Source organism: Arthrobacter sp. AK01 (assembly GCF_021109375.1).
Taxonomy (GTDB): Bacteria; Actinomycetota; Actinomycetes; order Actinomycetales; family Micrococcaceae; genus Arthrobacter.
The window spans coordinates 1-57,213 of sequence record NZ_JAJOHP010000023.1; the positions used below are offsets into that span (position 1 = coordinate 1).

The 57,213-nt window shown below is 62.9% G+C and carries 52 protein-coding genes (1 of these 52 only partly in view); 24 read left to right on the forward strand and 28 right to left on the reverse strand.

The features are described 5' to 3' along the window. The 5 genes from LN996_RS09945 to LN996_RS09965 form a co-directional block, all read left to right on the forward strand. Nucleotides 1-1,143, forward strand: a 1,143-nt coding sequence (locus LN996_RS09945; RefSeq protein ID WP_374202216.1) for a mannitol-1-phosphate 5-dehydrogenase, incomplete at its 5' end; no start/stop codon positions are given. A 322-nt stretch (nt 1,144-1,465) separates the two neighbouring features. Next, nucleotides 1,466-2,416 (forward strand): siderophore ABC transporter substrate-binding protein, encoded by a 951-nt coding sequence (locus LN996_RS09950; RefSeq protein WP_231340230.1) that lies wholly within the window; start codon nt 1,466-1,468, stop codon nt 2,414-2,416. 26 nt (nt 2,417-2,442) lie between these two features. Further along, on the forward strand, nt 2,443-3,450 hold the full coding sequence (locus LN996_RS09955; RefSeq protein ID WP_231340231.1) for an ABC transporter permease: 1,008 nt from the start codon (nt 2,443-2,445) through the stop codon (nt 3,448-3,450). After that, entirely contained in the window at nt 3,443-4,459 is a 1,017-nt protein-coding gene (locus tag LN996_RS09960; RefSeq protein ID WP_231340232.1) for an iron chelate uptake ABC transporter family permease subunit, read from the forward strand. The genes LN996_RS09955 and LN996_RS09960 overlap by 8 nt, the downstream gene beginning before the upstream one ends. 13 nt (nt 4,460-4,472) lie before the next feature. Continuing rightward, the gene (locus LN996_RS09965; protein ID WP_231340233.1) at nt 4,473-5,231 is read left to right on the forward strand and encodes an ABC transporter ATP-binding protein; all 759 of its coding nucleotides are present in this window, start codon (nt 4,473-4,475) and stop codon (nt 5,229-5,231) included. A 78-nt stretch (nt 5,232-5,309) separates the two neighbouring features. On the opposite strand, the gene cycA is transcribed toward LN996_RS09965, so the two are convergent. The 5 genes from cycA to LN996_RS09990 all read right to left on the reverse strand — a co-directional run bounded on the left by cycA (nt 5,310) and on the right by LN996_RS09990 (nt 9,193). Beyond that, nucleotides 5,310-6,770 (reverse strand): D-serine/D-alanine/glycine transporter, encoded by a 1,461-nt coding sequence (gene cycA / locus LN996_RS09970; RefSeq protein WP_231340234.1) that lies wholly within the window; start codon nt 6,768-6,770, stop codon nt 5,310-5,312. A 174-nt stretch (nt 6,771-6,944) separates the two neighbouring features. Beyond that, on the reverse strand, nt 6,945-7,706 hold the full coding sequence (locus tag LN996_RS09975) for an ABC transporter permease (RefSeq protein WP_159706508.1): 762 nt from the start codon (nt 7,704-7,706) through the stop codon (nt 6,945-6,947). Further along, nucleotides 7,703-8,500, reverse strand: a complete 798-nt coding sequence (locus tag LN996_RS09980) for an ABC transporter ATP-binding protein (RefSeq protein WP_231340235.1) — start codon at nt 8,498-8,500, stop codon at nt 7,703-7,705. Before LN996_RS09980 ends, LN996_RS09975 begins: the two co-directional genes overlap by 4 nt. Then, entirely contained in the window at nt 8,497-8,862 is a 366-nt protein-coding gene (locus tag LN996_RS09985; RefSeq protein ID WP_231340236.1) for a DUF1048 domain-containing protein, read from the reverse strand. The genes LN996_RS09980 and LN996_RS09985 overlap by 4 nt, the downstream gene beginning before the upstream one ends. 1 nt (nt 8,863) lies before the next feature. Next, the gene (locus LN996_RS09990; RefSeq protein ID WP_141283837.1) at nt 8,864-9,193 is read right to left on the reverse strand and encodes a PadR family transcriptional regulator; all 330 of its coding nucleotides are present in this window, start codon (nt 9,191-9,193) and stop codon (nt 8,864-8,866) included. A 103-nt stretch (nt 9,194-9,296) separates the two neighbouring features. Here LN996_RS09990 and LN996_RS09995 point away from each other — a divergent pair, with 103 nt between their 5' ends. The 4 genes from LN996_RS09995 (at nt 9,297) to LN996_RS10010 (ending at nt 13,056) form a co-directional block, all read left to right on the forward strand. Further along, nucleotides 9,297-9,803, forward strand: coding sequence for a GNAT family N-acetyltransferase (locus LN996_RS09995; protein ID WP_231340237.1), 507 nt, complete (start codon nt 9,297-9,299; stop codon nt 9,801-9,803). Nucleotides 9,804-9,988: 185 nt separating this feature from the next. Further along, a complete protein-coding gene (locus LN996_RS10000) occupies nt 9,989-11,302 on the forward strand; it encodes an HNH endonuclease signature motif containing protein (protein ID WP_231340287.1) in 1,314 nt (437 codons plus the stop codon). A gap of 27 nt (nt 11,303-11,329) precedes the next feature. Continuing rightward, a complete protein-coding gene (locus LN996_RS10005) occupies nt 11,330-11,770 on the forward strand; it encodes a MarR family winged helix-turn-helix transcriptional regulator (protein WP_231340238.1) in 441 nt (146 codons plus the stop codon). A 47-nt stretch (nt 11,771-11,817) separates the two neighbouring features. Next, nucleotides 11,818-13,056 carry an MFS transporter gene (locus LN996_RS10010; protein ID WP_231340239.1) on the forward strand — a complete coding sequence of 413 codons (1,239 nt, stop codon included), beginning with the start codon at nt 11,818-11,820 and terminating at the stop codon, nt 13,054-13,056. A 72-nt stretch (nt 13,057-13,128) separates the two neighbouring features. On the opposite strand, the gene LN996_RS10015 is transcribed toward LN996_RS10010, so the two are convergent. The 3 genes from LN996_RS10015 to rraA form a co-directional block, all read right to left on the reverse strand. Next, entirely contained in the window at nt 13,129-14,598 is a 1,470-nt protein-coding gene (locus LN996_RS10015; RefSeq protein ID WP_231340240.1) for a sugar porter family MFS transporter, read from the reverse strand. 353 nt (nt 14,599-14,951) lie between these two features. After that, nucleotides 14,952-16,604 carry an MDR family MFS transporter gene (locus LN996_RS10020; RefSeq protein ID WP_231340241.1) on the reverse strand — a complete coding sequence of 551 codons (1,653 nt, stop codon included), beginning with the start codon at nt 16,602-16,604 and terminating at the stop codon, nt 14,952-14,954. Nucleotides 16,605-16,736: 132 nt separating this feature from the next. After that, complete coding sequence (rraA, locus tag LN996_RS10025) at nt 16,737-17,210, reverse strand: ribonuclease E activity regulator RraA (RefSeq protein WP_231340242.1); 474 nt, start codon at nt 17,208-17,210, stop codon at nt 16,737-16,739. A gap of 158 nt (nt 17,211-17,368) precedes the next feature. Here rraA and LN996_RS10030 point away from each other — a divergent pair, with 158 nt between their 5' ends. Further along, nucleotides 17,369-18,670: an MFS transporter gene (locus tag LN996_RS10030; RefSeq protein WP_231340243.1), complete on the forward strand. Its 1,302-nt coding sequence runs from the start codon at nt 17,369-17,371 to the stop codon at nt 18,668-18,670. A 2-nt stretch (nt 18,671-18,672) separates the two neighbouring features. On the opposite strand, the gene LN996_RS10035 is transcribed toward LN996_RS10030, so the two are convergent. From LN996_RS10035 to LN996_RS10055, 5 genes are all read right to left on the reverse strand, one after another. Continuing rightward, nucleotides 18,673-19,893 (reverse strand): FG-GAP-like repeat-containing protein, encoded by a 1,221-nt coding sequence (locus LN996_RS10035; protein ID WP_231340244.1) that lies wholly within the window; start codon nt 19,891-19,893, stop codon nt 18,673-18,675. Between the two features lie 124 nt (nt 19,894-20,017). Beyond that, nucleotides 20,018-21,292 carry a VCBS repeat-containing protein gene (locus LN996_RS10040; protein WP_231340245.1) on the reverse strand — a complete coding sequence of 425 codons (1,275 nt, stop codon included), beginning with the start codon at nt 21,290-21,292 and terminating at the stop codon, nt 20,018-20,020. 143 nt (nt 21,293-21,435) lie between these two features. After that, the gene (locus LN996_RS10045) at nt 21,436-23,280 is read right to left on the reverse strand and encodes an FG-GAP-like repeat-containing protein (protein WP_231340246.1); all 1,845 of its coding nucleotides are present in this window, start codon (nt 23,278-23,280) and stop codon (nt 21,436-21,438) included. Between the two features lie 8 nt (nt 23,281-23,288). Next, nucleotides 23,289-24,437 carry a VCBS repeat-containing protein gene (locus tag LN996_RS10050; protein ID WP_231340247.1) on the reverse strand — a complete coding sequence of 383 codons (1,149 nt, stop codon included), beginning with the start codon at nt 24,435-24,437 and terminating at the stop codon, nt 23,289-23,291. Between the two features lie 51 nt (nt 24,438-24,488). Next, nucleotides 24,489-25,616: a VCBS repeat-containing protein gene (locus tag LN996_RS10055; RefSeq protein WP_231340248.1), complete on the reverse strand. Its 1,128-nt coding sequence runs from the start codon at nt 25,614-25,616 to the stop codon at nt 24,489-24,491. A gap of 207 nt (nt 25,617-25,823) precedes the next feature. Here LN996_RS10055 and LN996_RS10060 point away from each other — a divergent pair, with 207 nt between their 5' ends. Beyond that, on the forward strand, nt 25,824-26,432 hold the full coding sequence (locus LN996_RS10060; protein WP_231340249.1) for a TetR/AcrR family transcriptional regulator: 609 nt from the start codon (nt 25,824-25,826) through the stop codon (nt 26,430-26,432). A 281-nt stretch (nt 26,433-26,713) separates the two neighbouring features. Then, nucleotides 26,714-27,904 (forward strand): NADP-dependent malic enzyme, encoded by a 1,191-nt coding sequence (locus LN996_RS10065; RefSeq protein ID WP_231340250.1) that lies wholly within the window; start codon nt 26,714-26,716, stop codon nt 27,902-27,904. An 88-nt stretch (nt 27,905-27,992) separates the two neighbouring features. On the opposite strand, the gene LN996_RS10070 is transcribed toward LN996_RS10065, so the two are convergent. Next, on the reverse strand, nt 27,993-29,561 hold the full coding sequence (locus LN996_RS10070; protein ID WP_231340251.1) for an alkaline phosphatase family protein: 1,569 nt from the start codon (nt 29,559-29,561) through the stop codon (nt 27,993-27,995). A 255-nt stretch (nt 29,562-29,816) separates the two neighbouring features. On the opposite strand from LN996_RS10070, the gene LN996_RS10075 reads away from it, so the two are divergent. Further along, the gene (locus LN996_RS10075) at nt 29,817-30,320 is read left to right on the forward strand and encodes a DUF456 domain-containing protein (protein ID WP_231340252.1); all 504 of its coding nucleotides are present in this window, start codon (nt 29,817-29,819) and stop codon (nt 30,318-30,320) included. Nucleotides 30,321-30,404: 84 nt separating this feature from the next. Here the strand turns inward: LN996_RS10075 and LN996_RS10080 are convergent, their stop codons facing one another. Together LN996_RS10080 and LN996_RS10085 are read right to left on the reverse strand one after the other, a co-directional pair. After that, nucleotides 30,405-31,358 (reverse strand): polysaccharide deacetylase, encoded by a 954-nt coding sequence (locus LN996_RS10080; RefSeq protein WP_231340253.1) that lies wholly within the window; start codon nt 31,356-31,358, stop codon nt 30,405-30,407. Next, nucleotides 31,355-32,890: a cytosine permease gene (locus LN996_RS10085; RefSeq protein ID WP_231340254.1), complete on the reverse strand. Its 1,536-nt coding sequence runs from the start codon at nt 32,888-32,890 to the stop codon at nt 31,355-31,357. Before LN996_RS10085 ends, LN996_RS10080 begins: the two co-directional genes overlap by 4 nt. A gap of 108 nt (nt 32,891-32,998) precedes the next feature. On the opposite strand from LN996_RS10085, the gene LN996_RS10090 reads away from it, so the two are divergent. After that, on the forward strand, nt 32,999-34,468 hold the full coding sequence (locus LN996_RS10090; protein WP_231340288.1) for a PucR family transcriptional regulator: 1,470 nt from the start codon (nt 32,999-33,001) through the stop codon (nt 34,466-34,468). A 92-nt stretch (nt 34,469-34,560) separates the two neighbouring features. Here the strand turns inward: LN996_RS10090 and purU are convergent, their stop codons facing one another. From purU to glyA, 7 genes are read right to left on the reverse strand one after another with little or no spacing between them, the layout of a single operon-like run. Further along, nucleotides 34,561-35,460, reverse strand: a complete 900-nt coding sequence (purU, locus tag LN996_RS10095) for a formyltetrahydrofolate deformylase (protein WP_231340255.1) — start codon at nt 35,458-35,460, stop codon at nt 34,561-34,563. 2 nt (nt 35,461-35,462) lie between these two features. Further along, nucleotides 35,463-36,854, reverse strand: a complete 1,392-nt coding sequence (locus tag LN996_RS10100) for an L-serine ammonia-lyase (protein WP_231340256.1) — start codon at nt 36,852-36,854, stop codon at nt 35,463-35,465. Beyond that, nucleotides 36,854-37,498 (reverse strand): sarcosine oxidase subunit gamma, encoded by a 645-nt coding sequence (locus LN996_RS10105; protein WP_231340257.1) that lies wholly within the window; start codon nt 37,496-37,498, stop codon nt 36,854-36,856. The genes LN996_RS10100 and LN996_RS10105 overlap by 1 nt, the downstream gene beginning before the upstream one ends. Then, complete coding sequence (locus tag LN996_RS10110) at nt 37,491-40,436, reverse strand: sarcosine oxidase subunit alpha family protein (protein WP_231340258.1); 2,946 nt, start codon at nt 40,434-40,436, stop codon at nt 37,491-37,493. The genes LN996_RS10105 and LN996_RS10110 overlap by 8 nt, the downstream gene beginning before the upstream one ends. A 2-nt stretch (nt 40,437-40,438) precedes the next feature. Then, nucleotides 40,439-40,870 carry a sarcosine oxidase subunit delta gene (locus LN996_RS10115; protein WP_231340259.1) on the reverse strand — a complete coding sequence of 144 codons (432 nt, stop codon included), beginning with the start codon at nt 40,868-40,870 and terminating at the stop codon, nt 40,439-40,441. Between the two features lie 16 nt (nt 40,871-40,886). Then, entirely contained in the window at nt 40,887-42,107 is a 1,221-nt protein-coding gene (locus tag LN996_RS10120; RefSeq protein WP_026542964.1) for a sarcosine oxidase subunit beta family protein, read from the reverse strand. Further along, nucleotides 42,104-43,498 carry a serine hydroxymethyltransferase gene (gene glyA / locus LN996_RS10125; RefSeq protein ID WP_231340260.1) on the reverse strand — a complete coding sequence of 465 codons (1,395 nt, stop codon included), beginning with the start codon at nt 43,496-43,498 and terminating at the stop codon, nt 42,104-42,106. Before glyA ends, LN996_RS10120 begins: the two co-directional genes overlap by 4 nt. Nucleotides 43,499-43,650: 152 nt before the next feature. On the opposite strand from glyA, the gene LN996_RS10130 reads away from it, so the two are divergent. The 4 genes from LN996_RS10130 (at nt 43,651) to LN996_RS10145 (ending at nt 48,373) form a co-directional block, all read left to right on the forward strand. Then, nucleotides 43,651-44,322, forward strand: coding sequence for a GntR family transcriptional regulator (locus tag LN996_RS10130; RefSeq protein ID WP_231340261.1), 672 nt, complete (start codon nt 43,651-43,653; stop codon nt 44,320-44,322). 511 nt (nt 44,323-44,833) lie between these two features. Continuing rightward, a complete protein-coding gene (locus LN996_RS10135) occupies nt 44,834-46,198 on the forward strand; it encodes an MFS transporter (protein WP_231340262.1) in 1,365 nt (454 codons plus the stop codon). Nucleotides 46,199-46,226: 28 nt separating this feature from the next. Next, nucleotides 46,227-47,483 (forward strand): aminopeptidase P family protein, encoded by a 1,257-nt coding sequence (locus tag LN996_RS10140; RefSeq protein ID WP_231340263.1) that lies wholly within the window; start codon nt 46,227-46,229, stop codon nt 47,481-47,483. A gap of 86 nt (nt 47,484-47,569) precedes the next feature. Beyond that, a complete protein-coding gene (locus tag LN996_RS10145; protein ID WP_231340264.1) occupies nt 47,570-48,373 on the forward strand; it encodes an IclR family transcriptional regulator in 804 nt (267 codons plus the stop codon). Nucleotides 48,374-48,462: 89 nt separating this feature from the next. Here LN996_RS10145 and LN996_RS10150 read toward each other — a convergent pair whose 3' ends face one another. Beyond that, entirely contained in the window at nt 48,463-48,942 is a 480-nt protein-coding gene (locus LN996_RS10150; protein WP_159708264.1) for a DUF4383 domain-containing protein, read from the reverse strand. 156 nt (nt 48,943-49,098) lie between these two features. Here LN996_RS10150 and LN996_RS10155 point away from each other — a divergent pair, with 156 nt between their 5' ends. The 3 genes from LN996_RS10155 (at nt 49,099) to LN996_RS10165 (ending at nt 51,028) form a co-directional block, all read left to right on the forward strand. After that, nucleotides 49,099-50,070 (forward strand): hypothetical protein, encoded by a 972-nt coding sequence (locus tag LN996_RS10155; RefSeq protein WP_231340265.1) that lies wholly within the window; start codon nt 49,099-49,101, stop codon nt 50,068-50,070. A gap of 107 nt (nt 50,071-50,177) precedes the next feature. Further along, nucleotides 50,178-50,528, forward strand: coding sequence for a helix-turn-helix transcriptional regulator (locus tag LN996_RS10160; protein ID WP_231340266.1), 351 nt, complete (start codon nt 50,178-50,180; stop codon nt 50,526-50,528). A 32-nt stretch (nt 50,529-50,560) separates the two neighbouring features. Further along, nucleotides 50,561-51,028, forward strand: coding sequence for an SRPBCC family protein (locus LN996_RS10165; protein WP_231340267.1), 468 nt, complete (start codon nt 50,561-50,563; stop codon nt 51,026-51,028). On the opposite strand, the gene LN996_RS10170 is transcribed toward LN996_RS10165, so the two are convergent. Further along, nucleotides 51,025-51,681 carry a LysE family translocator gene (locus tag LN996_RS10170; protein WP_231340268.1) on the reverse strand — a complete coding sequence of 219 codons (657 nt, stop codon included), beginning with the start codon at nt 51,679-51,681 and terminating at the stop codon, nt 51,025-51,027. The two genes, LN996_RS10165 and LN996_RS10170, sit on opposite strands and share 4 nt — an antisense overlap. A 101-nt stretch (nt 51,682-51,782) precedes the next feature. Here LN996_RS10170 and LN996_RS10175 point away from each other — a divergent pair, with 101 nt between their 5' ends. Continuing rightward, nucleotides 51,783-52,238, forward strand: a complete 456-nt coding sequence (locus tag LN996_RS10175; protein ID WP_231340269.1) for an Lrp/AsnC family transcriptional regulator — start codon at nt 51,783-51,785, stop codon at nt 52,236-52,238. Between the two features lie 22 nt (nt 52,239-52,260). On the opposite strand, the gene LN996_RS10180 is transcribed toward LN996_RS10175, so the two are convergent. The 3 genes from LN996_RS10180 to LN996_RS10190 form a co-directional block, all read right to left on the reverse strand. Then, a complete protein-coding gene (locus LN996_RS10180) occupies nt 52,261-52,773 on the reverse strand; it encodes a hypothetical protein (RefSeq protein ID WP_308102714.1) in 513 nt (170 codons plus the stop codon). Nucleotides 52,774-52,916: 143 nt separating this feature from the next. Beyond that, nucleotides 52,917-54,398 (reverse strand): WXG100 family type VII secretion target, encoded by a 1,482-nt coding sequence (locus tag LN996_RS10185; protein WP_231340270.1) that lies wholly within the window; start codon nt 54,396-54,398, stop codon nt 52,917-52,919. 100 nt (nt 54,399-54,498) lie between these two features. After that, entirely contained in the window at nt 54,499-54,957 is a 459-nt protein-coding gene (locus LN996_RS10190) for an Lrp/AsnC family transcriptional regulator (RefSeq protein WP_231340290.1), read from the reverse strand. Between the two features lie 370 nt (nt 54,958-55,327). On the opposite strand from LN996_RS10190, the gene gluQRS reads away from it, so the two are divergent. After that, nucleotides 55,328-56,215: a tRNA glutamyl-Q(34) synthetase GluQRS gene (gene gluQRS, locus LN996_RS10195; RefSeq protein ID WP_231340271.1), complete on the forward strand. Its 888-nt coding sequence runs from the start codon at nt 55,328-55,330 to the stop codon at nt 56,213-56,215. A gap of 25 nt (nt 56,216-56,240) precedes the next feature. After that, nucleotides 56,241-57,213: the 5' portion of a serine hydrolase domain-containing protein gene (locus LN996_RS10200; protein ID WP_231340272.1), read on the forward strand. The gene runs 173 nt beyond the window's last position; the window shows 973 of its 1,146 coding nt (coding positions 1-973); the start codon lies at nt 56,241-56,243; its stop codon lies off the right edge, out of view.

The window sequence follows — 57,213 nt, forward strand, 5'->3', positions numbered from 1 at the left end:
CCCGTCATTTTGGGCGCTCCCCCCTGGGGGGGGGGGGGGGTGGGGGTGCTCCCCCACCACCCCGGCTATGAGGTGGTGTTCGCGGATGTTGCGGACGCGCTGATCACCCAGCTCGCCTCGGCCAGCAGCTACGACGTCCACGAGGTAGGCGAGAACCCGGCGGTCAAGACAGTCACCGGTTTCCGTGCCTTCAACTCGGGTTCGCAGGAAGCTGCTGTTGTTGAGGAAATCTCGACGGCGGACGTGGTCACCACTGCCGTGGGGCCGCACATCCTGAAGTTCGTGGCGCCCGTGATTGCCCGCGGGCTGGCTGCCCGACCGGTGGATCTGCCACCTCTTCAGGTCATGGCATGCGAGAACGCCATCAACGCCACGGACCTCCTTCACACGGAGATCCGTGCGGCGTGGGACGATTCGGCAGGCGACCTGGACGCCGTCGCTGTTTTTGCCAACACCGCAGTGGACCGCATTGTCCCCAACCAGGCGCCGGGCCAGGGCCTGGACGTCACGGTGGAGACCTTCTATGAGTGGGTTATCGATCGCACGCCTTTTGGCGACAATGCGCCGAGCATTCCCGGGGCTACCTTCGTGGATGAGCTGGGCCCGTACATCGAGCGCAAGCTGTTCACGGTGAACACGGGCCATGCTTCGGCGGCATACTTCGGTTACCAGGCCGGTCTTGAGAAGATCTCCGACGCCATGGCCGATCCGTCCGTGGCTGCGAAGGTCCGGGCTGTGCTGGAGGAAACGAAGGAACTTCTGGTGGCCAAGCACGGGTTCGTGGAGGCGGAACAGGAAGCGTATGTGCAGAAGATCCTGTCCCGCTTCACCAACCCGCACCTGCCGGACACCGTGAACCGCGTGGGCCGCGCGCCCTTGCGGAAGCTCGGCCGGCACGAGCGGTTCGTTGGCCCCGCGGCTGAGCTCGCCGAGCGTGGCGTCACTCCGGTAGCGCTGCTCGAGGCCATGTCTGCAGCCCTTCGTTTCGACGACGGTGCCGATGACGAAGCCGTGGAGCTCGCAAGGATGCTGTCGGAGATGGACGCGGCTGCCGCCGTCGAACGCATCACGGAACTGACGCCTGCGCACCCACTGTTCCCGGCGTTGCAAAAGCTCGTGGAGGACCGCAAGGCCGAGGCCTGACCCTCTCTCACCTTCTGCCCCCTTCAGGCTGACCTTCTCTCACGGAACGGCTCGATCAGGCGGACGGTCTCTCACTGTCTCCAAACAGGCCCGACGTCGCCACTCACCCGGGCGCCGACGTCGGGCCTTTTCGCGTCGAGTTGCAGCAGGGCGTGGACAGGGGTGGGGAGGGTTTTGGTCTCCGGCAGGAGAAAAACCAGTGAGTTTGCTCACTTTTGCCCATCGGAGGGCCTTTCGGTTTTGAAGTTAGCCTCACCTTACTAATAGAGTCAAAAACAATTAGGCAACACATCTATGACTTATTAGTGAGTGGAGTACTGGCGTGAAAAAGAGGCTGTCGAGCTACATTGGGGCACTGGCTGCAGGCGCTGCCTTGCTGACCGTCACGGCGTGTGGAGGCGGCGCGACGGCGTCCTCGCAGCCGGAAGAAGCCAGCACCATCACCATCGAGCACGCCCAGGGCTCCACCTCCAACGTTCCCGTCAATCCGGCCAAGGTTGTCACCTTCGATCTCGGCGTCCTGGACACCATGAACGCACTCGGCGTCGAGCCCACCGGTGTTCCCGAGGCCAGCTACCCGGAGGCCCTGAAGAAGTTTTCCGAGGCCAAGTACGCCAAGGTCGGCTCGCTCAAGGAACCGGACTTCGAAGCCGTCAGCTCCGCAGCGCCGGACCTCATCATCATCTCCGGCCGCACTGCCGGCGCCTACGAGGAACTGAGCAAGATTGCCCCCACCATCGACCTCTCGGTTGACGCCGCGAAGCCGATGGAAAGCTTCAAGGCCCAGACGGAGAAGCTCGGTAAGATCTTCAAGAAGGAAGACGAAGTCGCTTCCAAGCTCGCCGAGGTGGACAAGACCATCGCCGACACGAAGGCCAAGGCAGCTACCGCCGGCAAGGGCTTGATTGTCCTCACTTCCGGTGGCGAAGTCACCGCTTACGGGGCGGGTTCCCGCTTCGGCATCATCCACGACGTCCTGGGCGTTCCCACCGCTGCCGACGTCAAAGCCGAGGGTTCCCACGGCGAGGCCGTTTCCTTTGAATACATCAAGGAAACCAACCCGGACATCCTCTACGTCATCAACCGCGACACCGCGATCGGCACCGCAGGCTCCACAGCCAACCCGATCCTGGACAACGAGCTGGTGAAGTCCACCAACGCAGCCAAGAACAACAAGATCGTCAACCTGGATCCCGCCGGCTGGTACCTCGTGGGCTATGGCCTGAACAACGTCCAGGCCATGGTCACCGCAGTGGCCGATTCCGTCGCCTGATATCCCGCATTACCTGAAGTTCTGACGTGACAACTACAGCCGTGCGCCCCGCGGCACCAGCACGCCGCAACCGGACTGGCGAGACCGCCCGACTGGTTGCGGCGGCTGTCGTTGTGCTGGTGATCGCCGTGGGCAGCATCTTCGTGGGTGTCAGTGATGTTTCCCTGTCTGCTTTGATGGCGAACGACGCCGGTGCCTGGGAAATCTTCTGGGTGTCGCGGGTGCCGCGCACCGTTGCTGTGGTGCTGGCCGGGATGGCCGTCGCCGTTGCCGGGTTGATCATGCAGCTCATGGCTCGGAACCGGTTCGTGGAGCCCTCCACCGTGGGCACAGTTGAATCAGCGACGCTCGGAATCCTGGTAGTCACGGTTCTTGCCCCTGACTCACCGATCCTCACCAAAATGATCGTGGCTTCTGTGTTCGCCGTACTCGGCACCGCGCTCTTCCTGGCGATCCTCCGCCGGCTTCCTGCCCGCAACACCCTGCTGATTCCCCTGGTGGGCATCATGCTGGGCGGCATCATCGCAGCCGTCACCACGTTCTTTGCCTACCGCTTCGACCTCCTCCAAACACTGAGCAACTGGATGATCGGCGACTTCTCCGGCGTGCTGCGCGGACGGTACGAACTGCTGTGGATCGTGGCTGTGCTTGTCCTTGTGGGCCTCTTTGCCGCCGACCGCTTCACTGTGGCCGGCATGGGCCAGGACTTCACCACCAACCTCGGCCTCAATTACGCGCGCACCATGCGGCTCGGCCTGATGATCGTTTCGTTGATCTCCGCCGTTGTCGTCACGACGGTTGGCGCCGTTCCCTTCCTGGGGCTCGTGGTGCCGAATATCGTGTCCCTGCTGTTCGGAGACAACCTCCGCCGGGCCGTTCCGTGGACCGCCTTGTTCGGAGCCGCGTTCGTGCTGGTCTGCGACATCATCGGCCGGACCATCCGGTTCCCCTATGAAGTGCCCGTCGGCATGGTCATGTCCGTGCTGGGCGCCATCCTGTTCCTTTTCCTGCTGTTGAGGAAACGCAATGCCTGAAGCGCTCCTGACCGCACCCCGTCTGTCCGCCCGCACCCGCTGGCGTGAGGCCATCCGCAGCACCCCGCCGGGACTGGTGATCGGCATCCTGGCGATTGCCGCCGTCGTGCTCGTTGCCGTTTTCCTGACAATCGACCTCAAAGGCAACATCGCCTACATCCTGCCCCGCCGGGCCATCAAGGTGTCCGCGATGCTGCTGGTGGCTATCGCGGTGGGGGTTTCCACGCTGCTGTTCCAGACCGTGACGGCCAACCGGATCCTGACGCCGTCCATCATGGGGTTCGATTCGCTGTACATCCTGGTGCAGACCGCGCTGGCGTTCGTGGCGGGTGCCGCGACGTTGGCGACGGCTCCGTCAACGCTGAAATTTGGGCTCGAGATCCTCCTGATGGTGGGCTTCAGCGCCTTCCTGTACCGGTGGATGTTCACCGGCGCCACGCGATCCCTGCACCTGTTGCTGTTGGTGGGGATCGTCCTGGGGACACTGTTCCGTGGCTTTTCCTCGCTCTTGCAGCGGCTGATGGAACCCAGCGAATTCATCATCCTGCAGGACCTGTTCTTTGCCAGCTTCAACAATGTGGATCCCGGCCTGCTGGGTGTTTCCGCGGTGCTGATCGCTCTGGTGTGCGTTGGGGTGTGGCGGATGCGGCACACCCTGGATGTGCTGGCGCTGGGCCGGGAAGTGGCCATCAACGTAGGCGTCGACCACAAGCGCGTGGTGATGCGGGTGCTGCTCGCGTGCTCGCTGCTGGTGGCAATTTCCACCGCCTTGGTGGGGCCGGTGACGTTCTTCGGGCTCCTGGTGGTCAGCCTCGGCTACCAGCTCTGCCGCGGTTTCCGGCACGCCTGGCTGCTGCCGATCGTGGTGCTGATCGGTGCCATTGCGTTGGTGGGTGGCCAATTGCTGTTGGAGCGCGTCTTCGGTTTCGCCACGGCGCTGAGCGTCATCATCGAGTTCACTGGCGGCATCCTCTTCCTTTACCTCTTGCTGAAAGGCTCACTGAAATGACTGGGGTCTGCCCATGATTACCGTCCGGAACGTGACCAAGCGCTACGGCGGCACCACTGTGCTGGACGACGTGAGCTGCGAGATCCCTCGCGGCGGCATCACGTCCATCATCGGCCCCAACGGTGCGGGCAAGTCCACGCTGCTCTCGTTGATCAGTCGTCTCCAGCCCATGGACGCCGGGGGAGTGTCGGTGGCTGGCTTGGATGTCACAGCGACGCCCAGCAAGGAACTGGCCAGGACCATGGCCATCCTGCGGCAGGAAAACCACCTGACCATGCGGCTCACGGTCCGCGACCTCGTGGCTTTTGGCCGCTTCCCGCACAGCGGCGGCAGGCCCACGGTGGAGGACCTTGAACACGTGGACGAGGCCATCCGACAGCTGGACCTCACGTCCATGGCCGACAAATTCGTGGACGAGCTCTCCGGCGGTCAGCGTCAGCGCGCGTACATCGCGATGGTTCTGGCTCAGGACACCGAATACCTGCTGCTTGATGAACCGCTGAACAACCTGGACATGAAGCACTCCGTGGAGATGATGCGGTTGCTGCGCCGGCTGGCGGACGAGCTCGGGAAGACCATTGTCCTGGTGGTCCATGACATCAACTTTGCGTCCTGCTACTCGGATACCATCCTGGCCATGAAGGACGGCCGGCTCATCCATCAGGGCACGCCTTCGGAGATCATGCGCGCCGGGATGCTGCACGACGTCTACGACATCGACATCCGCATCGAGGAAATCGACGGCAACCGCATCGGCGTGTACTTCGCCTGACGCTTTCAGTTGTACAAAGAAAGCCCGACGTCGGCCCCCAAGCTGGGTTGCGACGTCGGGCTTCACTTGTTTTGGGCGTTAGCGCGCTGCCGCGGTTTCCGCCTCGGACATCGCCTTCCACTCGGCCACGCGGGCCTGGTGGAGGGGTGTCTTGCGGACCACGGCATAGGCGATGCCGAGGATCGCGAACCAGATGGGCGTCACCAGAAGGGCAGTGAGCGTGTCAGGCTGCGTGGTCAGCGCCCAGACCAGGAACGCGAAGAACGCGAAGACCACCCATACCATCGGGATGCCGCCGGGCATCTTGAATGGCGAGGCCGCGTGCTGCTCTGGCCGGCGCTTGCGGTACACGAGGTAGCTGGCCAGGATGATCGACCACACGAACATGAAGCAGACCGCGGACACGGTGGTCACCATATCGAACGCGACGCCAACGTCCTTGCCCGCGTAGAGAAGCGCGACGCCGGCCAGCAGCAGAACGCAGGACAGGAACAGTGCGTTCTGGGGTACTTTTCGGCTGGAGAGCCTGCCGAAAAGCTTGGGCGCGTCGCCGTCGTTGGCCAAGCCGTAGACCATGCGGGAGGTCGAGTAGATGCCGGAATTGGCCGAGGACATGGCTGAGGTGAGCACCACCAGATTGACCACGGTGGCTGCCATACCCAGGCCGGCCAGGGAGAACATGGCGATGAACGGGCTCTGGCCGGCTTTGAACTCGGTCCACGGGGTGACCGACATGAGGATGATGAGCGCGCCTACATAGAAGAGCATCACGCGCAGGGGGATGGCGTTGATGGCGCGGGGGAGGTTGTGCTCCGGGTTCTTGGTTTCGGCTGCGGCGGTGCCTACCAGCTCGATGCCGACGAAGGCGAAGACGGCGATCTGGAAGCCGGCCACGAATCCCATGAATTCCTTGGGGAAGAACCCGCCGTGGCTCCAGAGGTTGGTGAAGCTCGCGGTGCCTGCGTTGGACTGGAAGCCGGTGAAGATCATGACCAGGCCTACGACGATCAGCGCCACGATGGCCACGATCTTGATGAGTGCGAACCAGAATTCGGTCTCGCCGAAGGCCTTGACCGTGGGGAGGTTGAGGAGCAGCAAGATGATGATGGTGGCGAGGCCCGGGATCCAGAGTTGGATTCCCGGCCAGAGTTCGTTGGCGTAGCCCGCAATCGCGATGACGTCCGCAACACCGGTGACTACCCAGCAGAACCAGTAGGTCCAGCCGGTGAAGAACCCGGCCCAGGGACCGAGGAGGTCGCCCGCGAAGTCGCTGAAGGACTTGTAGTTCAGGTTGGACAGCAGCAACTGGCCCATGGCCCGCATGACGAAGAAGAGCATGAAGCCGATGATCATGTACACGAAGATCACCGAGGGACCGGCAACGGAGATGGTTTTGCCGGAGCCCATGAAGAGCCCCGTTCCGATGGCGCCGCCGATGGCCAGGAGCTGGATGTGGCGGTTGCTGAGCGAGCGTGACAGGTGGGGCTCGCTGTCCCTGCTGGAGGCGCGGAGCTGCCCCTGTGTTGTCTGGTCGGACATTAGTTCAAGAACCCTTCGAAGGACCCGCCACAATAGTGACGGCCGTTACAAATCTGTTCGATAAAGCTATAGCTAATGTCTGACAAATGGCGAATCCGTCTGAATGGCGAAAGCTCCCGCCCTGGTTGAGGGGGAGCTTAGGCCTTCTCTGACGCTGAGTTCAGGCTGCGGAAACTACGCGATCTGGCGTTTGTAAGCAGCAGTTGCGAAGGCGTAGGAGACGACCAGGATCCCCAAGCACCAAGCCAGGGCAACCCAGATGTCTCCGCCCACCGGACGCTGCGCGAACAGATCCTGGATGGTGTTCACGATGGAGGTGACCGGCTGGTTCTCGGCGAACCAGCGGACCGGGCCAGGCATGGTCTCCGTTGGGACGAAGGCCGAGCTGATGAACGGCAGGAAGATCAGCGGGTAGGAGAACCCGCCGGCGCCGTCCACGGACTTCGCGGAGAGTCCGGCGATAATGGCGATCCACGTAAGCGCCAAGGTGAAGAGTGCCAGGATTCCCGCGATGGCCAGCCAATCAAGCACGTTGGCCGACGTCCGGAACCCCATGAGGAGCGCCACCAGCACGATGATCACCAGTGATAGTCCGTTGGCCACCAAGGAGGTCAGGACATGCGCCCAGAGAACCGAGGAGCGTGCGATGGGCATGGACTGGAACCGCTCGAAGATGCCGCTCTGCATATCAGTGAACAAGCGGACCGCCGTGTAAGCGATACCGGAAGCGATCGCGATCAACATGATGCCCGGGAGCAAGTAGTTCACGTAGTTCTCGGTGTCGGTCCTGATGGCTCCGCCGAATACGTAGACGAAGAGCAACATCAGGGCGATCGGGGTGATCGCAGTGGTGATGATGGTGTCAACGCTACGGAAGATGTGCCGCATGGAGCGGCCCAGCAGCACGGACGTGTCTGCGAAGAAATGGGTGTTCATGACCTGTCCTTTACTGACTCGTTGTTATCGGTTGGGACGTTTCCGCCACTTCCCACCAGGGCCAGGAAGATGTCCTCCAGGCTCGGCTGCTTCTCGACGTATTCGATCTTGGCCGGCGGCAGCAGCTGCTTGAGCTCCGCGAGGGTGCCGTTGGCGATGATGCGGCCCTCGTGGAGGATGGCGATGCGGTCTGCGAGATGCTCAGCCTCATCGAGGTACTGCGTGGTGAGCAGTACCGTGGTCCCTTGGTGGGCGAGGTTCTTGACGATCTGCCACACTTCCAGGCGGGCCTCGGGGTCCAGACCGGTGGTCGGCTCGTCCAGGAAGATCACTTTCGGATTGCCGATCAGGCTCATGGCGATATCCAAGCGACGCCGCATGCCGCCGGAGTACGTCGCTACCTTGCGGGCCCCGGCGTCGGTGAGGCTGAACTGCGCCAGCAACTCATCCGCGATTTGCCCAGGGCCCTTCAAATGACGGAGCTTCGCCACCAGGATCAGGTTCTCCTTGCCGGACAGGACCTCGTCCACGGCGGCGAACTGACCCGTGAGGCTGATGGACTGCCTTACCTGGAGCGGCTCCGCAGCCACGTCAAAACCCTCGACGGCGGCCGAACCGCCATCCGCTTTGAGCAGCGTGGACAGGATCTTCACCATGGTGGTCTTGCCCGCTCCGTTGGAGCCGAGAAGGGCGAAAATGCTGCCTGACGCTACCTCGAAGTCCACCCCGCGCAGGACGTGGAGATCCTTATACGACTTCTCAATGCCCTCTACCCGGATTGCCGTTGCAGTCATGATTCAGCCTCCTTTGCCTTGTCGATTGCCTTGGTGAGGCGCTCGCGTTCCTTGTCGATCCAGCGCTTGCCGCCATATGCCTGGGCAAAGGCCTCGGCGAACTCGATGGGATCCTCGCCGACGATTTCGCTTACGGGCGTGCCATCGATTGCTGCGCGTTCCCAGAGGTCGGCAAGGTCCGTGAACATCTGCACCATGGTGTCTCCCTCGGTGACGCCGCCGTAATACATCAAGTACCTGTTGAAGGCGGTCGCTACGGTGAGGTACGGCTCGGGCAGGGCGTCCAGCCGTGCTTTGGCCTGCTTGTACTGCTTCTTCTGCTCGAGTGATCCGGTGACCAGCTCGATCCATTTTGCTGCCATGTTATTTTCCTTCCTTGCGGAGCTCTTCAATCCGTCCGGACAGGAAGCTCCATGTGTTCCAGAATTCGTTCAGTTCCTTTTCGCCCTGTGTGTTGAGCGTGTACACCTTGCGGGGCGGCCCTTTTTCGGATGGCCGCTTTTCAACGTCCACCAGCCCCTTTTGCTCGATCCTGACCAGCAGGGCATACACGGTGCCCTCAGCGATCTCGGTGAAGCCCTGCTCCCGGAGCAGCGTGGTGATCTCGTATCCATACGCTGCCTTTCCGGTCAGGAGGGCCAGGACAATGCCCTCCAATGTGCCTTTGAGCATCTCCGTCATTTGCTTGCCCATTGGACACCTCCCTCACTACTCAGTATTACTAGCTACCACTACATAGTAGAACTAAGTACCGGTACTTAGCAATACTGAGTTCCAGCCACAATGGCATGCTGGGATGGTGACTACGGAATCTGGTACCGCACCCGCCCTGATGACTGCCGCCGTCGAACCTGGCACGTTCAGCCTGAGGCGGGCCCGCAAGGGCGACCTGCCTCGGATCCTCGCTTTGCTGGCGGACGATCAGTTGGGTGCCACCCGCGAGAGCGTCGACGACCTGGCGCCCTACGAGCGGGCTTTTGACGCGATCGACGCCGATCCGGCCCACCTTCTGGTGGTCGGCGAACTCGCCGGGGATGTTGTTGCCACGTTCCAGCTCAGCTACCTTCCGGGGTTGTCCCGCAAGGGGTCCTGGCGGGCGCAGATCGAGGCCGTCAGGGTGTCGGACGTGCTGCGCGGCCAGGGTGTTGGGGCGCTGATGATCGAGTGGGCTATCGACCAGGCGCGCGAGCGGGGCTGCTCGCTGGTGCAACTGACGACCGACAAATCCCGTGTGGCAGCGCACCGTTTCTACTCACGGCTCGGCTTCGTCGCGAGTCATGAGGGAATGAAGCTGACGCTCTGAGCCGGGGCGCGGTGGTTCGGCTTACGTTTTCCACATAGGCAGATTCCGGCCTTACGGGGCCGTTGGCCCGCTGGAAGAGTTGGGCCATGGAGAAGATTCGGGAGCGGCAAGCGATTGATTCGGACTCACATGCCCTGCTGATGGCGCCCCAGCCTGACAGCTCCGCGCCCAGCGTCTCCGCTCTCATGGGGCTGCTGAGGGCCCTTTGCCTTGGGTCGACCTGTGGTGAGTTGATTGATCAGCTGCGCGGTTTAGAGGATCTGAAGTCGGCTATCTCAAGCGTCCAGGCCCGGGCGGCCGTAGCCTTCGACCTCACGCGTCGCAGCGAGCAAGCGTCGGCTGGCATTCCCACCTCTGAGCAAGGGCAGGGTTCGGGCGCGGAGATCGCGTTGGCGCGTCGTGGATCACCAAGTCGCGGCTCGCGTCTCCTCGGGCTGGCCAAAGCGTTAGTGACGGAGATGCCGCGCACCATGGCTGCCTTGGAATCTGGACAGCTCAATGAATGGCGCGCCACCTTGCTCGTGAAAGAGACGGCCTGCCTCTCCTTGGAGGATCGGCGCGCCGTGGACGAGGAACTCGCACCTGACGCCGGCACCTTCGATGGTGTCGGCGACAAAGCCATCATCGCCGCAGCGAAAGCCGCCGCCTATCGTCGCGATCCCCGTACCGTTGCCCAGCGCGCCAGTCACGCTGCCACGGAGCGGAACGTCAGCCTGCGCCCCGCGCCGGACGCCATGACATACCTGACCGCCCTGCTTCCTGTCGCCCAAGGGGTTGCCGTGTATGCCGCACTCACCCGGAAGGCGGACTCTGTACGTTCCGCTGGTGAATCACGGAACAGGGGCCAGGTTATGGCAGACACCCTCGTCGAACGCATTACCGGCAGGCGCGGCGGAATCAGTGGTGTCGACCTTGAGGTCATCATGACGGACCGCGCGCTGTTCCAAGGGGACAGTGAGCCGGCTCGTCTCAAGGGCTACGGAATCGTCCCGGCGGCATGGGCGAGAGCCTTGGTTGGCGCCGGAGGGGCTGCCTTTGACGAGCCTGGTGAAAGGAGGCCGTATGCGGCGGGCGGTAGTCCGTTGCCAACGAAGGATCCCGAGTTCACCGTGTGGCTTCGCCGCCTCTACACAGCACCGTCCACCGGGGAGCTCATCACCATGGACTCCAAGGCGCGACTCTTCCCGCCTAGATTGAGGCGTTTCATCGAAGTCCGGGACGATACTTGCCGTACGCCCTACTGCGACGCGCCCATTAGGCATATCGACCACATCGTCCCGTGGCAATCAGGTGGTACCACCACTGTGACCAACAGTGCAGGACTCTGCGAAGCCTGCAACCACACCAAGGAAAACCCTGGTTGGGCGGCCCAGTCGTTGCCCGAGGGTGTGCACACCCTTGAAATTCGCACACCAACCGGCCACACCTACACATCAAAAGCTCCGGCGCCACCGGGCCACAGACGCGGACCAACTGCACCGGCCAGGCTTGACTATTAGGTACCCTAACTATTAGGCTGCCTAAATATGAACACCTTTGATCCCCGGCTCCTTGACCTCGCGCAGGAGTTTCGCGAGTCACTGCGTCTCGGCGTGTACATGTTCCGACGTCTTGATCCTGAAGGTGACCTTACGGCCGCGCAGCTCAGCCTGCTGTCCATGATCTCCGACGACGGCTTTCGCGTGGGCGACATCGCCAAGAACCTGGGTATCAAAGTCCCGAGCGCTACTGAGCAAATCATCAAGCTTGAGCGAGCCGGCCTGGTTACCCGCCAGCAGGATCCCGACGATTCCCGGGCAGTCCAGGTGGTCATCACCGAAGCGGGGACGTCCGCCGTCGATTCTGCCAACCAGCGGCGCAACGCGATGGTGGCCGAACTCCTTCAGGACCTCACCAGCGACGAAATCGAGCAGCTCGCCGCGGCATTGCCCGTGATCGCCAAACTCAACAGCTCATTCCAGAACTAAGAAAATCCAGCACAACCAGAAAACCAGCACCGACAAGGAGCCATTGAATGTCACGCCAGTTGGCTGACGCTTCAGCAAGCGCCGAAACAACCATCGAAACCACTCTGGAGGCTGAGAAGGCCTCCTTCCTCAAGCAGCCGAAAGCGGTGTGGGCCACCGCCCTCGCGGCCGTTTTCGCGTTCATGGGCATCGGGCTGGTGGATCCCATCCTTCCGGCGATAGCCAAGAACCTTGAGGCATCAACCAGTGAAGTGTCGCTGCTGTTCACCAGCTACTTCCTGGTGACGGCCATCGCCATGTTGATCAGTGGCTTCGTGTCGTCAAGAATCGGTGGCAAGAAGACGCTGCTGATCGGCCTGGCCATCATCGTGGTGTTCGCATCGTTGTCCGGCCTTTCCGGCAGCGTTGAACAATTGGTCGGGTTCCGCGCCGGTTGGGGACTCGGCAATGCACTGTTCGTGGCCACGGCACTTGCGGTAATCGTAGGTGTGGCCAGTGGTGGAACCGGGACGGCCATCATTCTCTATGAAGCCGCCCTCGGTCTGGGTATCTCGCTCGGCCCACTGCTCGGTGCCCTGCTGGGAGGCTGGCAGTGGCGAGCACCGTTCTTCGGCACCGCTGTCCTGATGGCGGCAGCGTTCATCGCCCTGCTGGCACTGCTGCCAAAGACACCCGCTCCCGCCAGGAAATCCCGCCTCAGGGATCCGCTCCTGGCACTCGGGCACAAGGGACTCCGAACCACAGCAGCCAGTGCCCTCTTCTACAACTACGGATTCTTCACCATCCTCGCCTTCACCCCGTTCATCCTGGGCATGGACGCCTACGGGATCGGGGGAGTCTTCTTCGGCTGGGGCGTTGCTGTTGCCGTGTTCTCGGTCTTCGTCGCTCCCGTCCTGCAGAAGCGCTTCGGTGCAGTGAAGGTCCTGACCGGCACCCTGGCCGTCCTCATGCTCGACATGATTGGGCTGGGACTGGCCGCCGGGCACTCGGTGACCGCCGTCGTCGTCCTTGTCATCGTGGCCGGTGCCCTGCTGGGGATCAACAACACGGTCTACACCGAACTGGCCATGGGCGTGTCTGATTCTCCGCGTCCTGTCGCATCGGCCGGCTACAACTTTGTGCGCTGGATGGGCGGCGCGTTGGCACCATTCGCTGCAGCCCAGCTTGGCGAGCACTTCGGACCGCAGGTGCCGTTCTTCGCTGGCGCAGTGGCTATGGTGATTGCGATCCTCATTGCTTTTGGAGGCCGCAGCTACCTGAGGTCGCACGAGCCGCACCTGGTGTAAGGGTTGCGCCTTAAGCAAACGAGCCCCGCGGAGATCCGCGGGGCTCGTTGTGTACTACCTGGGGTTGCGCAATTACTTGGGTTCGTCTGAGGCGACTGGCAGCGGCGCCACGGGTGCGCCCTTGGGGACGAACAGTGTTTCGGCCTGCTCGAGGGACATGCCATTCGTCTCAGGAACCTTGAACATCACAAAGAAGAACGACGCCGCGGCGAACGCTGCGTACATGGCGTAAGTAAGCGGCAGCGAGCCTGCCGCCATGATGGGGAAGCTGAGAGTGATCGCAAAATTGGCGATCCACTGTGCTGCGGCGGCCAGTCCAAGGGCGCGGGCGCGGATGCGGGACGGGAAGATCTCGCCCAGAAGCACCCACACAAGGGGACCCCATGAGGCGCCGAAGCTGATGACGAACACGTTCGCGGCAACCAAGGCCACAGGACCCCATGCGCCGGGCAGCGAAATTTCCGAGCCGGTGCCGGTCGCTGAGGAGAAGGCCAAGGCCATGACGCCAAGCGATACGGCCATTCCGATGGAGCCGGTCAGGAGGATGGGTCGGCGGCCGATGCGGTCAACGAGTGCGATGGCTACGAGGGTCACCAGGATGTTGGTGACCGACGTGGCGACGGAGATCGTCAGGGAATCCTTCTCCTGGAATCCGACGGCCTTCCACAACGTGGTGGAGTAGTAGAAGATCACGTTAATGCCGACGAATTGCTGCAGCACGGACAGGATGATGCCGATCCACACCACGGGCAGGAGGCCGAACCTGTTGCCGCGCAGCGAGCCCTTTTTGGTGGAGAGCTTCTCCTGCTGAATGGATTCGCGGATCTCACGGATGTGCCGTTCAATGTCGTCGCCCGGGATCAGCTTGTTGAAGATGGTGCGGGCTTGATCTTCCTTGCCGTTGAGTACCAGGAAGTGCGGCGACTCGGGCAGGCGGAAGGCGATCCACCCGTACACAGTTGCAGGAACAGCGCAGGCGATGAACATCCAGCGCCACGCCTCGATGCCCAGCCACAGGGTGCCATCCGCGCCGCCGGCCGAATTGGCCAGCACTGCGTCGGAAAGCAGCGCTGCAAAGATACCAGTGGTGATGGCCAATTGCTGGAGCGATGCCAGACGTCCGCGCACGTGCCGCGGGGAGATTTCGGAGATATAGGCCGGAGCGATTACCGAGGCAAGCCCGATTCCGAGGCCGCCTACGAGGCGCCAGAAGATGAGGTCCCAAACACTGAACGCGAGGCCCGTTCCAACAGCGCTCACCAGGAAGAGAAGCGCGCCGATCTTCATGGCGGGAATGCGCCCATAGCGGTCGGCCACCTTGCCGGCCAGGTAGGCGCCTGCGGCACAACCCAGCAAAGCGACGGCGACGGCGAACCCGGTCAAGGCCTCGCTCATGAAGAATTCGTCGGCCATCGCGTCCACGGCGCCGTTGACCACGGAAGAATCGAAGCCGAAGAGGAAGCCGCCCACCGCGCCGGCAACGGCCAGGCCGATCACCTTCCGGGAGACTTGGGGCGCGCCTTCGGTGCTGGAACTGGACATGGGACTCCCTTGGGGGATTGTGGTGTGGGATCGGAGTGCAGGGACGTCGTCGGCTGTTCCGACGGGGACGCCGGTGCACTCGCGCTACACAGTGTGGCACGTCATATCGGCCGAGTTCCAGTCAAGTGACCGACGTGACATGTATTCACGTTGTTAACGCATCGAAGTCTGTTCGGCCGCTGTGAGTTGGCTGAGCGGGCCCTCCGCGGGGCCAAGTGCGTGAAAAGAGGGAACTTTGGCGCAACTAGTTGAACGCACTATCGAGAGTGGACTGGCCGGGCTCACACAATAAAGGCAGGCAGTCCGTGGACTGCCTGCCTTTATTGTTCATGGTGCTTGGAGCGAGTCGCTGCCTAGTGTGCGGACACCGATTCCTTGGCGGCAGCCTTCGGGTCCGTGAGCTTCTTATTCGGCAATGCGAAGCTGATCAGGAACGCAATGATCATGAGCCCGGCTGCGGTCAGCATGACGATGTCGATCGCCTGGGCAAAGCCCTCGGTGATCGGCCTGGTCAGCGTGCTGTTGGCTGTGTGGAGCCAACTGGTGTCGTTAAGGGACTCGTTATTGGCGCCGTTCTTGAAGAAGTCGAACAGCTTGGCGTTCGCGGGGTCCGAGGCTACTGCGGGATCCCGCATGACGGCCTGGTAGTCCGGGTTGGCCGCAGCTGTCTTCATGCCGTCGGCGATCTTATCGGCAGCAGTGCTGAACAGCATGGAGATGAACACTGCCGTGCCCACGGCACCACCCATGGAACGGAAGAACGCCGCTGTGGAGGTACCAACGCCCATGTCCTTGGGAGGAACCGAAACCTGCATGGCAAGGGTAAGGGGCTGCATGCAGAAGCCCAAACCAACGCCGAAGAACACGGCAATCAGGCCGGGAACCCACAGACCGGTGTCGACGCCAAGCACAAGGCCCATGACGGTAGCCGCAGCTGCCAAGGTAGCCGTGCCCATGATCGGGAAGATTCTGTAGACGCCCGACGACGAAATGGTGCGGCCGGCAGAGATGGAACCGAACAGGATGCCCACGGTAAACGTGATCATCATGAGGCCGGCCTCGGTAGGAGTCAGCCCCTTCACTAGCTGCAGGTACATGGGCAGCATGGCGATGGCGCCGAACATGCCGATGCCGATGATGAAGTTCAGCAGCGATGACAGCCCGAACGTCATGTTCTTGAAGAGGCGCAGAGGGATCAGGGCGTAGTCTCCAGCGCGCTTCTCAGCGAGCAGGAATGCGACGATGCCGATGATGCCGAGGCCATAGCAGAGCCACGATCCGGCGGAGGCCCAACCCCACGTACGGCCCTGTTCTGCGACCAGCAGCAGCGGAACAATGGCCAGTGTGATTGCGGCGGCGCCCCAGTAGTCGATCTTCTGCTTCACGTGCCGCGCTGGCAGGTGCAAGTACATGAAGACCACGACGAGTGCCGCGAGTCCGATAGGCAGGTTGATGAAGAAGACCCAGCGCCAGCCGTCGAAGCCGAGAATGTTGGCTGAACCAGCGAAGGCGCCGCCAATGACCGGCCCCAAGACAGATGAGATGCCGAATACGGACATGAAGTAGCCCTGGTACTTAGCCCTGTCCTTCAAAGCGACGATGTCGCCGATGATGGTGAGGGCCAACGCCAACAAGCCGCCTGCGCCGAGGCCCTGGATGCCGCGGGCGATGGCCAGTTCGGTCATGGAGTGCACCGATCCCGCGTACAAAGAGCCTGCCAGGAAGATTACGATGGCCACGAGGTACAGCGGGCGTCGTCCGAAGATATCGCTGAGCTTGCCGTACAGGGGTGTGCTGACCGTTGAGGTAATGAGGTACGCGGTGGTGGCCCAGGCTTGGAGCGAGAGGCCATCGAGGTCGTTGGCGATGGTGTAGATGGACGTCGACACGATGGTCTGGTCCAGCGAGGACAGGAACATGCCGAGCATGAGTCCCACCATGACGGTGAGGGTCTGACGATGGGTCAGGACCTCACCGGCGGCCCGAACGGGCGTGGTTTTGGACATATCTTCTCCAGAGGTGGCAGAAAAGTGGATTAAGCAGGATAGTTGCTTTCAGTAACTATCTTACGGCCCAGTTGATTCCCGAAGGGAGAATATTTCTTCCACTTTCCGTCTAAGTCGTCCACGAGGGAAGGGTCAGCGCTCCACCAGGATGCCGTCCGGGTCGCAGTAGATCATCACTCCGGGTTGGATGCGGACGCGATCGATCACCAGCTGAACGTCCACTTCACCTACGCCCGTCTTGGCGCTCTTCTTGGGGTTGCTACCCAGGGCTTTGACGCCCAGCGGCAGCCGGCTAATGGCCTCGCGGTCCCGGATAGCTCCGTTGATCACCACACCCGACCAGCCGTTGGCCACCGCGCTTTCGGCAATCATGTCTCCCATGAGAGCAGTCCGAAGCGACGCCTGCCCGTCAATGACCAGAACGGCCCCTTCGCCGGGAGTGCCGAGGACGGCTTTCACCAGTGCATTGTCTTCAAAGCACCGGATAGTGCGGACCGGCCCGCTGAAGTGGGTGCGCCCACCCAGGTTTTGAAACTGGACGGCTATGGATTCAAGTTCCTCGCCGCGTTCGTCGTAAAGATCGGCGGTATTTACTTGCTCGCTCATAGTGCTTCCCCTCAGTAGCTTTGAGGCCACACTAACGCTCGTGCATGGGCTATAGCAGCGCTTGTTTCGGCCTATGTGGATAAAGAACGCGACGGCGGTCCAGTGTCTCTACGCCGCGCTAGGCTGAATCCAAACATTGAAACGAGGGGGAACCTGCCATGAGCCTGTCCGACCTGCCGGGTCCGGTGCCGGATCCTGCCGTAACGCGGGGAACCGCTACGGCCCTTGCCGAACCGGTAGAACGCGTTCGGCCGCTATGGGTCACCGGAGTGGTGCTGGTCAACCTGGGCATCAACGCGGCCTTCTTTGGTCCACTCCAAGTGCTCTTGGGACAGCAGGCAGCTCACTTCGACGAAGGGCAGAAGGAAGCGATCCTGGCTTTGGTGACCGGCTGTGGTGCAGCCGTTTCCATGGTCGCTAATCCCTTGTTCGGCGCCTTCAGTGATCGTACGACCTCCAGGTTCGGCCGCCGTGTTCCCTGGGTGCTGATGGGTGCCATCCTGGGCGCTGTTGCGTTGGTTGCCTTGGCAGGTGCTCCCAACGTTGCCGTGATGACCGTCCTGTGGTGCCTCGTGCAGGCCGGAGCCAACGCCATGTACTCCGCCATCACTGCCGCTGTTCCGGACCGCGTACCCGTGCCGCAACGCGGAACTGTGGGCGGGCTGGCTGCCATGGGGCAGACGGTGGGTATTTTGGTCGGCGCGGTGATCGCCGCCGTCGTTGCCGGTAACTTCGCCATGGGTTACTGGGTCTGTGCCGCAGCGCTGCTGGCTGGCGTCGTGCTCTATCTTTTCAAGAGCGACGATCAGCCCCTGCCGCTTGGCGAGCGTCCCGCATTCAACCTGGCGAAATTCCTCCAGGGATTCTGGATTTCGCCCAAACGGTATCCGGACTTTGCCTGGGCCTGGCTGACGCGGCTGCTGGTAAGCACGGGCAACCACATGGTCACGCTGTATTTGCTCTTCTTCCTCAGCGACGCCGTGCACCTGAAGGAAACTGAGGGCATAGAGCCAGAGTTCGGTGTCCTGATCCTCACTGGCCTGTATGCCGTCACGGTGATCATCACCAGTGTGCTCGGTGGGCGGCTGAGCGACAGGATGGGAAAGCGGAAGCCTCTGGTCATAGCGTCATCCGTCATCATCGCAGTGGCGTCGTTGATCCTCGCGTTTGCCCCCACATGGATCGGGGGACTTGCCGGTGCGCTGGTACTGGGCATCGGATTCGGCGCCTACCTTGCCGTTGACTTCGCACTCATCACCCAGGTCCTGCCCACCGCAATGGACCGCGGGCGGGACCTGGGCGTCATCAACATCGCCAATTCGCTGCCCCAGGTAGTGGCCCCGCTGATCGCCTTCCCGTTTGTCACGTACTGGGGTGGCTACGTGTCGCTCTACGTAGCCGCCGCAGTCATCGGGCTCCTGGGTGCCGTGTTCGTGGTGAAGATCAAGAGCGTTGACTAGGCCTAGAACACGGCTGTGAAGCCACCCCAGCCCCAGCCGACAGTCGATTGGCCCGTCCAGAAGCTACCGGGCAGTCCGCTGGCCAAGTAATCCGCGCCATTGCCGTAGTACATGGTCAGTTGGCCGCTGCGGTCAATGCCGAAAACGTCGATCTTGTCGTCGCCGTTGAAATCGCCTGCGGAGCCGATCGTGCTGAGGGCACCCCAACCCCAGCCAACGGTTTCTGCGAAGTTGATGAACCATCCATCGCGACGGGTCTGGAATATTTGGAGTCCGCCGTACGCGTTTCGTCCGGCGACTTCCAACTTGCTCGTTCCACCGAAATGCCCGACTCCCACGATCACGTCGTAGAGCCCCCATGACCACCCCGCGGTGTATGGCTGCAGCCATCCGCCGCTGCCGTTCCCGGGGTACAGCAAGACGTTGTTTGACTTGTCCTTGACCAATACGTCGTTAGTGGCGTCGCCATTGAAGTCGCCGACTCCCACTATTGCGTTGAATTCCTGCCAGCCCTGGCCGACTTGGATTGCTCGCTTCCATCCGCCGCTGCCGTTTCCCTGATAGAGGAACAGCCGTCCTTGGGAATCACGTGCCATGACATCCACTGTGCCGTCCCCATCGAAATCACCAGGAGAGAAGATGTGGTTGAAGACGTTCCACCCGGTTCCGATGACCTGGGCCGGCTGCCAGTGCCCCCGGCCGTCCGTCGGGTAGAGCAATAACCTCCCGGCCGCGTCGCGGGCGAAGATGTCCATGGTGTTGTCGCTGTTGAATCCCCGCGCACGAGGCTTTGCAGCAATGCGGAGTGTCTCCGTGGCTTGGAGCGTAACCGTAGAGTCGGGATCATACGTTACGGTCGCGAAGGCTGTGACCGCTCGCCCATAGTCCGCCGCCGTGGCCCGGTACGTCTGGTTCGTCGCGCCGGGAATTACCTGGCCGTCCCGTGTCCAGTAAAAGGAGAAGGAGGGGGCTCCGCCTTCGGGCGATACCGACGGGTTGGCCCACGAGACGTCTGCTTTCAACACTCCGCCGACCGTCGGATCTCCTATGAGCCTCGGTGGTGCCATGGAGACCAAGCGCGCAGGCACCCCAATCGCCGGCACAGCCGCTTGTGCAGGCAGCGCCGAGGTGGCAAGCAAACCGGCCACCACAGACGCGGCAAGGACTGAAAACAAGCGCCGTCGCTTCCGCGCAACGGCAGGCATAGGAGTACTGGTCTCCAAGGGGTTTCCTCCAGGAAAGAAGCTGCCTGATTCGGGCAGCGGTAGATAAATTGGAAAAATACTCTAAGGGACCCTGCCCGATTCCATCGGCGGGGCATCCTCGTGGATGAGCTATCGAAAGCTCCTAGAAGACGGCATTGAAGCCGCCCCAACCCCAACCGACTACGCCCGAGGTCTTCCAACCGCCGGAGCCGTTGCCGTAATACATGCGCATCTGTCCGGAGGTGTCGACGCCCCAGACATCGTTTGCGCCGTCGCCGTTGAAGTCTCCTGCACCACCCAGTTTGGTGATGGCGTTCCACCCCTGGCCGATCACGCTGCTGGTGGTCCATCCACCGCGTCCGTTGCCACCGTAGAATCGCAGGTTCCCGGCAGTGTCACGGGCCAGGATGTCGGGCTTGTGGTCGCCGTCGAAGTCGCCCGGGGAGAAGATGGACGTCATGCCGTTCCAGCCCCACCCGACAGTGCTTGCTGCGAGGAAGCCGCCCTGTCCATTGCCTGGATACAGAACGAGCTCGCCGGAAGGCTTGCGCGCCAGGAGGTCGTTGTTGCCATCTCCGCTGAAATCGTCAGCTGCGATAATTGTTGAGAAGATTCCCCAACCCCAGCCGATCTGCTGTCGCGGATACCAGCCGCCATGCCAGTCGCCAGGGTAAAGGAACAGGGCACCGGAAGCGTCGCTTGCGATCACGTCATTTTCGCCGTCGTTGTTGAAGTCGCCGGCTGCGAGCATCACATTGAAGATGTTCCATCCGGAGCCGACTTCGTAGGCTCCCTTCCATGTGCCGTTCCCTCCAGTGGTGTACATGCCCAGACGGCCCAAGGGGTCGCGGACCATCAAGTTCATGGTGTAGGGATCCCAGTACTCACGGTAGAACCCGGTGGTGTGGGGACGATCCAGCGGGGTGGAGTAGGTGAAGTCCATGGCGTCGAGCCTCACTGCATCGACTCCGGGGATAGCCAGGTTGCCCTGGTTCTCGATGAGTGATCCGTCGCGCCAGTAGACCACTACGTTGCCCGCGGTGGTGTGGATTTCTACGTACTGGGCAAGATAGGCACCTGATGGGGTCTGCTGTTCAGCGAACACGTCAAATGAATACGTCGAGTCAGAGGCGTTGTAGGAGCCCTGCGTCAGCTGCCTGTGAACGGTGTTGGTAGCTGCGTGTCGGAACGCCACGTACACGTCGGCGATGGGACTTGTTGCCTGGAAGGTGATCCTCGATGTTGCCTGTCCTCCGGCCTCGAACGAGTTCGGCGTCGTCGACACGGCGACCGGAACCGGCGCGAAGAAGTCGTCGGCATGGGCAGCCGGCGCGAAACCAAGACCAGAAATCACGACGATGCCGCTCGCAAATGCGGCCAGCCAGGTGCGTGCACGGCGCAGACGAGTGCTCCCCATTGTTCCCCCAATTCAAGCCGGTCCCAGGGGGCCGGCGGGTGTCAGTGAATTGAGAGTACATTGGCAGAACCGATGGCTGGGAATTCGCTGGCAAAGATTCACGAAAAAGACAAGTCAAAACCCAAAACGCAACCGAAATCGGCTTAGAACACAGCGGTGAACCCGCCCCAGCCCCAGCCAACAACACCGGCGCCTTTCCACCCGCCGCTGCCGTTGCCGTAATACATGTTCAGTTGGCCGGCGGAGTCGATGGCCCAGACGTCGTTGAAGCCGTCGCCGTTGAAATCGCCCGCACCGCCGATTCGGCCCATGACGTTCCAGCCGGTGCCGATGGCCTTGGCTGTCGTCCACCCACCCTTGCCGTTGCCGCCGTAGAGCCGGAGGTTCCCGGCACCATCGCGGCCCATGACATCGGGGTTGCCGTCGCCGTCGAAATCACCGGGGGAGAAGACTTGGTTGAGGGCTTCCCAGCCCTGACCAACGGCGCCGGGGGAGCGGAATCCGCCGACCCCGTTGCCGGGATACAGGACGAGGGCGCCTGAGGGCGTCCGGGCAAGGAGGTCGTTGTTGCCGTCCCCTGAGAAGTCACCCGCGGCGAAGACGGAGTCAAAGACGTCCCAGCCCCAGCCGACTTCCTTGCGCGGCAGCCAACCGCCGGTCCCATTGCCGGGGTAGAGGAACAGGGTGCCGGCATCGTCGCGCGCCAGGACGTCGTTGAAGCCGTCGCCGTTGAAGTCGCCGGCGTTGAAAACGAGATCGAAACCACCCCAGCCGAACCCGATGGTCTTCACCGCTTGCCAACGCCCGGCGCCGTCTGTGGGGTACAGGAGGAGGTTCGCCGCAGCGTTCCGGGCGAACAGATCCAAGGAGGTACCGGCGTCGAACCCTGATGTGTGGGCCTTGTTCCGCACTACAGTGCGGCTGTAGACCGTAAACGGCCTCGTGGCCGTGGCGGGATTGCCAGCCTGGACAACCGCGCGGAAGCCGACGACGGCGCCACGGTCGGCGGCGGTCAGGGTGTAGGTTTTGGCGGTGGCCCCGTTGATTGGGGTTCCGTTCCGCACCCATTCGTACTTGACGCTGACGGCGCCGCCGGCTGTGCCCGTGGCGACGCTGCCCTCGTTGAACGCGCCGGTGAGCTTCTCGCCAACTGTCAGTCTGCCTTGCAGCGTAGGGGCGGTGGCAGTGATGGGCGATGTGGGTGTGAGTGGCAGCGAGGATGCTGACACAGCCCGGTATCCAGCCTTCGTGGCCGTGACCCGGACTGACAGGGTCTGGTCCAGGTCGGCTTCGGCTACCCGGTAGTTGTTGAGGGTCGCGCCGGTGATTGGCTGGCCGTTGCGGAGCCACTGGTAGGCGAAGCCGGTGGGTGGGGAGGTCCAGGTGCCGTTGTCGGTGGTCAGCACTTGGTCATAGCGCGCCACGCCGGAGACGACGGGGGTCTTGGTGTTGGGGTTGTCGATCAGCGGGAAGTTGGGGTTGTTGACGGAGAAGTCGACGCCGTCCAGGGCGCCGGGCCGCTGGGTCGGGGCTTCGAGGCCTTGGCTGAGGAAGAGGATGTTGCCGTCGCGGCCATAGCGGACGGAGCCTTTGCCGGCTGGAAGCAGGATGTTGACGCTGAGGAGCTTGTAGCGCCCTGTCCGCTTAAATGCGCTGCCGTTAACGGGAATCTTGGCCTGGGCGCTGTACGGTCCAGGCGCTTGGCTGGTGGGCCCGTACAGGGTTGCCTGCTCCAACGTGTCTTCGTTGACGTAGGTGAAACCTACTTCCTGGGCGGGACCGCTCAGGGTGAACGACAAGGAGATGGTGTTGCCCGGTACCACTGTGGCGGGCGATGTCCGCGTCACTACGGTGGGCAGTGGTACGTCCGGTCCTGCGGCCACGGCGCGCGGGGTAGGAACTGCGATCGCCAGCGCGGCGCACAAAAGAGCGGCCAGGAGGATGCGAATTCCTGTCCCCGCGTAACGCATGGAAGAAAGAGTTGTCATGGTTCCCCCTAGAACACTGCGTTGAACCCGCCCCAGCCCCAACCGATGGCACCGGCGCCGTTCCAGCCGCCGTCGCCATCGCCATAGTAAGCAAGCAGTTGGCCGGAGCCGTCCACAGCGTAAACATCTGCATTGCCGTTGCCGTCGATGTCGCCGGCCGCGCCAATGGTGGTCATGCCGCCCCAGCCCTGGCCGACGACGGTCATTCCGTTCCAGCCGCCTGCACCGTTGCCTCGGTACAAGCGCAATGCACCGGCCGCGTCGCGGGCAAGGATGTCAACGTTGTTATCGCCGTTGAAGTCGCCGGGCGTGATCATCTTGTTGACCACGTTCCAGCCGCTGCCGACAACCGACCGGCCAAGCCAGCCGCCGTCGCCGTTGCCCGGGTACAGATACAGGAGCCCGGCGGAATCGCGGGCAAGGATGTCATTGTGTCCGTCACCGTTGAAGTCACCGGGGGAGACCACGGAATTGAACGCGTTCCAACCACTGCCTACCTGGCGTCCGGCGTAGAACCCGCCGTCGCCTTTGCCTGCGTAGAGGAAGAGATTTCCGGCGGAATCCTTGGCCAGGATGTCGTTGGTGCCATCGGAGTCGAAGTCGCCGGGCGAAACCACCGTGCCGAAGCCGTTCCAGCCTGGGCCGACCGTTCTGGCTGACTCCCAGGCGTTGTTCAGACGTGGGTAAAGCATGAGCGTGCCGTCAGTGCGGCGCGCGAGCATTTCGTAACTGCCGCGACTGGTGAAGCCGTTTGCCCTGTTGGAGGCAGAGATGGGGGCGGTTTCTTCGCTGGAGACTTCCAGCGGCTCGCACCCGTTCTGGCTGGCTGCGACGTGGGCGGCGATGGTCTTGCCGCGGTCCTCTTCGCCCAGCGTGTAGCGCCACCAGTCCCAGTGGTCCTCGGCGAGGACGCCGTCACGGGTCCAGTAAATCCGGTAGTCCGGGCCGGCAGCGGCGCCGCAGCCACGGTAGGAAGCAGGATCGATCTCAAGCGTGAGCGTTGAGCCGACAAACGGCGCGCCATGAATCACGGGATTCGAAGGGTCCATGGTTGCCATGGCCGGTGCGGGCGCGAAAGCCACCGCGGCAACAACTGCCGCTGCAATGCCAGCCACCACTCGGCGCACACCTGACGTAGGGCGCGTTGGTGCGTTCATGATGTCCTCCCCAGACTTTATGCGGCTAATTCTACCGCGACTGGGTTTTCTCTAGAAGATCGCTGTGAAACCTCCCCAACCATTCCCGGCGACTTCAGACCCGCGCCAACCGGTGCGGCCGTTGCCGTAATAAATCACCAGGCGGCCCTGCTGATCGACGCCATAAACGTCGTTGAAGCCGTCATTGTCGAAGTCGCCGGCCGCGCCCGCAGCCTTCAACGCGTTCCAACCGACCCCAATGAGCCAGGACCTGGTCCAGCCGCCGGCCCCATTGCCACCGTAGTAGTACAGGTACCCGCTGCGGTCGCGCGCCAGCACGTCCACATTGCCGTCACCGTTGAAGTCTCCCGGCGTCAGCAGCGCGTCCATCACCTGCCAGCCCTGCCCGACGGCGGTTCTCGCCAACCAGCCTCCGGAGCCGTTGCCCGGGTACAGGTAGAGGGCCCCGCCCGGTTCGCGGGCGAGGATGTCGTTGTGGCCGTCGCCGTTGAAGTCTCCGGGGCTGACGATCGTGTCGAAGACGTTCCACCCCTTGCCGATGGTCTGTGCCGGTTTCCAACCGCCCGTTCCATCCCCTGCGTAGAGATACAGGGTTCCGGCGGCGTCCCTCGCGATCACATCGCCCTTGCCGTCGCCGTTGAAGTCCCCGGGCGACAGGGTCAGATTGAAGATGTTCCAGCCCCAGCCCACGGTCCGGGCCGCTTCCCAGGCGGTGCCTTTGCGACCGAAGAGCTGCAACGCGCCGTCGTTGCCGCGCGTCAGGAGTTCGAAGCTTCGGCCGGTGAAACCCGCAGCCCGGTTGGCGGCGCCCACGGGCTTGGTCTCGTCGCTGTGCAGCGACTCGCCACCACAGGCCGTCTTGCTGGCTGTGACATGGACGGCCATGCGGGCTCCGGTGTCATCCGCCTGCAGGGCATACGTCCGCGCGGTCTCGCCGGCGACCAGGAATCCGTCACGGGTCCAGTAGATGGTGAAATCCGGGCCCTTGCCGCCCCCGCAGCCATAGAACGTGTAGGGGCCGATCTCAGTTGTGAGCTTCTGGCCGACGAAGGCTTCACCGCTGAGGATGGGGTCCGGTCCGCTGCTGGTAGCGGCCGACGCCGGCAGGGGACAAAGTGCCATGGCCGCCACAGCGGCAGTCAGCAGCGTTGCTGCCATCCGGCGTCGAAATCTCCCCATTGTGTTCCTCCCAAGCAGCAGCTCAAACCTTCATGAAGTGTATGCGGGCGGAACGCCAATGGCTGGGAGCGGCATGCGCGCTTCCAGGTCAGGCGAGCTCTCAGGAAACGGTCATTTAGCTCCCGTATCATTGATGCGATCGGCCAGCCACGGGTCTTTGACCCCAGCCGGCCGCTTCCTTGTCAGCCTGCCAAGAGATCGCCGGAAATGCCCGTATCAAACTCACTGGAACCGTACTCCCTTGACCTGACCACGGGGTTGCCCCGTATGGCCGCCGCGCCGACGACACCGCGGCAGCAGCTGCGCTATGCCCGGATCCTGAAAACGGCGGCCGGCTTTGCCCAGCGGCAGTTCGATACCTTGAGCCTTTCCGACGTCGCCGCGCGGGCCGACATCCCGCTCGGCACGCTGTACCGATACTTTCCCTCCACAGCCCACCTGATGCTGGCCGTTTACAGGCAGCAGCTGCGGGAGCTTCGCGACGGTGTTCGTCGTCGCGAGGGCAAGGGCCATGCGCTCGCGGGTTTGATGATGGAGATCTTCCACTTGAGGGTCATGCAGCCGGGTGTGGAGCACTGCCTTATCCGGCCCGCAGGCAAGGACGATGACACCGCGCAGCTATTGCGGGAGATCGATGCGCTGTCCGAGGAAGTGGTTGGTTCACTGAGCAAGGACACGGGCAAGGATGCTGTCAGGGCCAGGATCCTGCTGCACCTGGTCAGTGGTCTTGTCCAGGCGGTGCGTTGCCGTCGGTTGTCGTTGTTTGAGGCGGAGAAGGATCTGAAGAAAGCCTGCACCCTGCTGACCGGTGAATGACGAAAAGTTCCCACTGGTCTAGACCACGAGGCTCTCAGAACACGCTTTTTTGTATGACCTGGATCACAATTGGCTCTGGTTGAACGTTTTACTCTCGAATCGTCTCTCTTGGTATTGAATCTTGTACCCTCAACCCCTCCTTAGGCTGGAAACACCGAAGCGGCTAGCAGCCCCCTATCTGCAGAAGCAACGCCGGACCAGCCACCCTTGGTCCGCTACAGCAGTTCTGTTCCTGCCCGAATCGTGCCGTGGGTCCACGGCTAGCCTGAGGAGACAAAGACGTGTCCATCGAGACAATCGCTACAGACAACGACGCCCTGGTACTGACCGAAGAAGAGATCTTCGCAGCCCATGAAGGCGGCAAGCTGACCATTTCCAGCACCGTCCCGCTGAACAACAAACGCGACCTTTCCATTGCCTACACCCCCGGAGTTGCGCAGGTCAGCCGCGCAATCCACGCAAACCCCGAGCTCGCCCGCACCCACACCTGGGCCGAGCGCCTGGTCGTCGTGGTCAGCGACGGCACCGCCGTCCTTGGCCTCGGCAACATCGGCCCCAGCGCTTCCCTTCCCGTCATGGAAGGCAAGTCAGCCCTGTTCAAGTCCTTCGGCGACCTCGACTCCATTCCGCTGGTGCTCAACACCACCAACGTGGACGAGATCATCGAGACCTTGGTCCGCTTGCGCCCCAGCTTCGGCGCCGTGAACCTCGAAGACATCTCCGCTCCCCGCTGCTTCGAACTCGAAGAGCGCCTTATCGAAGCCCTGGACTGCCCCGTCATGCATGATGACCAGCACGGCACCGCCGTCGTGGTTCTCGCTGCCCTGACCAACGCGGCCAAGGTGACCCAGCGCGAACTCGCCGGCCTCAAGGTCGTCGTGTCCGGTGCAGGTGCCGCAGGCATCGCCATTGCCGAGATTCTTCTTGCTGTTGGCATCAAGGACGTCATCCTGCTCGACTCCAAGGGCGTCGTCAACGCTGAGCGCGCCGACCTTGTGGCCGATCCCGGCAGCGTCAAGGCCCGCATGGCCCAGCGCACCAACCCGCGCGGCATCACCGGCGGTCCGGGCGAGGGGCTGACCGGCGCCGATGTATTCGTGGGCGTCTCCTCCTCCAAGCTGGACGAAGAGCACCTGAAGCTGATGAACGATCAGTCGATCGTGTTCGCCTTGTCCAACCCGGACCCGGAAGTTCTCCCTGAGGTTGCCCAGAAGTACGCGGCCGTTGTTGCCACCGGCCGCAGCGACTTCCCGAACCAGATCAACAACGTGCTGGCTTTCCCGGGTATCTTCCGTGGCGCACTCGATGCCAAGGCCCGCCGCATCACGCCCGCCATGAAGATCGCCGCCGCCAACGCCATTGCTGAGCTCGCCGCGGAGGACCTCTCCGCCGACTACATCGTGCCGAGCCCGCTGGATGCCCGCGTGGCACCGGCCGTCACCGCAGCTGTTGCTGCTGCAGTCACCGAATAGCGGCTACTGACGAAAGGCCGACGACGGCGACGCCTCCCGTGCTGGGGAGCGGCGCCGTCGTTCTTTGGTTAAGCCTGCCGTTGGCGGGTCAGCGGTCCAGCCTTACCTGGTCAACTGTCCAGAAGGCGCTGTTGGTTCCGGTGTATCGGAAGCTGATTTTGGCCTTCTTGGCACCTTTGGGGACCTCGAGAGCAAGGGATTCGAAGCCGTTGAAGTTTGCGGTGTAGGCCTTCACCAGCTGCGGGACTCCGCCGTCGTAGCTGACAAACACTTCGCCGCTCTGGGGTCCGTCGATCCTGTAGTTCGAGGCGAAGGACAGTGTTGACGCCTTGCCGCCCTTGACCTTGAATTCGGGGCTTACGAGGGTGGAGTCGAATTGTCCGGCGTCGTGTGCCTTGTCATCCCACTCGTCGGAGTCGGCGACAGCGAAGACGTTGCGGTTGCGGACGGAGGTCTCGCGGCCCTGGTTGCGGTCGGTGTTGGTCCAGAACTCGTCGGTGGCGAACGACCAGCCGCGCCATTCGGTCACACCGCCGGCCGGCATGGCGGAGTTGTCGATACTCCAGCCTTCGGGCGCGGTGGTGGTCCACCCCTTCACATCGGCGGCTGGCGCGGTTTCGTCGGCGCGGGTGCGCAGGCTGTCCCGCAGGGAATCGAAGTCGTCTGGTTCGATGTCGGCGATGGCCTGCCCGTCGAGGTTCCAGGCGGCGTCGGTCTTGACTCCTTCGTGCTTCAGCACAGTGGGTGCGATGTCCGTGATCTTGACGTCGTTGCGGACGGTACCGGCCTTGATCCCCTTGCCCTGGGCGATGACGAACGTCTGGCGCTCGGCGGGTGTGTTGCCACCGTGGCCACCTGTGGGGGTGTGTCCGTGGTCGGCTGTAAGAACCACCAGCCAATCCTCGGACGTGTAGCTGGGACGGTTTTTCACGGCATTCAGGATCTCGCCGACCTGGCCGTCCGCCGTGCGCAGGGCTGCCAGGTATTCCTCACGCTCGGTGCCGTAGGAGTGGCCCGCGCCGTCAACCTCGTCCAAGTGGACGAACGTGCTGTCCGGGTTGCCGTTGGCAAGGTAATCCACGGCCTTGGCCGTGGTGCCGGCGTCGTTTCCTCCGGCGATCCTCAGGTCAACCTTTTCGCCGAACACCGTTTGGGGGATGGGAGACCAAGTGCCCACAACCAGGGTGGAGGCTTTGGGTTGGGTCGATTCGAGGCGGCTCAGGTAGTCCGGGTACTGGCTGTAGTTGGGTGCCGTGAAGTTGTTGTCCACCACGTTGTGCTTGTCCGGCCACACTCCAGTCGCGATGCTCGACCAGCCCGCTCCCGAGACGGTAGGGGCCATCGGGTTAGCGAACAGGTTGCTCTTGGCGGTCATGCCGGAGTCGACCACGCTTTGGATATTCGGCACGCCGGCAGCGGAAAACTTGGCGATTGCGGCGCCATCGAGGCCAATCACCAAGGTCTTCTTGCGCTTGGTCCCATAGGGAAGCCCTGCGTATGGAGCATGGGCCGGGCGGCTGGCGGTGCTTGCGGACCGGGTGTCGGGCGCGTCCGGTCCCGGAGGCGCGGCTATCGCAGCGGACGGGAGTACGACGGCGGCGGCGAGCGTTAGTGCGGCAGTTGCCGTGGCGGTGCGAAAAGGACGTGCGTTGTCCAATGTTTTCTCCAGGTTCGGGTCCGAGTGGGAGCTGTTGGCTGAGTGTTGCCGACAGCCTGACTCCTCAACCCTGCCGCGCGGAGACGGGCTAATCAAGGAAAATCGCCAGTTGTATAGACAAGTTGGATTGGCGTTAATCTGCTGTTTCCCGATCATTTCTGTGTAGCCGAGGATTAGTCATTGGCCTTGGTTGGCTAGTTGTTCATACAGCTCGCGGACACCGTTTATTTTCGGGCGCCACCTAGACTGAGGGGCATGAACGCCGAACTCATCGTGACCATCCTGTGCGGCCTGGCCATCGCGGTCGGTGTGGCCGGAACCATCATTCCCGTGCTTCCGGGCAGCATTCTTATCGGCGCAAGCCTGTTGGCATGGGCCATCTGGGGAGGTGCCGGTCCGCTGGGGTGGGTGATCTTCGCCGTCGGAATGGTGTTTGTGGTGGCGGGGATGGCCGCCAGCGCGGTGCTGACCGGACGCAAGCTGAAGCAGCATGGCATCCCCAACCGGTCGGTGCTGATCGGCGTGGTCCTGGGCGTCGTGGGAATGTTCGTCATTCCCGTGGTGGGGCTGTTTGTGGGGTTCGCCGCCGGGCTGCTTCTGAGCGAAGTCCAGCGCACCCGCAACTTCCCTGCTGCCTTGAAATCCAGTGGCGCCGCGCTCAAAGCCACCGGCATCGGGATCCTTGTGGAGTTCGGGCTGGCGTGTGCCGCAGCAAGTACATGGATCATCGGAGTGTGGATCAACGCCGTGAACGGTTAAAGCCCTTAAACACCGCGCCGGGATGGCAAAAGATGGCAATCCCGAGCTCCAGGATTGTCATCTTCTGCCATCTGGGCGGTGGAATTAGTGGTGCGCGGGGAGGGGCGCTTTGACCTGTGCAGGGCGGAAGGTTGCTCCGGCTCCCGGGAACAGCGGGATGTCGACTCGGGCGTGGGTGTGGATTTCGTGCACGGTGTCCTTGGTGTGTTGCGCGATCCTGGCCAACGTGGTGACCCACATGCCATCCAGGTCCTTAACCCGCTCGATCAACTGTTCCAAAGCCACAGCCCGGGACGGCCGGCCGGAGATGAACGGGTGGTTGGTCAGGACGAAGCAGCTTCCCTGGGCGTGGTGCGCCTGGGCCTCGAGGGTCCACATTTCGAGCGCCTTGGCCGGGCTCTCGATGACCCCGCTCCCCGTGACGCCAGGGTAGAACCCATATTGCTCCCAGTCGTCCAGTGCCCAGTCCACTGGGATCTCCACGATGTCCCTGGAGTCGCCCTCGGCGACGGCCATGCGGTAGGGGGCATCGCCGTCGAGCAGGCTCGAATCGTAGAGGAAGCCGCGGTCCGCCAATAGGGCAGGTGACTGCCAGTTCAGCTCCCACCAAGGTGCCCGGTAACCCACGGGCCTGATGCCGGCAGCGTTCGCGAGGGCCTCCAGGCCGCGGTCCAGATAACTGGCCTCGGTAGCGGCGTCGATGCCCTGCATGGGCTCGTGGAGGTAGCCGTGGTGGGCGATCTCGTGCCCACCGTCGGCGATCCTGCGGACCACGTCAGGGTAGCTCTCCGCGGTGAAACCCGGAATGAAGAAGGAAGCCTTGATGTCCTGGCGGTCCAGGATCTGGAGCAAACGCGGCACGGCGATCTTGGGGCCGTACGACTGGTGGCTCATAAGGGACATGCGCCGCGTGCTGGAAGGGTCATGGGCGATGGTGCACGACTCGGCATCGACGTCGAACGTGAAGGACGCTGCGGCCCGGTAGCCCTCGGGCCACGTGATCGGGTGGAGTGAATCAGCGAAAGCGGGCTGGTTCATGCTGTGGTCCTTTCGGGAACTGCCGGAGCGGCCGGTACCGGCTGTGTTGCCGACACATGGTTCGAGTCCGCGAGGATGAACTTCTTGTGGGCCCGTGGCCCGAGGATTGCATAGGCTGCCGCGCTGGTGAGTCCCCCAGCCAGCCAGGAGAGATCCCACCCGCCCAATGCCACGGCGATGGGGCCCTGCATGGCGGGAACCAGTCCGTACATGAACAGCCAGGTGGAGAAGATGCCGATCAGCAGGGATAGGATTCCGGCCCAGTTGATGACGGGCAAGCGGTGCGTTCCCACGGCGTCGAACAGGCGGTCAACCTTGGCTGGCCAGCGCTTTTCCAGCCAGAAGTAGTGCACCAGCATGACTCCGCCCCAGGCGGCCACCCAGGCAACCAGGCCGATCAGCCAGGCATCGAGCACTGCCGCGAAGTCCTCTTGGAAGATGAAGAACACGACGGCGATAAGCGAGAAGACGCCGACGAAGAGGTTCAGCTTGCGGCGGCTGATCTTGATGTCCAGGGCCTGCGTGGCCACGGAGAAGGTGTAGATATTGAGGATATTGGTGGCGATGGGGCCGTGCAGGACCATGAGAAGGACCGGGAGGGCCAGGACGCCGAAGTTCTGAACGATCAGTTTTCCGGGGTCGATCTCGCCGCTGTTGGTAGCCAGGCTTGCACCGAGGACGCCGAGCCACACCACGGGGATGAACTGGCCGAGAACTGATGCGAGGTAAACCTTGCGCTTGGGAACCGAAGTGCTGACGAAGCGGGAGTAGTCGGCGGCGTAAGTGAACCACGTGATACCCCAGCCGATGCCGATCGCTGTCATCACTGCACTCATGGCGGCGATCCGCTCGGAGCCTCCCAGGATGTTACCGGCGGGACCTGCGTACCCCCAGTCGATCTTCATGCCGAACCACGCCACGCATGACATGACAGCCAGGATGATGATGGTGGGCGGGACGGTCCACTTTTCAAAAGCTGCGATGGCCTTGTAACCGAACCAGGCGATGGCTACCTGGGCTGCCATGATGGCGGTGGCGACGCCGATCTTCCAGGCGTAGTTCTTGGCCTCGGGATCTACCCAGCCAAGGGTGCCGAACAATGCCATCACCAGGTCCAGGATGATCCAGGTATTGACGGCGCACCAGCCGATCACCAAAAGGGCCTGGATGGCGGCGGGGAGGTAGTTGCCGCGGCGGCCGAAGGCTGCGCGGGCCAGCACCATTCCCGTAGCGCCGGTTTTCTGGCCGAGGAGGACGAAGCAGCCGAAGAGCAGCATGCCGATCAGGTTTCCAAGGACCAGGACAATGACGGTGTCCGCGAAGCCGAGGCCGAGGTGGATTCCGAGTGCACCCAGCACCCAGTTAATAGGGGCGAGGTTTGCGCCTGCCCAGATCCAGAACTGTCCGGAAACCTTGCGCGTACGGTCTGCCTCGGGGATGGGTTGGAGCCAGGCTTCACTGTCGTGGGCCGGCGCCGTTGCCGGACCTGACTGCGCTGGGCTTGAAGGCGAAGGGGAGAGGTTGTCTTGCATGGGGAGAGCCTCCGTGTGTGAAAGGGACCCTTTCAGCGTATGTGCCCCAGATCACAGCAACAAGATACTATGTGTCTAAACAAGCCATCAATGACCGTACGGAGTGTCATGTCCATTGTGCTGGGAGCAGCTCTGGAGTACCAAAGCCTGAAATCTGCGGACCCCCGGGTCCTCAACGATGTGCCGGACGCGCTCTCCCGGCCGGTCCGTTGGGTGCACTCAAGCGAAGTGCTGGACATCGCCCCGCTCCTCAGTGGCGGCGAACTGCTGCTCAGCGGTGGGCAGGCGCTCGCCGGCGTGACCGCGGAACGGCAGGCCAACTACGTCCGCGAGCTGGCGGCCCGGGGGATCGCGGCGCTGGCGCTGGAAACCGGCCCGGCGCTTCCCGAGGTGCCGGCCATCATGCTGGAGGTGGCCGAGGCTGCCGGATTGCCGGTGATCGAACTGCGCCAGGTTGTCCCGTTCGTCGGCGTAATGCAGGAGATCAATTCCCTGTTGGTCAGCGAATCCGTGGAGCACCTCCAACATGCCGACCAAGCCAGCCATGCCATGGCCGCCGAACTTGCCCACGGCGGCGGACTCGACCAGCTCCTGGCTGTCCTGTCCGAAAGGACAGGTGCCAGCGCGCGGCTGGTCTCGCCGTCGGGCCTCACCCTCGGCGCCGCCGGCGGCATTTCTGGAATGGACGACGGCGGGAGCGTCACCGTGGTGGACGTTCCGGTGCGGGGAGTCCTTACGGCCCGCCTTGAGTTGGTCATGCCCGACGGCGGCGACGGTGGCCTGGCGCGCGTGGCCGGGGAGCGTTCCGTCGACATCCTCGGATTGGCGTTGATGCAACGCATGCCGCCGGGGTTGAAGGAGCTGGCGGGAATCGAGCTCATGCGTGCCATCAATTCGGGGAGTCAGCGTTGGCAACTTCAGCAGCTCGGACCTGCGTCGGGCTTCCCCACGGACGGCGCGGTAGCCGCCGTCGTGATTCGATCAACAGGCGCAGGGCACTTGCGCCCTGCAGTGGATGCCCTGCTGCGCGAGTGTGTTCCGCACAGCGCAAGCTATGCGGGCAATGCTGAACTGATCGCGCTCGCCGCCTTGGGCGACGGGGCTGCCACCCGGCGTTCGCTGTTGGATGCGTTGCGTCGCTTGGAGGTGCCGGCCGGCTCTGCGGTGGCTGTCGGGCCGTTGGGTGTCGGCATAGATGATGCGCCATGGTCCCTGGCTGAGGCGCGGCGGGCGCTTGACCTGGATCCGGGCACCGGGGGTGTGGTGGATGCTGACACCTTGGCGGTGGAGCTCCTTGCCCAAGAGTCCCTGGACCCGGCCGCGCGCGAAGGGTTCGTCCAGCGGCAGCTGGGCGCCGTCCTCGAGCATGACCGCCTGAAAAAGTCCGAGCTGTTGCGCACGCTGACCGTCTGGTTGGATTCGGGATGCAACACAGCCCAAGCGGCACGTGGGCTGCACCTGGAGCGGCAGTCCATGCATCACAGGCTGCAGCGGATTTTTGACCTGTGCGGGGGAGATCCACGGGGGACTGGCCGGCTCGGGGCCTTGCATCTGGCAACGAAGCTTGCGCGCTTGTAGCGGCCTTTAACCACCAATTCGACGGCTCGCTGCCCACTCGACGGCTCAAACCGTCTAACGCGCAGCAAACCGTCGAATCGGGTAGTCAAGGCCTACTTCAACACGATCGTCCTGGTCCCATTCAGGATGATCCGCCCCTCGCAGTGCCAGCGAACGGCGTTGCTGAGGGCCTTGCATTCTGTGTCCCGGCCGGCGGCTACGAGATCGTCCGGCCCGAACGTGTGGTCCACCTCCACTACCTGCTGGGCGATGATGGGTCCTTCGTCCAACTCGCCATTCACGTAGTGGGCGGTGGCACCCACAGTTTTCACACCACGCGCGTAGGCCTGGTGGTAGGGCTTGGCACCCTTGAAGCTCGGAAGGAACGAGTGGTGGATGTTGATCGCCCGGCCGTCGAGCTTGCGGGCGAGGTCGTCGCTGAGTACCTGCATGTAGCGGGCAAGGACAATGAGCTCAACGTCCAGTTCATCGATGATCTCCAGCAAGCGACCCTCGGCTGCAGGCTTGGTGGCAGCCGTGACAGGAACGTGGAAGAACGGAATCCCGTGCCACTCTGCCAAACCCTGATGGTCGGTGTGGTTGGACACGACGCCCACCACGTCAATGGGCAGTTCACCGATCCGTGCGCGGAACAGCAAGTCGTTCAGGCAGTGCCCGAACTTCGAGACCATGATCAGCACGCGGCGCTTGTACCCCTGGCGCTCGAGTTGCCAGTTCATGCCGTACTTCTCGCCTACTGGAGAGAAAGCGGCCCGCAGCTCATCAACAGTGGAGGTGCCGGCGTCGGACGCGAAGTGTACCCGCATGAAGAAGTGGCGTTCGGCGCGATCGCCGAACTGCTTGTTGTCGATGATGTCGCAGCCGTGTTCCAGCAGGAAGCCGGACACCGCGTGGACAATTCCGGGACCCTCAGGGCAGTCGAGGGTGAGGACGTGCTCCACAGTCGTCTCAGTGGGGGAAACGGCAGCAGTTTCAGTTTGGATGGCAGTCATGGCTAGCACTCCACTACGTTGACGGCGAGGCCTCCACGGGAGGTCTCCTTGTACTTTGATTTCATGTCCGCGCCTGTTTCGCGCATGGTCTTGATGGCTTTGTCCAAGGACACTTTGTGGCTGCCATCGCCGTGCAGGGCGAGGCGGGCGGCGTTGATGGCCTTCACGCTGGCGATTGCGTTGCGTTCGATGCAGGGGATCTGCACCAGCCCGCCCACGGGATCGCAGGTGAGTCCCAGGTTGTGTTCGATGCCCACCTCGGCAGCATTTTCCACCTGCTCAGGCGTTCCGCCGAGGACTTCGCAGAGCCCCGCAGCGGCCATGGAGCAGGCGGAACCAACCTCGCCTTGGCAGCCGACTTCGGCACCCGAAATGGATGCGTTGATCTTGAACAGAATTCCGACGGCGGCCGCCGCCAGCAGGAAGCGCACGACACCGTCGTCGTTGGCTCCCGGCACAAACTTGGTGTAATAGTGCAGCACCGCCGGGACAATGCCGGCTGCACCATTCGTGGGCGCGGTGACGATCCTGCCGCCCGCGGCGTTTTCCTCGTTCACGGCCAGGGCGAACAGGTTGACCCATTCCATGGCGAGGAGGGGATCCGCTGAACTTGCTCCGTTCAGGTCCGCGTCGGTCTCGGAAAGCTTTTTGAACAACGACGGCGCCCGTCGCCTGACCTTCAGGCCTCCGGGTAGGATTCCCTCGGCAGAGCAGCCGTTCTCCACGCATTCCTGCATGACGGCCCAGATGCCCAGCAGCCGTTGGCGTAGCTCTTCTTCCGTACGCCACACGAGCTCGTTGGCCAGCATGATGTCCGAGATGGACTTGCCTTCGCGGCCGCAGATGGCCAGGAGCTCATCGGCGGTGGTGAAGGGGTAGGGAAGCACGGTGTCATCCGCTACCACTTTGTCGGTGCCCGAGGCGTCCCCGTCCACTACGAAGCCGCCACCAATGGAGTAGTAGCTGCGCTCCCGCAAAACTGAGCCGCTGTGGTCCAGCGCGCGGAACGTCATGCCGTTGGGGTGCGCCGGCAACGACTTGCGTCGGTGCAGGACCACGTCCTCGTCCCAGTTGAAGTCCACGCGGTGGTTGCCGCCCAGGCGTAGCTCTGCATCGAGTGCGGCAGCTGCGACCTGGTCATCGGCAGTGGTGGTGTCCACGGTTTCGGGGGAGTGGCCTTGCAACCCCAGCACCACGGCCTTGTCTGAGCCGTGGCCCCGGCCGGTGGCGCCCAGGGAGCCGAAAAGCTCTGCCTGGACGCGCACCGTTGCCGGAAGCTGGCCGGACGATTCAAGACCGTCCGTGAACTGCTTTGCCGCGCGCATCGGGCCTACCGTGTGGGAAGACGACGGCCCGATGCCAACAGAAAACAGATCAAGCACACTCAATGCCATTAGGGGACCTCTGGGGAGGCGTACTCCCGCATGGCGTCGAGGAGCCAGCGTCCCAGGAAATCGGCAAACGAGGCCCGGGGAAAGATCCGGTAGGACTCGTCAGAGGTCTTCCAGAGCATCACCGGGATGTGGGCGAGCTCGGTGGAAACAGCTGTCCCGGTCTTGAAGACCCGTGGGTGCAGGTCCAAGGCGCAGGTCTTCTCCAGCACTGCGCGGGCGTGGCTGCCGGAGAGCTCGAACGTGGTGCGGTTGGCGGACAGGTCCACCACCTGGCCTGCGTCTCCACCGAGGGCCGTGGTCAGATCGCTGACCAAAGAGCCTCCGAGGGAATCGTGGGCTTCCTCGGGTGCGACGACCATGAATTCGGTAGGGCCAAGCCACAGGGTGTTCACGGAACCGCTGCCCGTCACGTCACCGCAAGCGGCAGGCAAGCCGCCGGTCACGGACGCCACGCGGGCACCGGCGTCGGACGTTCGGTGAACCCGAACGCCCACCATGGCCTGGTAGGGGATTTCGGTGAGCGTCACCGTGCCCGGCACGGAGCCGGAGGTGAAAGCGTCAGCCAAGTGCTCGGCCGGGCTGCGGCGGGCGCCCCGGACGCGGTCGACGTGTGCGGTTTCTGCTGGTGTTGCTGTTTCAGCCATCTTTGCGGGTCCCTTCAGCATCGAAAAGTACGGTTTCGCCAACAACCACGTCCACCAATTGGTCTCCCAGCGAGGCCACAAGGGTCTCGCCGATGCGGTTGCGGCCGTTTTGAATGAGAGCCAGGGCGAAGGAACGGCCCAGCGCGGCGCTGTGGTAGCTGGAGGTCACGAAGCCCTCCATGGGGACGGGTCCATTAGCCGGGTTGACCGGGATGCCCTTTTCCACCAGCTGGGTGCCTTCCGGCAAGCGCAACGAGTGGTCCACGGGAAGGACGCTGACCAGGTGCTTCCGGTCTTCGCGGCTGGCGTCCTGACGGAGGTAGGAGCGCTTGCCGATGAAGTCCTTGGCCTTGGAGACGATCCAGTCCATGCCGGCGTCCTGCGGCGTGACCGTGCCGTCGGTGTCCTGCCCGACGATCGGGTAGCCCTTCTCGGCGCGGAGCACGTGCATGGTTTCGGTGCCGTAGGGGGTGATGTTGAACTCGGCACCTGCGGCAGCAACGGCTTCCCAGGTGTTGAGTCCGTACCAGGACGGGATATTGATTTCGTAGGCCAATTCGCCGGAGAAGGAGATGCGGCAAACGCGTGCCTGCACCCCGGAGGCCAGCGTGGTCTCGCGGAAGGTCATGAACGGGAAGGCTTCGGCATCCAGGCCACCGTTTTCGGCCAGCTGCGGAGCAACCTTGGCGATCACGGCGCGGGACTTCGGGCCAACGACGGCGATGGTGCTCCACTGCTCCGTGACGGACGTGCAGACCACATCGAGTTCCGGCCACTCCGTCTGGTGCCACTCTTCCAGCCAGTCCAGCACCTTGGCTGCGCCGCCGGTGGTGGTGGTCATGAAGTAGCGGTCATCGTCCAAGCGGAGGGTCACGCCGTCGTCGAAGATCATGCCGTCCAGGGTGCACATGACACCGTAGCGGGCGGATCCCGGGGCGAGCTTCTTGAACGCGTTGGTGTAAACGCGGTTCAGGAATTCGCCCGCGTCCTTGCCGCGGATCTCGATCTTGCCCAGCGTGGTGGCATCCATGAAGCCCACGGAGTCGCGGACGGCTGCGCATTCACGCAGGACTGCTGTGTCCATGTCTTCCCCGGCCTGCGGGTAGTACCAGGGGCGCTTCCACTGCCCGACATCTTCGAACAGTGCGCCCTGGGCAACGTGCCACGGGTGGATGGAGGTGACGCGGGCGGGGTCGAACAGTTCGCCACGCTGGCGGCCTGCCAACGCTGCGAAGGCCACGGGCGTGAACGGTGCGCGGTACGCGGTGGTGCCGATCTCGCCAACGCCGGGAATGCTCTCGGCACCGCCGAACTTCAGCGCGGCGGCGATGACGCCAATCGCGTTGACGCCCGAGGTCTTGCCCTGATCATTGGCGGTGCTGATGGAGGTGTACCGCTTGACGTGTTCCACGGACCGCATCCCCGCCCCGGTGGAGCGGAGGACATCTGCCACGGACTGGTCGCGCTGGAAGTCAACGAAGTGGTGGTGCCATTCGCCGGGCTCACCGGTCTGGCCGGGAACCAGCCAAAGCTGGCGGCTGGGAGCGCTCGCCACGGGAGCCTGCAGTTCCACCGGGGTGGTCGCGGACTCGAAGCCGGCTGCGATGGATGCTGCCGCTCCCGCCCAGATGCCCTCTGCCAGGCAGTCCTTCAGTTCGTAGCTGCCACGTCCTGCGCCAACAACCTGCTGGTCGCGGACCGGTTTGGTGGGAATGAACGCTGCGAGCTCGTCATCCCAACGCAGCTTGCCCTGGCGCTGGCTGTGGAGGTGGACCACCGGAGACCAGCCACCGGAAACGGCAAGCAGATCGGCAGCCAGCTGTTCGACGCCCGAGGTGAGTTCGCCGTCGTCGTTAATGCTGCGGACGGTGACGCCATTCAGGCGGCCGTTGGCATCTGCAGAGGTGTCCGCCACGGCGCTGCCGATGAGGACCCGGATACCGGACTCGACGGCGGCGGCGGCCTTCGCGCTGAGCTGCGGACGGGCATCGACGACGGCGGCAATCGCCACGCCTGCTGCCTGCAGGTCCGCGGCGAGAGCATAAGCGGAGTCGTTGGTGGTGCTGATGACGACGCGTGAACCGGCGGCGACGGCGTAGCGGTTGAGGTACGTGCGGGCGGCCGAGGCGAGCATGATGCCTGGGCGGTCGTTGTTCTCGAACACCAGCGGACGCTCATGGGCGCCCGGAGCCAGGACAACCTGCTTGGCACGGATGTGCCAAATACGCTGGCGGGAGACACCCGACGCTGCCGGAACGCTCAAGTGGTCCGTGCGGTTCTGGGCTGCGATGAAGTAGTTGGAATCGTAGGAGCCGAACGCCGTGGTGCGGTTCAGCACCGTGCATTCGCCGGCGGAGACCAGTTCAGCTTCCACGTCCGCAACCCATTCCAGGGCCGCTTTGCCTTCGATCTGATCGGCCAGACCCTCGGCCGTTGAACCGGAGAGCAGCGCGCCGCCAAGTTCGGGCTGGTCGTCAATGAGGATGACGCGGGCACCGGTGCGGACAGCTTCGCGGGCCGCCGCCAGTCCGGCAATACCGCCGCCGACTACCAGGACATCCGTGTGGACGTACTTCTTGTCGTATTCGGCCTTGTCCTCGTTGGGATCAAGCTTGCCAAGGCCGGACAAGAGCTCAATGTTCATGCCGTCCACCAGGGAAACTGCCGTGGCGGGAAGCATGGACTCAGCAACATGTCCGCGGAAGCGGGGAGCGATCTTGACCAGGGCGTTGGACTCTTCCACGCCAGCGGCCATGATGCCGCGGGGGCGGTCCTCATAGAGGGAGTTGCCGGCGTTGATGTGGCCATTGGCCAGCAGCGCCGAAGCGATGGTGTCACCCGGGTGGCCGGTGAATTCCTGGCCGTCCACGGTGAAGCGCCAAGAGATGCTGCGATCGATGCGTCCGCCGGTGGCGAGGCGTGCGTTCTTGCTGGTCACTTCTAGACTCCTTCCGAGGAGATGGGGGTCGTGGCCGTGGGTGAGCTGGCTCCGGGGGCGAGGCCCGGTTCGCCGGCCTGGCCGAAGTCCCCGGCCTGGGTGAACTCGCCCGGCTGGGTGGGTTCGCTCTTGCTTGTCCCGGCGCTGGCAGCGCTTGCTTGGAGCTCCGGGCGGGGCTGGCCCATCCCGTAGATGGAGTGGATTTCGTAGCTCACGGTGTCACGGAGCATGTTGAACCACTGGCGGCAGCCCGTGCTGTGAACCCAACGCTCGGCGAAGGTTCCCTTGGTGTTCTCGCGGTAGAACAGGTATTCAGCCCATTCACGGTCCGTGAGGTCATTCGGGGTCTCGGGGTAGGCGACGTGTGCTTGGCCGCCGTAGTGGAATTCGGTTTCGTCGCGTGGCCCGCAGTTGGGGCATGAAATGAGGAGCATGTCTTTCCTGTCCTGGCTAGTGGGCCACGGCTGCGGCGCCGTGTTCGTCGATCAAGGCACCGGTCTCGAAGCGTTCCAGCGCGAACGGCTTGTTCAGCTTGTGCGGTGCGCCCGTAGCGATGGTGTGCGCGAAGGTCAGGCCGGCCGCCGGAGTGCCCTTGAAGCCGCCGGTTCCCCAACCACAGTTGACGAACATGTTCTCCACCGGGGAGAGGCCAACAATCGGCGAGGCGTCCAAGGTGGTGTCCACGATGCCGCCCCAGGTCCGGAGCACGTGGGCCCGGGCGAAAATCGGGAAGAGCTCGACCGCTGCTGCCATCTGCTCCTCGATCACATGGAACGAGCCGCGCTGGCCGTAGCCGTTGTAGGAGTCGACGCCGGCGCCCATCACCAGTTCACCCTTGTGGGCCTGGGAGACGTACACGTGCACGTGGTTGGACATGACCACCGTGGGGTGAACGGGTTCGTGCAGTTCGGACACCAGTGCCTGGAGCGGGTGGGACTGGATGGGAAGTCGGAAGCCGGCCATTTCTGCCAGGACCGAGCTGTGGCCGGCGGCGCAGAGGCCCACCTTTTCGGTGTTGATGGTGCCGCGGGTGGTCTTGACGCCGGTGACGCGGTTGCCGTCCTTGATGAAGCCGGTGACTTCGCAATTCTGGATGATGTCCACGCCCAGCTCGTCGCACTTGCGGGCGAAGGCCCAGGCCACGTGGTCGTGCTTGGCGATGCCTGCACGCGGCTGGTAGGTGGCACCCATGACGGGGTAGCGGATGTTGTCGCTGATGTTCAGGATGGGGCAGAGTTCCTTGACCTGCTGCGGGTCAAGCCATTCGGCGTCAACGCCGTTGAGCCTGTTGGCGCCCACGCGGCGAACGCTTTCGCGGACATCGCCCAAGGTGTGGGCCAGATTCATGACGCCGCGCTGGCTGAACAGGAAGTCGTACTCCAGCTCTTCCGGGAGGATTTCCCAGAGCTTCAGCGCGTGCTCGTAGATGGCTGCGCTCTCGTCCCAGAGGTAGTTGGAACGGATGATGGTGGTGTTGCGGGCCATGTTTCCACCGGCCAGCCAGCCCTTTTCCAGGATGGCGATATTGGTCATGCCGTGGTTCTTCGCCAGGAAGTACGCGGTGGCCAGGCCGTGCCCGCCGCCGCCCACAATCACGGCGTCGTAGCTTTTCTTCGGGTCCGGGTTGCGCCAGAGGAAGTCCGGGTGTTCGGGGAGGTGGTCTGCACTCACTGGGCTGCTCCAATCAGTTCTGCTTCGGTTGCGGCGCCGTTGCCGTTGTTGTTCAGGTGGGGGTATAGCGGGAACTTCTCTGCCAGAGCGGTCACGCGACTGCGGAGCTCGACGACGGTGGCCTCGTCCAGGGTCACGTCACCCTCGGTGCCGGCTTCGGTGCCTGCTTGGGAGCCTGCTTCGGTGCCGCTGTTCGCTGCGGCGATCAACGCCGTCGCAATGATGTCTGAGACTTCGGTGAAGTCCTCGGCGCCGAAGCCGCGGGCGGCGAGGGCGGGGGTGCCGATGCGCAGGCCCGACGAAACCATGGGCGGGCGGGGGTCGAACGGGACGGCGTTGCGGTTGACCGTGATGCCGATGCGGTGCAGTGTGTCTTCGGCCTGCTGACCGTTAAGTACTGAGTGGCGGAGGTCGGCGAGCACCAGGTGGACGTCGGTTCCGCCGCTGACCACGGAGATGCCGGCGGCGGCTACGTCATCTTGGAGGAGGCGTTCGGCCAGGATCTTGGAGCCTTCCAGCACGCGGACCTGGCGTTCCTGGAATTCGGGCTCGGCGGCCATTTTGAAGGCTACGGCCTTGGCTGCAATCACGTGCTCCAAGGGGCCACCCTGCTGGCCGGGGAAGACCGCGGAGTTAACCTTCTTGGCGATGTCGGCGTCGTTGGTCAGGATCACGCCACCGCGGGGGCCGCCGAGGGTCTTGTGCGTGGTGCTGGTGACGATGTGCGCGTGGGGGACCGGGCTGGGGTGTAGTCCTGCTGCTACGAGGCCGGCGAAGTGGGCCATGTCAACCATGAGGTAGGCGCCCACCAAGTCCGCAATGCGGCGGAACTCGGCGAAGTCCAACTGCCGTGAGTAAGCGGACCAGCCGGCGACTATCAGCTGTGGCTTGCTCTCAAGGGCGAGACGCTCAACTTCGGCCATATCCACGGTGTGGGTGTCCTCGCGGACGCCGTAGGGAACAACCTTGTAGAGCTTGCCGGAGAAGTTGATGCGCATGCCGTGCGTCAGGTGGCCGCCGTGGGCGAGGTTCAGGCCCATGATGGTGTCGCCCGGGGTGATCAGCGCGTGCATGGCCGAGGCGTTGGCCTGGGCTCCTGAGTGGGGCTGGACGTTGGCGAACTCTGCGCCAAACAAGGACTTCAGGCGGTCGATGGCCAGCTGTTCGATCACATCAACGTGCTCGCAGCCGCCGTAGTAGCGCTTGCCCGGGTAACCTTCGGCGTACTTGTTGGTCAGTACCGATCCCTGGGCCTCCATGACGGCCGTAGGGGCGAAGTTCTCAGAGGCGATCATTTCCAGCGTTGACTGCTGGCGGATGAGTTCCTGGGCGATCGCCTGATCGACCTCCGGGTCCGCCTGTGCCAGCGGGCGGATCAGCGGTTCAACCATGGTGTTCTCCTTTTGAAGTACTTGAAGCAGCCATCTGTTAGGCAACTGATATATTAGAACTATTGCCATAGTATGTTGGAGATTACATAGTCGTCAACAGGTCTGCGCCAACTCATCCAGCAGACTGGGAACGCGACTAACGGGAGAGAGCAATGAGCGCAGCACTGGAAGCACTGGAATCAGTTCCGCAGGGTACGTCCCTGGCGGAGAACGCCTACCTGCTGCTGCGCGACAGGCTCATCATGCTGGACATCAAGCCTGGCGACCCCATCAACGACGGCCAGATCGCCGCCGAACTCGGCATCGGGCGCACTCCTGTCCGCGAAGCCATCAAGCGCCTTGAAAGCGATCATCTGGTGGTGTCGTACCCCCGGCGCGGAACCTTTGCCACAGGCGTGGACATCACGCAGCTCGCCGAGGTCTCCGAGATCCGCGAGCTGCTGGAACCCCTGGCGTCCCGGAAGGCTGCCCGCATGGCCAGTCCCTCCATGCGTTCGGAACTCCGCACTGTCGCGGCGGCCATCCGTGATCTTGAAGGCCAGGACAATTCCTCCCAAGAGCTCATGCGCTACGACATCCAGGTGCACCGGCTCATCTACAAGGCCTCCGCCAATGCGCACCTCGAAGACGTCCTCATCCGGTACGACAACCTGGCCACCCGCATTTGGTGCCACATGCTCGAGAAAATGCCCTCCGTCTCCGGCCATATCTCCGAGCACGCCGACCTCCTGACTGCCATCGCCGACGGCGACGAAGACCGGGCCGCCGAGCTCGCCCTGCACCACGTAGTCAGCTTCGAAGAGACCATCCGCAAGGTCCTCTGACCCCCTCTTACCGTTTGCGCGGTTTTTCCTGGCGCTCTCTCACGGTTAGGCCGGTTTTTCCTGGCGCTCTCTCACGGTTAGGCCGGTTTTTCCCGGCGCTCTCTCACGTCCGCTGCATGGCGCCGTTGTGCGCGTGCGTCCCGACTGGCTTCGTCTTGGCGGCGGCAGCGTGCTCCGCCGCTAGAAGGCAGCGCCCGACGTCGATGCCTCCTTGAGTGCCGACGTCGGGCCTCAAGCGCCCAGGTGAGAGAGCGTTTGCCGAAAAGGGGTCGGAAGGTGAGAGGGCGTCATTGAAAAAGGACCGAAAGGTGAGTGGGGATCGGTTGATTAGTGCAACTAGGTTGGCGCTATCGCAACAAAATCAACTCATGCCATCAGAGTCCGCGTAAGTCGGAGCTTAATTTTTGCTAAAAATTCGGATTCAAAATAACCCTTGACCGTGGCGTCGCTCACACATAGTCTGGTGCAACAGCGTTGCGTTGAATGCAACCCAAATGATTTTGGTGGACACATGAGCAATGAATCCTCTGTGGCAGCCGAGCAAGGCACTTCCTCCGCCTCCGGCCCCAACCACATCCTCGAACACAGCCCCAACAACACAGTCAGCAAGGACACCCGACGTCGTGTGGTCACTGCCAGCTTCATCGGCAACTTCGTTGAGTGGTTCGACTACGCCGTCTATGGCTACCTGGCCGGCACTATCTCTACTGTCTTCTTCCCCGAGTCCGACCGCCAAACAGCCCTGCTCGCGACGTTCGGTGTCTTCGCCATCAGCTTCTTCGTGAGGCCGCTCGGCGGTTTCATCTGGGGCCATATCGGCGACCGCCTCGGAAGGAAGCAGGCGCTCTCCCTCTCGATCGTCCTGATGTCGGTGGCGACGTTCTGCATCGCACTGATACCGGGCTACGCCACCATCGGCGTGATGGCGCCGATCCTGCTCCTCCTGGTACGCGTCGTCCAAGGCTTCTCCGCAGCAGGCGAGTACGCCGGGGCGTCGGCCTTCCTGGTGGAGTACGCGCCGCCGAATCGTCGCGGACTGTACGCCGCCGTCGTGCCTGCAAGTACAGCAGCGGGACTGCTGCTGGGATCGTTGCTGGCTGCGCTCCTAAGCTCGTTGCTCACCGCCGAGCAACTGGGCGACTGGGGCTGGCGGTTGCCGTTCCTGCTCGCCGCGCCGATGGGCCTCATCGGCAGGTACATCCGGACCAAGCTCGAGGACACTCCTGCGTTCCGTGAACTGGCTGAAAAGGACAGCAGCGTCAAAGCCCCGGCCTTGGCAATGTTCAAGACGTACCGGAAGCAGCTCATCATCGCCACGGGCGCGGTGCTGCTCAACGCCGTCGGGTTCTACGTCATCCTCAGCTACATGCCGACGTATTTGTCCGAGGAACTGGGCTTCGGTGCCACGGAGTCGTTCCTTGCCACCACCATTGCCCTGGCCAGCTACATCGGCTTCATCTTCCTGACGGGCATCGCCTCGGACAAGTTCGGCCGGAAACGAATGCTCATCACGGCCTCAGTCCTCTTCATCCTGCTGACAGTGCCGGCCTTCATGCTCCTGGACACACGGAACTTCCTGGTGATCGTGCTGGTGCAGATCCTGCTGGGCGGCATGCTTACCCTCAACGACGGCACCCTGCCCAGTTTCCTCGCCGAACTCTTTCCCACGAAGGTCCGGTACACCGGCTTCGCCGTCAGCTTCAACCTCTCCAACGCCTTGTTCGGTGGCACCGCACCGTTCATGGCCACCCTCCTGATCGGCATGACCGCCAGCAAGCTGGCCCCCGGTTGGTACCTCGTGGCCGCCGCAATAGTTTCCCTCATCGCAGTCCTGTTCGCCGCCGAGACTTCCAAGAAGCCTCTGCTGCAGGACTAGAACTACCAACCCCTTGAAAGGAAAGACCATGACCATCACCCAGAACGAGGCCGTCAACGATGTCGCCAAGCTCGAGCGCACCAAGGTCCTCAACAATGGCGGGAAGGTCTCGCTGACGTTCTCCGATGCAGAGTTCGAGCGTCGCCTCAGCGGCCTGCGCCGCATCATGGCCGAGAAGGACCTCGACGCCGTCATTCTCACCAGCTACCACTCCATCAAGTACTACTCCGACTTCCTCTTCACCTACTTCGGCCGCTCCTACGGGATGGTGGTCACCAAGGATGACACTGTCACCATTACGGCAAATATCGACGCCGGGATGCCTTGGCGCCGCAGCTACGGCGACAACCTGGTGTACACGGACTGGCGTCGTGATAACTACATCCACGCCATCCAGGAAGTCCTGCGAACCCGCGGCATCAACCCGCGCCGCATCGGCGTCGAGGACGACTCGTTGCCGCTGGACAATCGAAACAAGATCCAGGCCGCCTTCTCCGGCGCGACACTGGTGGATGTGGCCCAGGCGGCCATGCGTCAGCGCATGATCAAGTCTGACGAGGAAATCGCGGTCATCAAGCATGGTGCCCGCATCGGCGACCTGGGCGGCGAAGCCATCCGCAACGCCATTACGGCCGGCATCACGGAGTATGAGGTCGCGCTGATCGGCACCGAGGCAATGGTGCACGAGATCGCCCGCACGTTCCCGGACTCCGAAATCCGCGACACTTGGGTTTGGTTCCAGTCGGGCATCAATACCGACGGCGCCCACAACTGGGCCACCACCCGCAAGATCCAGGAACACGACATTCTGTCCCTGAACTGTTTCCCCATGACCAGCGGCTATTACACGGCCTTGGAGCGGACCCTGTTCTACGGCGAACCGGATGCCCGCTCCCTGGAGCTGTGGAACGTCAACGTGGACGTCCACAAGCGCGGCCTGGAACTCATCAAGCCCGGCGCGGTCTGCAAGGACATCGCCGCTGAGCTGAACGAGATCTACGTCAGCCACGGGCTCCTGGCCAACCGCACGTTCGGCTACGGACACTCGTTCGGCGTGCTCAGCCATTACTACGGCCGTGAGGCCGGCCTTGAGCTGCGCGAAGACATCGATACCGTGCTGGAGCCGGGCATGGTGGTTTCCATGGAGCCAATGATCACTGTCCTTGACGGCCAGCCGGGTGCCGGCGGGTACCGCGAACACGACATCCTGGTGGTTGGCGAAGACGGCGCCGAGAACATCACCAAGTTCCCGTTTGGGCCCGAGTACAACATCATCGGAGCCTAGGTGCCTGGGCCGGTGGATACTGTGCGCGGTGTCCACCGGCCAAGTCGGGTCCGGCGCGGCGACCGCCGTCGAAATATAGTGAACCCATGACCCCCTCGGAATCCAACGACGCTCCAAGCAACGGCGATAACAAAAGCACGTCGGTGATCGTCAACGCCATAGCAGTCCTTCGCAGCTTCACGGCTGACGAACCCCTCTTGGGAGTTACTGAAATCGCCGGCCGGATCGGACTGCACAAGAGCACAGTCTCCCGCATCCTGGCGACACTGGAACAGGAGAACCTGGTAGAGCGCGACGTCGATTCGCGCAGGTTCCGCATGGGGCTGGGGATGATCGCCATGGCGGGCCCGCTCCTGGCGGAACTCGAAGAGCGCCGTGTCGCCTACCCCGTGCTGCGCGAACTCACCGAACGTACAGGGGAGACCAGCGCGCTCATGGTGTGGAACGGCAACGAATCCATGTGCGTGGAACAGATCCCCAGCAGGCACCAGGTCAAGCACCTGGCTCCGCTGGGTGCCCGTTACAACGAGGCCCTGAGTTCGTCGGTGCAAGTGTTCCTTGCCGCGGAGAACGAGGACCGCGTGCGACAGCTGTTGCGCAGCGGTTCGGTCATCCTTTCTGGCATGGACGAGGACGCGGTCGAGACGTACCTTGTGCGGCTGAAGGAGTCGATGGAGCGCGGCTGGGCTGTGAACTTCGGGGAAACGTCCATCGAAGAGGTGGGCGTGGCATCTCCCGTTTATGACCACCGGGGCGACATCGTGGCGTCGGTCCTGATCCCTGCGCCGAAATTCCGCGTCTCGCAGGACACCCTGGCAAGCCTCGGCGAAGCGTGTGCTGCAGCAGCTGCCAAGGTCACCACGCGGTTGGGCGGACGAGCCCCGCGCTAAAGCCAGAAAACCTCGGCGAAAACAAAACGGCGGCCGTCCCCACGAAGGGGGCAGCCGCCGTCGTTGATTCACAAGACGTGCAGGAAGGTTTACATGTTCCTTCGCGCCGCCGGTGATTCGTCCATGGCATCCCTGCCCAGCCAGGCGCCCAAACCGATCATGGCAACGCCGAGGATCAGGTGCAGCCAGTTGTCGGCCGTGTTGAACGGAACGAAGTTGGCGCCTGTTTCCTGGTTGATGACCAGGCCATAGATCCAAAGAACGATGTACACGGCGCCGCCGCCCAGGAGGAACAGGCGGGCCATGCGTGCGTTCCTTGCCATGGCCAAGCCGGCCACGCCAAACAGCAGATGAACGATGTTGTGGAGTATGGACACTTGGAAGACTCCAAGCAGCATGGCGCCGGATTCATGTCCCGCAAAGGTCATGGCGCCGAAATTGGTGGTGATTCCCGGGATGAAGCCCAGGACACCAACCAGCAGAAATACAATGCCAACGCCCATGGCGGTGTTGCGAAGTGTCAACCCCATCATGTGGTGGTGTTCGGCGGGGTGCGAAGCGGTGGTCATCAAGTCCTCCCTTTCACGCGGTTAACCGGCTCTTCTCATGGAGAGCCGACCTGCGGCAAGGGGTGTGGCAAAACCTTGCCGACGCCGCCATAATACTCCTGAAATGCCTCCGATAGCAGGGGATGTGCCCAGTTCAGCGGCGGTTAGCATGGTTTCATGAGCCAAGTTCCAAACGGGCGCGTGCACACGATCTTCCATGACACCCGGGATTTGACACCGTTCCGGGAAGGTTACGTCCGGACACCGGTCCGCGGCTTGGCCGACGGTGTCAATGACGTTCTCTCCGGGGTCCTGAACGGCCGTGACCACGCGAAGTTATCCTTGGTGGGCAATGTTCCGAGGCTGAAGATGCTCTCCCCCAAGACAGCGAAGGCGATGCACGAAGCCGTCTTCACGTCCACGGAACCGGACCGGCTCCTGGCTTTTGGCCGCATGAATCCGGGGTGGGCCGGATTATGCAATGTGATGGCTGGCCTGCTCGCATACAAGCACGGCGGGTTCCTCAGGGCATCCGAGCTGTTGCAGCGCGGTCTGACAACAAGGATCGACGACGACGCCAGCCAGTTCTCGGCCATCTACCTTGGGCAGGTGGTCACCCGGGTCGAGGTTGCCGAACGCATTGAGGTTCCTGTCTTGTTCAGCGAGGAATCGGTGTTCCTGGCGCTGGCCCATTGCCTCCGGGAGATGGGGATGACTGAGTCGGCGCTGGAGGCTGTGGTGAGCCTGCCGCCGTCGTTGCCTTCTGCCCTGGCACGCTGCACAGCCGCATACTCGTTGCAGCGGCACCGCGACGTTGTGCTCTGGACTGAGGGTTTGCTCAACACGGACGACCTTTCGGCCGCGTTGTTGTTGATCCGGGCACGTTCCCTGCGGGCCCGGGGCGACTTCGAATCCGCGCAGGCTGCCTTGAAGGAAGTCCTGCGTCGTCGGAAGACCAATCTGGCGTTGAAGAATGACGCCCTCACTGACAGGGCACTCCTGGCAGTTGACCAAGGCCGCCGTACCCTGACTCCGCGGTCCAAGCGGCCCGCCCCGCCGGCAGAGCTGGAGACCTCGGAAGTCATCCGCAAGGACGCCGAAATGCGCAGGTTGTGGGAGAACGACTTCCGGCAGCTGGGCGGCGAGTAGGAAAAAACCATTGTGCCTTCCACAGGAGAGGCGTATCGTTGTAATCAACCAAGTAGTTGATCAAGCAAACGGTTGATTAATGATGATGACGAAAGGGTGACGCGGCGATGCAACACGATGCTCCGGGCCCTGACACCTTGGACAAGGCCTTCATGGCATTGGCTGATCCGGTCAGGCGGGCCATCGTTGCCCGGCTTTCCCGCGGAGATGCCACTGTCAACGAGCTCGCGGAACCATTCGCCATCACCAAGCAAGCCGTTTCAAAGCACATCCAGGTGTTGGAGCACGCTGGGTTGGTGACCCGCTCCCGCGATGCCCAGCGGAGGCCTGTCCATCTCGATGCAGCGGCGCTTGAGCGTTTGACGGCCTGGATTGACCAGTACCGCCTGATCGCCGAATCCCGCTTCCGGCGCCTGGATGACCTGTTGGGCGCCAGCCCAGTGGAACAAGAACCTTAAACACAACCAGCAAAGAAGAAAGAGGAACTGAAATGAGCAATCCAACAACAATCACTGCCGGCGATGGCGTCCCGTTCGTTGACACAGTCCGCGAATTCGATGCCCCGGTCAGTGCAGTCTTCAAAGCCCACGTTGACCCGGACCTGTTGGCCAAATGGCTGGGCCCGCGCAGCACCGTCACGAAGATTACCGAGTACAACGCCACCACTGGAGGCAGCTGGCGGTACGAAAGTGGCGACGACAGTGGGATGTATGGCTTCCGCGGCGTCTTCCACACCGTTGAATCCGATGCGTTGATCATCCAGACAGTCGAGTTCGACGGCGCTCCCAACCAAGTGGTCATCAGCACCACCACCTTCGAGGAAATCGATGGCAGGACCCGGATGTCGGCCCATGAGGTCTATCCGTCCGTGGAAGCCCGCGACATGGCCCTGGCCACTGGCATGGACTACGGCGTGATCGAAGGATACGAGCGCCTGGACGAGCTGCTGGCGGCCTAAGCGCCCGACGACGCCAGCAGTGGCAGCAATGGAATGAGTTGTTCCGACAACAGCACTGTCCCGAGTCCGATCATGATGATCCCGCTGACCAGCGTCACAACCCGCGCGGCGCCAGGCCGGGAAGCCAGCAACTTCCGGGACGTCAAGGCCACGCCGGTGTAGACAAGACCGGCAAGGACTACGAAGGTCAGGCCCAACAAGCCTGACTGGACCGGAACGGGCAGCGCTGCCTCGGGGCTGACGAACTGCGGAACCAAGGCGACGAAGAACAGCAGGCCCTTGGGATTAATGCCGCTGGTACCCATGCCCTGGATGAACGTTCGGAGCTGGTTTCCGGACTGCACGACGCCGCCTTCCGCACTGAAGCTCGCCCCTCGCCACGAGCGGATCGTCGCCACGCCGAGCCAAAGCAAGTACGCGGCGCCCGCGATGGTCAACCACCCCAGGAGTCCCGGGACTCCTGCGAGCAGTGCGGCCAACCCCGCTGCCATCAGCAATGTATGGATGACGTACCCGCTGCAGAGGCCGGCAACAGCGGGGACGAAACTCCGTTGACGGAGGCCGGCGGAAATCGAGTACGCCCAGTCGACGCCGGGGGTGCACGCCAAACTGACGGCCACAAGCATGAAGGCGAGGAACAGCTGCGGATTCACGATCTCTCCAGAGTTGGTTGGTAAGAAAACTCTAGGGAAAAAGGCCCCATAAGTGTTCCCTGATTTAGCTCTGTATCCGCAATTTTGGGTAAGATTATTGCGTGATTGACGGAATTGATAGAAGCATTTTGCGTCACCTCAAAGAGGATGGGCGAATGACGGCCACGGCGCTCGCTTCCAAGGTGGGCTTGACCGTAGCCCCATGCCACCGGCGGCTTCGTGATTTGGAGTCCTCAGGGGTGATCCGTGGCTACCGCGCCGACATCGATCCTGCCGCGGTGGGGTTGGGTTTCGAAGCGATTGTGTTTGTCACCCTCAGGCAGGTGGAGCGCACCATTCTGGCCGATTTTGAGGAGCGCGTAACAGCGAGTCCCAACATTGTGGAGGCCCAGCGGCTCTTCGGCTCTCCGGACTACCTGCTGAAGGTCATTGCCGCCGACCTGCCTGCCTATCAGCGCTTCTACGACGACGAGCTCGCAGCTCTTCCTGGGGTGGAACGCCTGACATCAACCCTGGTGATGAAGAACCTGAAGACGAACATTGGTCCACCCGTCTAGCCATCTCCATGCAACGGGCGGGTCAGTCGGCGGGGCTTACGTGAACGATGATGACGTATTGGTCCTTGGAGCCGTCAAAGCGGAGGTCGTAGTTCACCTCAAGCCCTGTGCTGGTGCCTGAGGTCAGCGAGTAGTCGCTCTTTGACCCCGGGTCCTTTCCGGCGGAGTCAATCCAACGCTCGGCGTCATCGGAGTCGATTCCGTACTTCTCCACGCCGTCGCGGATGAGAGTGCTGAGTCCGTCCAAGGAATCTGCGGTGAGGAAGTAGGTGACCTCAGTAAAGTCGGGCCGGGCATCCGTGGTCTTGAACCGGATGCGGTCCGTTTGGCCGTTGACCTCGCCACTGGGGCCCACGATCGTGAGGTTGATCTTGCCGGAGCCTTGAGTATTGATTTCCGGTCCGTAGCTATCCCCGGAAACACGCACGGCCGATTTCTGCAGGGTACCGCCGCTCATGTCCAGCCGGGCCTGCTTGTCCGTCCTGATCCGGTCAACACCTGCGGCGTCGAGCGTGGAGAATTCCGAGGTAATCACTGTGCTCCCTTGGGAAGATGAGGACGTTTCTGACGGCTGGGACTGCGGAACGGGGCCGGGCATTTGGCATGCGGTCGTGGCCAGGAGTCCAAGACCGACAACCACGGAGAGTGCTGGCTGACGAAGCCCGCGGAACGGCCGCATCATTGGTGCACCTCCGCGTCGAAGCCATCCAGGAACCGGTCCATGATGCCGGGAATATTGTTGGTAGGCCGATACTGCTCAACGCGATCGTTGAAGTCTGATCCGATGATGTCCCTGGCCTCCTGCGGATCGTTGGCCAACAGGTCCTGGTAGGCCGGGAGAGTGTCTTGCTGGATCAGCGCCCACCGTTGGTCGGCATCGGCGATGTTGCCGTCCGGGAACCCAGTGGTGAAATCCGTGCGGAACTGTGCCGGGTTATCCCAGTTGGTGAAGGGGACGTTCTCGGGTCCCGGGCTCTCCACGCTGAATTCGTAAGGGAAGACCTCGGGATAGCTCTTGGCTCCAGGGATGGATGGCTCACCGGCCAGGGTGACCATGTAGGTCACGGCTTCCCCGCCAGGGTGGTTGCGCATGTTCGTGTAATCGTCAGCGATGATTTCGTTCTGCTCGCGGTACAACAGGGCTGTGTTGCCCTCCTTGACCTGTGCGGGGTCGCCGGAATCGATCTGTGCCCAAGCCTCTGCAGTTCCGGGGTCGATGGCCCCGGAATCACGGAGACGGTTGATCTCGTCGATGCCGCCATTCATGTACGCCTGGTGCTGGCGGGCCTGGTCCAGGAAGATCTCTTTGTTCATGTCCAGCATGGACGTCTCATAGAACTTGATCTCGGCATCGGTCATGCCGGCCAGTTGCTCGATCTGGTCAAGCACCGGGATGGGGATGTCCGAGGCCGGGTTGTCGGCTATTTGCTGGGCGAGGTCGCGCAGCATGGCCATGTCCTTGAAGCCGCCGGCGAAGGAGGGGCCGATCATGTTGGCCATGCCGGCCCATTGGAGGTCCGGGTTGGCCAGGAAGGCCTGTCCGTAGAAGTCGTAGACCTTCTTGATGGTTTCCCAGTTGTACTCGGTGCCCTTGCTGGTGTCCCAAGTGGAGGGATCGATGCCCATCTCCCGCATGGCCTGCTGGTTCCAGTAATCGCTGAGGAATTGGGAGTATTCGGGTGACTTCTTTTCGATAAGCCCCGAATCGGCGGCCGCATCCATGGCTGCCTTGGCTGCGTCGGGATGTTCGAGCGCCCACCTCTTGAATTCGTCGCTTCGGAGGTATTCAGCACGTTCCCCGGGCGTCATGGCGTTCAGCAGGTCCGTGAGCTCCTGCCCGTTCCCGCCCGACGAACCAGCTCCGCCGGAGCCTGCGCCACCGGGACCGCCACCTGTGCTGGCAGTGTCCTGTTCCTGGGCGTTCTTGAGAAGACTCTCGGAGGCGGATTTTATGCCGGACGCCGCGCTCTGGAGGGCCCGCAGATGCGAGCTGTTCCACTCATGACGGAAGCGGTCGCCGTCGTTCCCCCGCCATGGACTGTTGGTGATTGACCCTGACAACTGTTGTCCCAGATCCGTGAGGCGGTCCGCTTTGCGGGCCAGTTCCTTGGCCAACTGGCGCAGCTGCGCGACGTCTGCGCCGTAGAAGTTGCCCGCCACTATGCCCCCAGATTTGTCTGCCGTTGATCTGTCCCATCCTAGGCCGGGGCCAGAGACTGGCACATGGGCACAACTGCCCTATGTGGATAAACGTGCGTGCCTACTCCTGAAGGAGGCCGGTGGTTCGATACGGAATGACTTCCCGGAGGAACATGCTGGTGGACGTTCGCACGATTCCAGGACATAGACGAATTTCCTCGGAGACCCGGTAAAGGTCGTCCGGGCTTTTGGCCACCACCCTGATAATGAGGTCGGTGTCGCCTGCGGGTGCATGGCATTCGAGGACTTCGGGGATGTTCCGGAGGGCGGCGATGGCTTCGTTCAAATGGCTCTGGTCGAGTTCTGCGCTGACCGCGGCGGCAACACCGCGCCCCAGGGCGGACGGCAGTACACGGCTGCTGTTCGGGCGCAGGGCCCCTGCCGCGGTCATCCGCTCCAGGCGGGATTGAACAGTCCCCCGCGCGAGGTGGAGCCTTTGGGCCAACACCATGATGGGCACCCTCGGGTCCTCATCAAGCGCGGCGAGGATCCGGCGGTCCGTGGCGTCGAGTTCCTGCAATGTGACCACTTCCTGTCCATGTTTTCACAGCAGACTGGTCAGATCGACCATTCTTATCGTTGTCCGTTGCACCAACTGTATGTCTCCTGCTCAAATGGTGACAACGAAGCAGGACGAGGCTACCGCCGGACCCCGCAGGCACCAGGCACCCGGAACACCACCCGGAGCCCTGCACAGGTTTCCCGCAAGGAAGCAGCCGCTGATTGACTCTTGTTCACAGCATTGTCATTCTGCACTCGCCCGTTCGTGCGGGCAGCACAGTAAGAGCCCCTGAGCCACCGGATCGTTGCGGTAGCTGAGGGGCTCTTGCGTTGCCGGGACTTCAGGCGCACAATCCGCCCGGCCCGAAAGACCCGCATAGGCTTGGATCATGACTTCTGCTGGCCGCTTCGCCCCGAGCCCCTCCGGTGAGTTGCACGTCGGCAATCTCCGCACGGCCATCCTCGCCTGGCTGTTCGCGAAGTCCAGCGGCCGTGATTTCCTGCTGCGCGTCGAGGACCTGGACCGCGCCCGGTCCGGTGCGGAGGCGGAGCAGCTCCGCGATCTTGAGGCAATCGGCGTCGGTTGGGACGCCGCCGTCGTACGCCAGACTGAGCGCGCGGCGCTCTACGACGACGCGATCGCCCGCCTCGCCCATGAGGGCCGTACCTATGAATGCTTCTGCACGCGGCGGGAGATCCAAGAGGCGCCGTCCGCGCCGCATGCTCCTCAGGGTGCGTATCCGGGCACGTGCCGACGGCTTTCCCACGCCGAACGTGAGATCCGGCGCGCCTCACGTCCGGCCTCGATCCGCCTGCTTTCGGACGTTACTGAGTGGGCTGTTGAGGACCAGTTGCATGGCAAGTACGTGGGCGTGGTGGACGACTTCGTGCTGCGCCGGAACGACGGTGTAACCGCCTATAACCTGGCAGTCGTGGTGGACGACGCCGCCCAGGGAATTGACCAGGTGGTGCGCGGCGACGACCTCCTTCCATCGACTCCCCGGCAGGCGTATTTGGCTACGCTGTTGGGCCTGCCGACTCCGGAATACGCCCACGTTCCGCTGGTGGTAAACCACGACGGCGCCAGGCTGGCCAAGCGGGACGGCGCGGTCACGCTGGGCGACCTCGCCGCCGTCGGAATTCCTGCGGAACGGGTGCGGGACCTGATCCTTGAATCGCTCCATCTTCCAGCCGGTCCGTTGCCCGGGGCTCTCCCGGCATTCAGCCCTGGAACCCTGCCGAAGGAGCCTTGGGTGTGGATAACGCCCCGAAGCTGAGAGACCCACCACGTAGGCTGTCTGGATGCATTCACAGGTGATCGCCCCAGGTTTTGAAACTGTCGCCGAGCTCTTCGGCCGTTTCCTCGACCAGGATCCGGACTACTCTGCACAAGTCGCGGCCTACCACCGCGGCGTCAAAGTGCTGGACCTTAGCGGCGGACCGCACACCCGCCCGGACTCGGTGACTGGCGTATTTTCGTGTTCCAAAGGCATGGCGGGACTGGTCATGGCTCTGCTGGTCCAGGACGGAGTTCTGGACCTTGATGTCGAGGTGGTCAAGTACTGGCCCGAGTTTGGCGTTGAGGGCAAAACGTCGATCACCGTTGGGCAGCTCCTGTCCCATCAGGCCGGGCTTTTGGGCGTAGAAGGCGGGCTGACGCTTGAGGAGGTTAATAACTCCGAGCTCGCCGCGGTGAAGCTCGCCAAGCTGCCACCACTGTGGAAACCGGGCGCGGCGTTCGGATATCACGCGCTGACCATCGGCATTTTTATGGAAGAGCTGTGTCGCCGTATCACCGGTTCCACGCTGCAGAAAGTCTTCGAACAGCGGATCCGCGCGGTGACCGGAGCCCATTTCTACCTCGGGCTGCCCGATTCCGAAGAAGCCCGGTTTGCCCCGTTCCGTTGGGCCGCCGATCCTTCGTGGCCATGGGTGGATCCCGCCAGCCACTTCGGCCTGGCGGCCAACTCCGCGGTGGGTGAGATCCTGGACCTGCCCAACATCCGCGAAGTGAGGGCAGCAGGGTTGAGTTCCGCTGCCGGCGTGGCGAGTGCCGAAGGAATGGCGAGGATCTATGCGGCGGCCTTGACGGGCTTCGTTGGCGAAGGCGACGCTTCAGTGTCCGACGGTCAGGCCGCCGTCGCGCCTCTTCTCACCGAGGAAACGATCCGTGCGGTGACCGCCGAACGGGTGTTCGGGATTGACCGCGTTTTTGGGGAAACAGGCTGCTTTGGCACAGTTTTCATGAAGTCGCACAGCCGGATGCCGTTCGGCA

What these genes read in the sequence shown, in the direction of transcription:
- LN996_RS10060 (WP_231340249.1), top strand. Translation starts at nt 25,824, where the DNA reads ATGCCCGTATCAAACTCACTGGAACCGTACTCCCTTGACCTGACCACG.
- purU (WP_231340255.1), bottom strand. Translation starts at nt 35,460, where the DNA reads ATGACTGCCATCCAAACTGAAACTGCTGCCGTTTCCCCCACTGAGACG.
- LN996_RS09980 (WP_231340235.1), bottom strand. Translation starts at nt 8,500, where the DNA reads ATGACTGCAACGGCAATCCGGGTAGAGGGCATTGAGAAGTCGTATAAG.
- rraA (WP_231340242.1), bottom strand. Translation starts at nt 17,210, where the DNA reads ATGAGCGAGCAAGTAAATACCGCCGATCTTTACGACGAACGCGGCGAG.
- LN996_RS10085 (WP_231340254.1), bottom strand. Translation starts at nt 32,890, where the DNA reads ATGCAAGACAACCTCTCCCCTTCGCCTTCAAGCCCAGCGCAGTCAGGT.
- LN996_RS09995 (WP_231340237.1), top strand. Translation starts at nt 9,297, where the DNA reads ATGGTGACTACGGAATCTGGTACCGCACCCGCCCTGATGACTGCCGCC.
- LN996_RS10045 (WP_231340246.1), bottom strand. Translation starts at nt 23,280, where the DNA reads ATGACAACTCTTTCTTCCATGCGTTACGCGGGGACAGGAATTCGCATC.
- LN996_RS10160 (WP_231340266.1), top strand. Translation starts at nt 50,178, where the DNA reads ATGCAACACGATGCTCCGGGCCCTGACACCTTGGACAAGGCCTTCATG.
- gluQRS (WP_231340271.1), top strand. Translation starts at nt 55,328, where the DNA reads ATGACTTCTGCTGGCCGCTTCGCCCCGAGCCCCTCCGGTGAGTTGCAC.
- LN996_RS10030 (WP_231340243.1), top strand. Translation starts at nt 17,369, where the DNA reads ATGAGCCTGTCCGACCTGCCGGGTCCGGTGCCGGATCCTGCCGTAACG.
- LN996_RS10040 (WP_231340245.1), bottom strand. Translation starts at nt 21,292, where the DNA reads ATGGGGAGCACTCGTCTGCGCCGTGCACGCACCTGGCTGGCCGCATTT.
- LN996_RS10000 (WP_231340287.1), top strand. Translation starts at nt 9,989, where the DNA reads ATGGGGCTGCTGAGGGCCCTTTGCCTTGGGTCGACCTGTGGTGAGTTG.
- LN996_RS10075 (WP_231340252.1), top strand. Translation starts at nt 29,817, where the DNA reads ATGAACGCCGAACTCATCGTGACCATCCTGTGCGGCCTGGCCATCGCG.
- cycA (WP_231340234.1), bottom strand. Translation starts at nt 6,770, where the DNA reads ATGTCCGACCAGACAACACAGGGGCAGCTCCGCGCCTCCAGCAGGGAC.
- LN996_RS10165 (WP_231340267.1), top strand. Translation starts at nt 50,561, where the DNA reads ATGAGCAATCCAACAACAATCACTGCCGGCGATGGCGTCCCGTTCGTT.
- LN996_RS10020 (WP_231340241.1), bottom strand. Translation starts at nt 16,604, where the DNA reads ATGTCCAAAACCACGCCCGTTCGGGCCGCCGGTGAGGTCCTGACCCAT.
- LN996_RS10130 (WP_231340261.1), top strand. Translation starts at nt 43,651, where the DNA reads ATGAGCGCAGCACTGGAAGCACTGGAATCAGTTCCGCAGGGTACGTCC.
- LN996_RS10055 (WP_231340248.1), bottom strand. Translation starts at nt 25,616, where the DNA reads ATGGGGAGATTTCGACGCCGGATGGCAGCAACGCTGCTGACTGCCGCT.
- LN996_RS10155 (WP_231340265.1), top strand. Translation starts at nt 49,099, where the DNA reads ATGAGCCAAGTTCCAAACGGGCGCGTGCACACGATCTTCCATGACACC.
- LN996_RS10150 (WP_159708264.1), bottom strand. Translation starts at nt 48,942, where the DNA reads ATGACCACCGCTTCGCACCCCGCCGAACACCACCACATGATGGGGTTG.
- LN996_RS09960 (WP_231340232.1), top strand. Translation starts at nt 3,443, where the DNA reads ATGCCTGAAGCGCTCCTGACCGCACCCCGTCTGTCCGCCCGCACCCGC.
- LN996_RS09990 (WP_141283837.1), bottom strand. Translation starts at nt 9,193, where the DNA reads ATGGGCAAGCAAATGACGGAGATGCTCAAAGGCACATTGGAGGGCATT.
- LN996_RS10105 (WP_231340257.1), bottom strand. Translation starts at nt 37,498, where the DNA reads ATGGCTGAAACAGCAACACCAGCAGAAACCGCACACGTCGACCGCGTC.
- LN996_RS09965 (WP_231340233.1), top strand. Translation starts at nt 4,473, where the DNA reads ATGATTACCGTCCGGAACGTGACCAAGCGCTACGGCGGCACCACTGTG.
- glyA (WP_231340260.1), bottom strand. Translation starts at nt 43,498, where the DNA reads ATGGTTGAACCGCTGATCCGCCCGCTGGCACAGGCGGACCCGGAGGTC.
- LN996_RS10050 (WP_231340247.1), bottom strand. Translation starts at nt 24,437, where the DNA reads ATGAACGCACCAACGCGCCCTACGTCAGGTGTGCGCCGAGTGGTGGCT.
- LN996_RS10140 (WP_231340263.1), top strand. Translation starts at nt 46,227, where the DNA reads ATGACCATCACCCAGAACGAGGCCGTCAACGATGTCGCCAAGCTCGAG.
- LN996_RS09985 (WP_231340236.1), bottom strand. Translation starts at nt 8,862, where the DNA reads ATGGCAGCAAAATGGATCGAGCTGGTCACCGGATCACTCGAGCAGAAG.
- LN996_RS10100 (WP_231340256.1), bottom strand. Translation starts at nt 36,854, where the DNA reads ATGGCATTGAGTGTGCTTGATCTGTTTTCTGTTGGCATCGGGCCGTCG.
- LN996_RS10090 (WP_231340288.1), top strand. Translation starts at nt 32,999, where the DNA reads ATGTCCATTGTGCTGGGAGCAGCTCTGGAGTACCAAAGCCTGAAATCT.
- LN996_RS10015 (WP_231340240.1), bottom strand. Translation starts at nt 14,598, where the DNA reads ATGTCCAGTTCCAGCACCGAAGGCGCGCCCCAAGTCTCCCGGAAGGTG.
- LN996_RS09975 (WP_159706508.1), bottom strand. Translation starts at nt 7,706, where the DNA reads ATGAACACCCATTTCTTCGCAGACACGTCCGTGCTGCTGGGCCGCTCC.
- LN996_RS10115 (WP_231340259.1), bottom strand. Translation starts at nt 40,870, where the DNA reads ATGCTCCTCATTTCATGCCCCAACTGCGGGCCACGCGACGAAACCGAA.
- LN996_RS10145 (WP_231340264.1), top strand. Translation starts at nt 47,570, where the DNA reads ATGACCCCCTCGGAATCCAACGACGCTCCAAGCAACGGCGATAACAAA.
- LN996_RS10005 (WP_231340238.1), top strand. Translation starts at nt 11,330, where the DNA reads ATGAACACCTTTGATCCCCGGCTCCTTGACCTCGCGCAGGAGTTTCGC.
- LN996_RS10080 (WP_231340253.1), bottom strand. Translation starts at nt 31,358, where the DNA reads ATGAACCAGCCCGCTTTCGCTGATTCACTCCACCCGATCACGTGGCCC.
- LN996_RS10135 (WP_231340262.1), top strand. Translation starts at nt 44,834, where the DNA reads ATGAGCAATGAATCCTCTGTGGCAGCCGAGCAAGGCACTTCCTCCGCC.
- LN996_RS10010 (WP_231340239.1), top strand. Translation starts at nt 11,818, where the DNA reads ATGTCACGCCAGTTGGCTGACGCTTCAGCAAGCGCCGAAACAACCATC.